The following is a 56,110-nucleotide window of genomic DNA, read 5'->3' as shown; positions in this document are numbered from 1 at the left end:
AGGAACGGCGCGTTCGAGATCATCAGCTTCGAAGGCGGGTTCCACGGCCGCACGCTCGCGACGATGTCGGCCTCGGGCAAGAAGGCGTTCGAGCCGCTGTTCGAGCCGAAGGTCGCCGGCTTCAAGAAGGCGAAGCTGAACGACATCGCCTCGGTCGAAGCGCTGATCAACGACAACACCGTCGCCGTGATGCTCGAACCGATCCAGGGTGAGTCCGGCGTGTGGCCCGCGACCGATGCGTTCCTGCAAGAGCTGCGCGCGCTGACCGAGGCGCACGGCCTCTTGCTCATCTTCGACGAGATCCAGACCGGCATGGGCCGGACCGGAAAGCTCTTCCATTATGAGCATACCGGGATTGCGCCCGACATCATGACGCTCGGCAAGGGCATCGGCGGCGGCGTGCCGCTCGCAGCCCTGCTCGCGACCGAACGCGCCTCCTGCTTCGAGCACGGCGACCAGGGCGGCACGTTCAACGGCAACCCGATCATGTGCGCGGCGGGCCTCGCGGTGCTCGAGGAGGTCTCCAAGCCGGACTTCCTGAAACAGGCCGCCGAGACCGGCCTCCTGCTCGAAAGCGAGCTGCAGAAGGTCTCGGCCCGGCACGGGCTCGGCGGTGTGCGGGGGCGCGGCCTGTTGCTCGCGCTCGACCTCAAGCTGCCGATCGCGCCCGGCATCGTCGCGCAGGCATTCGAAGCCGGCGTGCTGCTCAATGCCCCGCAGGTCGACACCCTGCGCTTCATGCCGGCGCTGAATGTCGCGAAGGCAGAGATCGCCGAGATGATCGATTGTCTCGACGGAATTTTGACCAAGGCCGGCGCGGCAAGACGCGTCGCGTAAGCGGAGACGATGGAGACGGCCGGACGCACCCGGCCATCTCGGGCGAACTCCGCAAGCGCATGGCTTTCATTGCAGTTTGCGGAGTACGTCATGTTCAAGATCGTCCATCATATCTCCGACATCCAGCCGGCGGTGGCCGGCAAGAAGGAGATCCGGTTTCTCACCCAGCCCAACGGCATCACGCTCGGCTGCTATCTGTTCTCGGATTCCAAGACCTTCGACTCGATCGAGGCGCTGGAGTGCCGGGGCATCGCGTTCGACGGCAAGGGGCAGATCGTCTCGCGGCCGCTGCACAAGTTCTTCAATCTCGGCGAGAAAGAATCGCTGTTTCCGGACCGGGTGCTTGCGCGCGACGACATCGTCGCAATCTTCGACAAGATCGACGGCAGCATGATCGCGACCGCCCGGATCGACGGCAAGCTCGCGTGGCGGTCGAGGAAGTCGTTCGACTCCTCGGTCGTGAAGCTCACAGCCGTTGATTCAAGCCAGAACGCCGGCATCCAGACCTTCGCCGAGGAGGTCGCCAGCAGCGGGCTGACCGCGATCTTCGAGCTGACGCATCCGGAGGCGCGTATCGTCGTCGCCCCGGAGGCCGCGGCGCTGCGCCTGCTCCACGTGCGGGACAACGTCACGGGTGCCTATGTGATGCTGGATCCAGGCCATGCCATTCATGACCTGATCGTGCGGCACAGGGTCCCATTGGTCGAGCGGTTTGACGGCTTGTCGCTGGCCGGCGCGCTTGAGTCGCTGGCCGAGATGAACGGCCGGGAGGGCTTCGTCGTGCAGTTCGCCAATGGTGACATGCTCAAGGCCAAGTGCCCCTGGTACCAACGGCTGCACCGGAGCATCACCTTCCTGCGCGAGCGGGACATCGCCTGGCTCGCCATCAAGGAGGAGCTCGACGACGTCAAGGGTGCGCTGGCCGAGGCCGGCATCGACCTTGCCGCCGTCAACGAAGTCGAGACGCGGCTCAAGACAATGCTTGGCGGCATGATGGATGAGGTCGAAGCGCTCTACCAGAAGGGCCGAGATCTTGACCGCAAGGATTTTGCGATCGCGACCCGGGCGCATCCGCTGTTTGGCCTCGCCATGCAGCGCTACCTCGGCAAGGAAGTTACCCTGCTCGACTGGTACGGGCGCACACGGCTGAAGAACGATTTCAGCTTGCGCGTGCTCGCCAACGAAACGCTGGCCGATGCGATGGACGGCTGATGCGAAAAAGTCCCCAATGCGCCTCACGCGCATTGGGGACCTATGGTTCCGTAGCTCAAGGGATAGAGCACCGCGTTGCGGACGCGGAGGCTCGAGGTTCGAGTCCTCGCGGAACCACCATTTACGGCTTCAGGATCGACGCGCCCGTGGTCTTGCGGCTTTCCAGATCGATATGGGCTTTCGCGGCGTCCTTCAGCGCATAAGCGTGGTTGATCGGCACGTGCAGCTTGCCGTTGATGACGGCGGCGAACAGCGTGTCGGCGCCTTCCAGCAGCTCCTTGCGCGTGCCGATATAGTCGTTGAGCTTCGGCCTCGTCGCGAACAGCGAGCCGTGGTTGTTGAGCTCGGCGATCGAGAACGGCGGCACGGGACCCGAGGCGTTGCCGAACGAGACGAACATGCCGCGCGGCTTCAGGCAGGACAGCGAGCCCGGGAAGGTCGATTTGCCGACGCCGTCATAGACGACGTCGCAGCCTTCGTTGCGGCTGATCTGTTTTACGCGCGCGACAAAATCCTCTTCATTGTACAGGATGACGTGGTCGCAGCCATTGGCTTCCGCAAGCTCGGCCTTCTCGCGCGAGCCGACCGTGCCGATGACGTGCGCCCCGAGCGCCCTCGCCCATTGGCAGGCCAGCAGGCCGATGCCGCCGGCCGCGGCATGGATCAGCACGCGGTGATGCGGTTCGACCCTGAAAGTCTTGTGCAGGAGGTACCAGACGGTGAGCCCCTTCAGCATCAGCACGGCGCCCTGCTCGTGCGTGATGTGGTCGGGCAGCTTGACCAGCTTCTCCCAGGGGATGTTGCGCTCGCCGGCGTACGCGCCGAGATTGTGGTAGTAGGCGACGCGGTCGCCGGGATGGAAATTGGTCACGCCGGGCCCGACCGCGACCACCTCGCCCGACGCCTCGTTGCCGGCAATGAAGGGCAGCCCCGGCGCCTTGTAGAGCCCGGTGCGATAATAGACGTCGATGAAGTTCAGGCCGACCGCATGCTGGCGAATGCGCACCTCGCCGGGACCGGGCGCCGGAACGTCGACGCTCTCATAGACCAGGGCCTCGGGGCCCCCGACCTTGTGCACACGGACCGCTTTGGTCATCACCTGACCTCCTCTTCTCCAAGACTGAGCGAAAGACATCACGCCCGCCTTGTCAACTCGATGGGTGCTGGGAACGGCTAGGCGGACGGCTTGCCGGTTTTCCTGCGGTTGCGCCGCGCCAGCACGTTGAAGAATTCCACCGCTGCCGAGAACGCAATTGCGAAATAGATGTAGCCGCGCGGAATGTGGAATTTGAATCCGTCCGCGACCAGCGCGACGCCGATCAGCACCAGGAAGGCCAGCGCCAGCATCTTCGTGGTCGGATGCTCCGCGACAAAGCGCGCCACCGGCCCCGACGAGATGTACATGATGAGGCAAGCGATCACGACCGCTGCGATCATGATCTCGATATCCTCAGCCATGCCGATCGCGGTGATGATCGAATCCAGCGAGAAAACGATGTCGACGACGATGATCTGGGCGATCACCCAGAAGAAGGCGCTGCGGCCCGACCTCTGATTCTTATCGCCGTCGTCGGCTTCGACCTCGGCGTGGATCTCGTGCGTCGCCTTCGCGATCAGGAAAAGGCCGCCACCGATCAGGATCAGGTCGCGCCAGGAGAAGTCCTGCCCCGCAACCGAGACCACCGGCGCAGTCAGGCCGATCAGCCAGACCAGCAGGCTGAGCAGGATGAGGCGGAATATCAGCGCCAGCGCCAGTCCGATCTGGCGGGCGCGATGCGCCTGCTGCTCGGGGATGCGCGAGACGATGACCGATATGAAGATGACGTTGTCGATGCCAAGCACGATCTCGAGCGCCGTCAACGTCAGCAGCGCCGCCCAGGCTTCGGGGCTGGTGACGAGGTGCATCATGCGAAGGATCTGACGAGACGGATCAGGGCATCGCTGAAGCTGATCCAGAGCGCGATGGCGCAGAGCACGATCGTGACGGCGGTGCCGACGCGAAAATCCATCTCCAGCACATAGAGGCCGAGCACCGCCCAGACCGCGATCAGCGACATCGTCAGCCAGCGCAGCCGCACCACGCGAACCGGATGCAGCACGTGGAACGGCACGAAGGTCAGCACGACGAGCGCGGCCACCAGCAGCGTCGACCACAGCGGCGGCCAGTGCAGCAGGAACAGGTAGAACGCCGCCGCATTCCACAGCGCCGGGAAGCCGCGGAAATGATTGTCGTCAGCCTTCATGCGCAGATCGGCGAAATATAACGCACTGGTGACGATGATGGCGATGCCGAGCAAGGGAGCCGCGACCGGCAGCAGCAAGCCGCTAGCCACGATCGCATAAGCCGGCACGAACACATAGGTGACGAAGTCGACCACGAGATCGAGCACGTCGCCCGACCAGTTCGGCTGCACGTTCTTGACGTCGAGCCGGCGCGCGATCGGACCGTCGATCGCGTCGATGATCAGGGCGACGCCCAGCCACTGAAACATCGCCGCCCAGTGCTCGCGCACGGCCTCCAGCATCGCCAATAGCGCGATCGCCGCACCGAATGCGGTGAAGATGTGCACCGAGAACGCCGCGGCGCGGATCGCGGGCGTGGGCTTCAGGGAATCCTCTTGGCTGTCCATGGCTCCTGCTACCAGAACGGGGCCGGTTTGCACATCTGCCATTGCAGCGCGCGGTCGTTGCCCTCGCCCCGTCATTCCGGGGCGACGCGAAGCGTCGAGCCCGGAATCCATTGTTCGACCGTCTCTGAGGGCCGATGGATTCCGGGTTCGCGCCAGGAGGCGCGCCCCGGAACGTCGCCGGAGAGACTGCGCTTGAATTTGCCGCCGGGCGTGTCATTTGTTCCTCCATGACAGACGCATCGACACTTTATGACACCGCCGTGATCGGCGGCGGACCGGCGGGACTTGCCGCGGCGATCGCGCTGGCGCAGGCGGGCGCGCGGACCGCACTGGTGGCGCGGCGCGTTCCCTATGCCGACAATCGCACCACTGCATTGCTGGGTGCTTCCGTCGACCTCCTGGAGACGCTCGAGGTCTGGTCCCGCTGCAGGGACAAGGCGGCCGCGCTGGAGGTCATGCGCCTCGTCGACGACACCGGCCGGCTGTTCCGCAGCCCCGAGGTTCGCTTCTCCTGTCACGAAATCGGGCTCGACGCCTTCGGCTACAACATCGCCAATCGCTCGCTGATGCTGGCGCTGGAAGAGCGCGCGGCGGAGCTGCCCAATCTCGTTCGTCTCGACGACGAGGCCGAAAGCGTCGTGATCGAGGCCGACGACGTCGCGATCCGCACGGCCTCAGGACAGTTTCTCACGGCCCGCCTCGTGGTCGGCGCCGACGGTCGGCATTCGCTGTGCCGGGAAGCTGCCGGGATCGAGGTGACGCGGCGCGAGCTGACGCAGACGGCGCTGACCTTCAACGTCGGCCACACCAGGCCGCATCGCAACGTCTCGACCGAGTTCCACACGCCGCACGGGCCTTGCGTGTTCGTGCCTCTGCCCGGCGACCGCTCCAGCGTCGTCTGGGTCTCGGCGCCTGCCGAGGCCGAGCGGCTGCGGAGCCTCGATGACGCGGAGCTGTCTGCAGCGATCGAGAAGCAGTCGCATTCGATCCTTGGCCGCATGAGTGTGGAGCCCGGCCGCAACCTGTTCCCGCTGGCGATCGAACGTCCGAAATCCTTCGGCCGCGACCGCATCGCGCTGGTCGGCGAAGCCGCCCATGTGGTTCCCCCGATCGGCGCCCAGGGCCTCAATCTCGGCCTGCGCGATGCCGCCGACATCGCGCGGCTTGCGGGCGAAGCCCTCGCCGCCGGCCAGGATCCCGGCGCGCCCGAGGTGCTCAAGCGCTACGACCGCGCGCGGCGCCCGGACATTCTGAGCCGGACGTTTGCGATCGACATCGCCAACCGTTCCCTGCTCAACGACTTCCTGCCGCTGCAGCCGGTCCGCGCCGTCGGCATGCACCTGCTCGGCGCCATCGGCCCGCTCCGGCGCCTTGCGATGCGCGAGGGCCTGACGCCGACCTGGCGAAGGTAGAGCCGCTCACGGAAACGCCAGCCGTCCCGTCTGGATCGCCCACATCACGCTGGTCAGCGTGACCACCGACGCAAACGTCCCGAGCAGCACCGCGACGGAGGCGGACTCGATCCAGGCATCGTTCTGCCGGGCGATCACGAACACGTTGAGCGCCGGCGGCAGCGAAGCCATCAGCACGGCGGTCGCGGCCCAGGGCTGTGCGAACGGCCCGAACGCCAGCATGAGGCCGAACGCCGCAAGCGGATGGAACAGCAGCTTCACCGCGATCACGCCGGGGACCTCCCAGGGCACGCGGTCGAACGGCCGCAGCGCCACGGTCACGCCGAGCACGAACAGCGCAGTCGGGGCCGCCGCGTTCTGCAGGAAGGTGATGGTGCGATCGAGCGCGACGGGCATCTCGATATGCAGCGAAGCGAAGGCTGCGCCAAAACACGCCGACATGATCAGCGGGTTGAGCACGATCTGCTTCAGCACGACGCCGAAGGCATGCACGATCGAGGGATGGTCGCGGTCGGACAGCTCGATCAAGAGCGGCACGATGGTGAACAGGAAGATGCTGTCGCAGCAGAAGATCAGCGCGGTCGGCGCGGACGCCTTCGATCCCAGCACCGCAAGCGCCAGCCCTGGCCCCATATAGCCGATATTGCCGTAGCCGCCGGACAGGCCCGCGAGCGTCGCCTCGCGCAATGTCAGCCGGCCAAGGACCTTGCCCACCACCAGCGCCAGGGTGAACGCGGCGACGGTGGACAGCGTGGTCGCCACCAGGAATGGCGGGTTGTTCAATTCCGAGAACGGCGTCTTGGACATGATCGCGAACAGCAGCGCCGGCAGCGACACATAGAGCAGGAAGAAGTTCATCCAGGCGAGGCCTGATTCCGGCAGCGATTTGACCTTGCCACAAGCAAACCCGACGAAGATCAAGCCGAAATAAGGTAGCGCCAGATTGAGGATATCGACCATTGATGAAGTGTTTTCTGAAGATTTGGGGGCTATCTGCCCCTGAAGTGAACGTCAATTCCAAATGAGGCCACTAGCATCGGCCACAATCCTGGTCTATCGACGGGGAATGATTAAAGCGCGGACCGCCAAATTCCAGATCGGACAGGTCGTGCGCCACCGGATCTTCTCGTTCCGGGGCGTGATCTTCGACATCGATCCGGAATTCAACAACACCGAGGAGTGGTGGCTGTCGATCCCCGAGGAGGTACGGCCCCACAAGGACCAGCCGTTCTACCACCTGCTCGCGGAGAACGCGGAGTCCGAGTACGTCGCCTATGTTTCCGAGCAGAATCTGCTGCCCGACGAGTCCGGCGAGCCGATCCGGCATTCCCAGGTGGCCGAGATCTTCATCAAGAACAAGGATGGCGGCTATCGCCCGCGCAATCCCTCGCTGAACTGACATTCGTCGCCGGCAAACGGCCAGCAAAAAAGGCGCTCAAATCGAGCGCCTTTTTCATGTCCGGAGCCTGGCTCCGATTACTTCTGACCTGCTGGAGCGGCGCCCGGGGCACCACCGCCCTGCTCGAGCTTCTTGCGCTGCTCGTCGGCTTTCTTCTGGAGCTCCTCCTGGAGCTTCTTCTGGTTTTCCTCGAACACCTTCGGATCGGTCGGCGGACCGTCATAGGCCTTCTGGAATTCGCCGGCGAGCGGCAGCGGCAGGGTCAGCGGCGCGCCGTTGGCGTTGATCGCCTGGACAACGAGATTCTGGCCCTTCTTCATGCTGTTGATGAGCTCGGGCGTCGCCTCGTAGTCCGACATGCAGCCGTTCTGGAAGCAGATCACATAGGGCTGCTGGAGCGGCGCGTTGCTGTCCACGATGATGCGGGTGCCGTGCACGAGCTGCATGCCGAGCGGCAGCGTCACGCGCAGGATCTTCTTCGGTTCGCCTTCCGGCTCGATGATGACGGCGGCGATGACCGGCTGGCCCGATTCGATGCGGCCGTCCTTGCCGGTGAAGCAGACCTGCTTGGCGTTGGCGTCCTGGCCCTTGAGGCAGAACTTGGTCCAGGGGGCGTAGATCAGCTGGATCTGCTGATCGGCCGGCTGGGCCGCGCCCTGCTGCGCCGGAGCGCCTGCGGCGGGAGCTTGCTGAGCAGGAGCCTGAGCGGCCGGCGCCGGAGCCTTGGGGGCGGCCTTGGGAGCCGCTTTCGGGGCCGGAGCCGCCTTGGGCGCGCCGGGGGCCGGTGCCGGAGTTTGGGCCTCGGCGGCAAACGGGACGGCCAACGCCGTCGCCGTCAACAAGGCGAGAAGTCGCCCGCGCGGCCGGACGGACGCGGCCAAGTAACGGAAATTCATTGCGGAAAACCCTTTCTGAACGGGAAGTGCCCGAACCGCTCCGAAGCGCCGAACCTGGCCGCCTTGGGCGCGGCTCTCTCCCCGTCAATTGAGGCGGATAAGTGACGGGCTCGACGCTCTTGCGCGATTGGGTGCCTTCTTAACGTGGCCGACGAAAAGATCAATGCCGACAAGCGCCTTTGGCCCCGTCCGCAGCTGAGCCCGGTGAAATTCCCTGTGATAGGATTCGAGGCGAGCCGGTCCTCGAATCAACGTGTGCTGATGTTCATGTTCCAACGCCGCTTCGAGGGCCCCGGTGTCCGCGTTCGCGTCTCGGCCCTGCTGGCCTCGGCCCTTGTCCTGGCTTTCGGCGGCGGAGTGTCGATGGGGACCGCGCGGGCCGGGGAAGCCCATGCCATCGCCATGCACGGCAAGCCGGCGATGCCGCCCGATTTCACCCATATGCCCTACGCCAACCCCGATGCCCCCAAGGGCGGCCGCCTGACCTGGGGTGTTCTCGGCACCTTCGACAGCCTCAATCCCTTCATCGTCAAGGGACTGGCCGTGCAGCAGATGCGGGGCTACGTAGTCGAGAGCCTGCTCGCGCGCGGCAACGACGAGCCGTTCACGCTCTATGGCCTGCTCGCCAGGAGCGTCGAAACCGACGACGAGCGGAGCTTCGTCACGTTCCGCCTCGATCCGCGCGCCCGTTTTTCCGACGGCAAGCCGGTCACGGCCGAAGACGTGCTGTTCTCCTGGCAGCTGCTGCGCGATCACGGCCGGCCGAACCACCGGCAGTACTACGCCAAGGTCGCCAAGGCCGACGCTCCCGATCCCCTCACCGTCCGGTTCGATCTCGCCGGCGCCAATGATCGCGAACTGCCGCTGATCCTCGGCCTGATGCCGATCCTGCCAAAGCATGCCGTCGACGTCGCGACTTTCGAGGAGACGACGCTGACGAGCCCGATTGGCTCCGGTCCCTACCGCGTCACGGCCGTGAAGCCCGGGGCCAGCGTGACGCTGACCCGCAATCCCGACTATTGGGGCCGCGATCTGCCCATCAACCGCGGGCTCTACAATTTCGACGAGGTCAGGCTCGACTATTTTCGCGAGGCCAACGGCCAGTTCGAGGCCTTCAAGCGTGGCCTCTACGATTTCCGCGTCGAGCACGAGCCGCTGCGCTGGCATGACGGCTACGATTTTCCAGCCGCCAGAAGCGGCGAGGTGATCCGCGACACCGTCAAGCCGGGCCTGCCGCAGCCATCCGAATTCCTGGTGTTCAACACGCGCCGTCCGATCTTCTCCGACATCCGCGTGCGCCAGGCGCTGACGCTGCTGTTCGATTTCGAGCTGGTCAACCGCAGCTACTTTTTCGGGCTCTATTCGCGCGTCGCCGGTTATTTCGCCGGCTCCGACCTGTCGGCCTATGGCCAGCCAGCGGACGCGCGCGAGCGTGAACTCCTGAAGCCGTTCGCCGATCGAATTCCGGCAGACGTCATGGACGGCAGTTACCGCCTTCCCGTGACCGATGGATCGGGACGCGATCGCACCACGCTTCGCGCGGCGCTGAAACTGCTGTCCGAGGCCGGCTACGATCTCGACGGCACCGTGCTGCGCAACCGCGCGACCAAGGCGCCCTTCACGTTCGAGATCATGGTCACGACCCGCGACCAGGAGCGCATTGCGCTCGCGTTCCAGCGCGACCTCAAACGCGCCGGCATCGAGCCGAGCGTGCGATCGGTCGATCCCGTGCAGTTCGACCAGCGCCGGCTCGCATTCGAATTCGACATGATCCAGAACCGCTGGGACCAGTCGCTGTCGCCGGGCAACGAGCAATATTTCTATTGGGGCAGCGCTGCCGCGGACAATCCGGGAACCCGCAACTACATGGGCGCCAGGGATCCGGCGGTCGATGCCATGATCGCCGCCCTGCTCGAGGCCCGTGAACATACGGAATTCGTCTCGTCGGTGCGGGCGCTCGACCGCGCCTTGATCGCGGGCTTCTACACAATCCCCCTGTTTAACGTATCGGAGCAATGGATCGCGCGCTGGAATCGGATAGAACGACCCAGGACCACCTCGCTCTCGGGCTATTTGCCCGAGACATGGTGGTCGAAGGGGCAGCCTCCAGCGATTCCAGCGAAGTGACGCCGTGAACCAGCCAGCCGTATCGCCGACGCTCGACACGCTGTTTCAGCGCACGCTGATGCGGCAGCCGCACGCGCCTGCCCTGCTCGATCCCCTCAACAAGGCCCGCGTGACCGGGCATCAGCCGCGACGGATGACCTATGCCGAGGCTGATACGGCCATCGAGGCCCTGTCGGCCTATTTCGTCGAAGCGGGCCTGCCGGCCAATTCCGTCATCGCGATCCAGTTGCCTGCTACGGTCGAGTTCGTGCTCACCGTGCTCGCCGCCCATCGCGCAGGCCTCGTCGTCGCGGTGCTGCCGCTGCTGTGGCGGCATGCGGAACTGACCGCCGCGCTCAACCGCACCGCGGCGCGCGCCATCGTCACCATGAGCACGGTCGATGGCGTCAGCTATGCCGACCTCGCGATGCACGCGGCCGCCGAAGCGTTCTCGATCCGTCATGTCTGCGGCTTCGGCACCGATCTGCCCGAAGGCATGGCTTCGCTCGACGAGGTGCTGGCCCGCCCGCCCGGCCTGACGCGTGCGGTGATCCAGGACGGCCGCAAGGCGGCGATGATCTCCTTCGATGTCACGGCGGAAGGTTTTCGCCCGGTGCCGCGGCCGCACTTCAGCCTGATCGCCGGTGGTCTTGCGATGTCGCTGGAAGCCGACATCAGGCAGGGCGCGACCTTGATGGCGGCGCTCGCGCCGATGTCGTTCGCCGGCCTCGCCTCCTCGCTCGCGGTGTGGCTGCTTTCGGGCGGCGCGCTGGCGCTGCATCATCCCTTCGAGAACGACGTGCTGGAGCAGCAGATCAACGAGCACGAATGCGAGGTGCTGATCGCGCCCGCGCAGCTCGCCCTGCGCCTCGGCGATTCGGACCTCGCGGCGCGGATGCCGTCCTTGCGCAACGTCATCGGCCTTTGGCGCGCGCCGGAGCAGGTGGCGGCGAGCGATGCCTGGATCGCCCCGCACGCGCCATTGACCGACGTCTATCTGTTCGGCGAGGCCGGCCTGTTCGGCGCCCGCCGCGGCGAGGACGGCATGCCGGTGCCTGTCATGCCCGGGCCGCACGGCGCCCCGCGCGAGCAATCCGGCTCCTCCATCGCCGGCGAGATCCTGCTGACGCCGAAAGGCACGCTCGGTCTGCGCGGCGCGATGGTGCCGATCGCGGCCTACGCCCCGCCGCAGCCGGTCGGCGACACGCTGATCGCACAGCCGCCACGCGACTATGTCGACACCGGCTACGCCGCACGGCTCGACCGTCCGAGCGGGGCGATCTGCATCACCGCACCGCCCTCCGGCATCATGGCCGTCGGCGGCTATCGCTTCCTCTCCAACGATCTCCAGGAATGGGCCCGCCGGCTCGGTCAGGGCGCCCTCCTCACCGCGCTGCCCGATCGGCTGTCCGGACACAGGCTGGCCGGGCGGGCCCAGGACAATGCCCGGGCCCGCGAGGCGCTCAGCGAGCTCGGGCTTAACCCCCTGATGGTCGAGGCTTTTCGCGACCGCTCCGGCCCCACCTAGACGCAGTTTCGCCACCTCCGTTGACGCTGCATTAAGGCGGCCAAACTAGATTGCGCGGCATCTGTCGCGTGATCAGAGTTTGTCGAATGTCCCAGGCGGGCCCGATCCTGTTTGTGTCCAATGCCGAACGGCCGCCCTTCATTGCGGCGCTGGACGAGGCCCGGCTGTTTCCCGTCGTCGACACCGAATGGGCCAGCGCAGCGCGCGCGGTCGAGCAGGTCCAGCCGGCCGTGGTTCTCGCCCAGATGTCCGGCGGACACGAGCCGCATATCGCGCCGCTCGCAAGGAAGATCGCCGACCAGTCGCCTTACCTGCCCTTCGTGACCGTGGATGCGGCGAGCACGCTGCCCCACAACGCCCTGCCCTTCTCCACGCGCGGTGGCAATCCCGACCGGCTGATCGCACGGCTTCGCGCCGCCCTGCGCGTGCGTACCCTCCATGCCACGGTGCTGCGCCGGCTGCCTGAAGTGAAGGTCGCGTTGCCCCAAGGCGATCCCGCACGCGATGCCACCGTGCTGCTGATCGGCCGCGGCGCGGCCTATCCCGCACTCTCCGTCGCACTGGGTGAACGTGTCGGCGTGGTCGGCGCACTTTCGATCGAGGCCGCCGCAAAACATCTCAACACCCGTGACCTCGACGGCGTCGTGCTCGCCGAAGGTTTTACCGCGCGCGTCACCGACGCCTTCCTCACGGTGCTCGCCGAGGACACCCGCTTCCGCAGCCTGCCGGTCGTCGTTACCGCGCACCAGCTGACGCAGAGTTACGACCTGCCCAATCTCGAGCTGATCCCGGGAGAGCCGGCCAAGGTCGCGGCCAATGCGCTGCCCCTGATCCGCCAGCACGCCATGGAAGCCCAGTTGAGCCGCACGCTGCGCTCGATCGATGCCGGCGGCTGGCTCGATCCGCGCAGCGGCCTTCTGACGGTCGAAGCTTTCGCCCGCGATTTTGCCAAGGCGGTCGAGCAGGCCCTCGCCCGCGGCGGCGGTCTGTCGGTCGCGCGCTTCGCCTTCGACCCCGGCAATTCCCGCGCCCAGCTCGATGCCGCGCGCATCCTCAGCCGCCTGATGCGGCAGATGGATTTCGGCGCGGCGCAGAAGGACGGTTCGGTCATCGTCGTGTTCGCGGAAACCGACTTCCGCACCGCGCACATGATCGCGCGGCGCTTATCGGCCGTGATGCGCCACACCTCGAACGGCAAGCATGAGATGCGCAGCGAACCCGTGGTCAGCGTGGACTCGCTGTCGCCGTCGGATACGGCAAGGTCGCTGCTGGCCCGGCTGTCGGCGGACGGGACGCGGGCGGCGTCGTAGCAACCGCAGCCGTCGCGCCTCAACCGCTCAGACCATCATGAGCTTGATCTGGCCATCCTCGACAATCCCCATCGCGAGAGCGTCGCGCGCCATCTTCTCGACGGCCGGCCAGTTCGTCAAAAGGTATCTCTGCGCCTGCACCTTGGTCGGGAAATTTGTTTGAAGAATACAGCGCTGCCGCGTGTTCCCGTTCGCGATCTGGAAGGACACCGCCTGAGGGCCCTCCCGAAGCTCTTGCTCGGTGGGCTGGGGAAGTTTGCGCATGCTGCTCTTTCTCGCGACTCAGCGAACCGGTAAGGCGACCCCGGACGCTGGATCGGCGCGAGCCGTCCCGGCCGCGATCTTCCTGGCTTTCGATCTTCGCTCTGACTCGGACCTCGGTTGCGTATTGCAGACCGCTTCTGTCAGCATCAGGCGGAGCTCTGCCTTGGTCTTGGGTGCTTGTCGCGTGGTCGACTTCTGCCAATTGGTCATGAAATCTATATGGGTATCTTCGCGCGAAACGCCACTGTTGGCATTCGCGATCAGGCGGTCACAGGTGCAAAAAACCCGCGGCCGGTGAACGGTCGCGGGCCAAGAGATCCGAAGCTCTGCCAGTACATCCGTGGTCAAAGCAACGTCATGTCGATTGCGACAGCCTATGCGGCGCGCAGATCTTCAGCAGCAGACTTGCCGGTCCGGCGGTCTGCAACGATTTCGAATGAAACCTTCTGCCCTTCGTTCAGAGTATTCATGCCGGCGCGTTCAACGGCGCTGATGTGAACGAACACATCCTGGCTGCCCTGGTCGGGCTGAATGAATCCGAAACCCTTTTGGCTGTTAAACCACTTCACAGTTCCCGTCGTCATGGGGGTCGTCCTTTAAGATAGATAAGCGTTTGACCGCGCTGAAAAGCGCGTTCGGTGTCGTCGAGATCTGGAGGGAGGGTCGTCAGTCAGGCGCGCTTGTGAGCGGCGAGGCCAAGTCGTTCGGCCGAAACTCGATAAAATGAATATGGCTCCTGCTCAATCATTTCGCAAGTGGCCATATGTCATTATTTTCGAATCCAGAGGCGACGCAACGATTCAAGCTGCATCGCCTCTGCAAGATGGCGCTCACGCCGCCTTCTTGCTCTCCGCGAGCTGCGCCAGCTGGCGCATGATCTCCGTCGTGCCGGCGAGCCGCTCTTCCGGCGTCTCCCAGTCCTGCAGGAACACCACCTTCATGTCGGGGCGTACCTTGGCGGCCTGGCCGTAGCTGCGGATGAAGGTGACCAGGCGATCGGGATAGGCGAAGGAATTGTCGCGGAAGACGATGACGGCGCCCTTGGGGCCTGCGTCGATCTTCTCGACATTGGCCCGGCGGCAGAACGCCTTGATGGCGGCGACCTTGAACAGGTAGCGCACCTCGTCCGGCAGCACGCCGAAGCGGTCGCGCATCTCGGCGCCGAAGTTTTCGATCTCCTCCTCGGTGTCGAGATCGGCAAGGCGCCGGTACAGCGACAGCCGGACCGAGAGGTCGCCGACGTAATCCTCCGGAATGAGCACGGGCATGCCGATCGTGATCGACGGCGACCAGCGGTCGGCGGCGGGTTCGGAGACGCCGGCCTTGAGGTTGACGATCGCCTCCTCCAGCATCGATTGGTACAGCTCGAAGCCGACCTCCTTGATGTGGCCCGACTGCTCCTCGCCGAGCAGATTGCCGGCGCCGCGGATGTCGAGGTCGTGCGAGGCGAGCTGGAAGCCTGCCCCCAGCGTCTCCAGCGATTGCAGCACGGTGAGCCGGCGCTCGGCCTGCGCGGTGATCTTCTGCTGCGCCGGCAGCGTGAACAGCGCATAGGCGCGCAGCTTGGAGCGGCCGACGCGGCCACGGAGCTGGTAGAGCTGGGCGAGGCCGAACATGTCGGCGCGGTGCACGATCAGCGTGTTGGCGTTGGGAATGTCGAGGCCGGATTCGACGATCGTGGTCGACAAGAGGATGTCGAACTTGCCGTCGTAAAACGCGGTCATGATGTCCTCGATCACCGCGGGCGGCATCTGGCCGTGCGCGACCGCGACTTTCATCTCCGGCACGTTCTTGTCGAGGAAATCCTTGACCTCGGCGAGGTCGTCGATGCGCGGCACCACGTAGAACGCCTGCCCGCCGCGATAGCGCTCGCGCAAGAGCGCCTCGCGGATCATCAGGGCATCGTGCGGGGCGACGAAGGTGCGCACCGCGAGGCGATCGACCGGGGGCGAGGCGATGATCGAGAGCTCGCGGACGCCGGTCAGCGCCAGCTGCAGCGTGCGCGGGATCGGCGTTGCCGACAGCGTCAGCACGTGCACCTCGGCGCGAAGCGCCTTCAGCCGTTCCTTGTGGGTGACGCCGAAGTGCTGCTCCTCGTCGACGATGACGAGGCCGAGATCGCGGAATTTGATCGCCTTGCCCAGCAGTGCATGGGTGCCGACGACGATGTCGACCGAACCGTCGGCGATGCCCTTCTTGACCAGGTTGAGCTCCTTGGCCGCGATCAGGCGCGAGGCCTGCGCCACGTTCACCGGAAAGCCCTTGAATCGTTCGGTGAAGGTTCTTGCGTGCTGGCGCGCCAGCAGCGTGGTCGGCACCACAACCGCAACCTGCTTGCCTTCGAGCGCCACGGCAAACGCGGCGCGCAAAGCCACCTCGGTCTTGCCAAAACCGACGTCGCCGCAGATCAGCCGGTCCATGGGGCGGCCGAGCTCGAGGTCTTTCAGCGTGGATTCGATGGCCCCGAGCTGGTCCTCGGTCTCGTCATAGGGGAAGCGTGCACAGAACTCGTCGTAAAGGCCGGGCTGCACCAGGAGCTTGGGCGCCTCGTGCAGATGGCGCGCAGCGGCGATCTTGATCAACTCGCCCGCGATCTCGCGGATGCGGTTCTTGAGTTTCGCCTTGCGGGTCTGCCAGCCGGAGCCGCCCAGACGATCCAGCTCGACCGTGGTCTGGTCGGAGCCATAGCGCGACAGCAGTTCGATATTCTCGACCGGCAGGAACAGTTTTGCGTCGGCGGCATAATGCAGCTCGAGGCAGTCATGCGGCGCGCCGGCGACGTCGAGCGTCTGCAGGCCGACAAAGCGCCCGATGCCGTGATCGGCGTGGACGACGATGTCGCCCGCGGTGAGGCTCGTGATCTCCGAGATGAAATTGTCGAGCTTGCGGCTGGCCTTGCGCGTCCGCACCAGGCGGTCGCCGAGGATGTCCTGCTCGCTGATCAGCGCGATCTCGTCGGTCTCGAAACCGGCCTCCAGGCCGAGCACGGCGAGCATGGTCTCGTTGCGCGGCGTGGCCTGCACCGTCCGCCAGGCGTTGACGCTGGTGGTGTGGGCGAGCTTGTGGTCGCGCAGCATCGAGGTCATGCGGTCGCGCGAGCCTTCGCTCCAGAGCGCGATCACGACCTTCTTGCGCTGGGCCTGCAAGGCCATGACGTGGGCGACGACAGCCTCGAACACGTTGACGGTGCTGTCGTTGCGCTCCGGCGCGAAATCGCGGCCCTTGCGTGCGCCAGCGTCGACCACGCTCGTCCCGTCGGCCGGCACCGAGAACTGCGTCAGGCGTGCCAGCGGAATGTCGCCGAGCCGTTTGGTCCACTCCTCGTCGGTGAGATAAAGCCGGTCCGGCGGCAGTGGCTTGTAGATGGCACCGCCGCCGGGATGCTCCATCGCATCGCGGCGGGCCTCGTAATAGTCCTGGATCTGCTTGAAGCGCTCGCGCACGGCGTCCTCGGCCTGCGGCTCGATCGCGACGGCGGCTCCTTGCAGATAGTCGAACAGCGTGTCCATCCGGTCCTGGAACAGCGGCAGCCAGTGCTCCATGCCGGGATGGCGGCGGCCTTCGCTGACGGCCTCGTACAGCGCGTCGTCGCGCTCGGGCGCGCCGAACTCGGCGACATAGCCCATGCGGAAGCGGCGGATGGTGTCGGTGACGAGCTGAAATTCCGAGACCGGCACGAGGTCGAGCGAGCGCATGTCGAGCAGCGTGCGCTGTGTCTCGGCATCAAACGTGCGGATCGATTCCAGGCTGTCGCCGAAGAAATCGAACCGCACGGGCTGCTCGAGGCCGGCCGGAAACAGGTCGAGGATGCCGCCGCGCACGGCGTATTCGCCGGGCTCGCGCACGGTCGAGGAGCGGTTGTAGCCGTTGTGCTCGAGCCAGGCGACGATGGTGTCCATCGGCACGACGTTGCCGGGGGCGACCGACAGCGCCTGTGCCGCGACGAGCTCGCGCGCGGGCACGCGCTGCACCACCGCATTCACCGTGGTCAGCACGATCAGCGGCTTGTCGCTGCCGGTGAGCGGAGCGAGCCGCGCCAGCGTGGTGAGGCGCTGGGCCAGGATGCCGCCATGCGGCGAGACGCGGTCATAGGGCTGGCAGTCCCAGGCCGGGAAAGTCAGCACCGGCAGATCGGGCGCGAAGAACTGCAGCGCGCGTTCGAGCTGCTGCATCCGCGGCCCGTCGCGGCAGACCACGGCAAGGCTGACGGCCGGCTTCTTCGGCCGCGCCGCGATCGTCCGCGCCAGATCGGAGATGACGAGGCCCTCGGCGCCTTCGGCGACATTGGCAAGCGTCAGCGCGCGGCCGGGCGTGAGCAGCTCGGCCGGAGATTTCGACCCAGGCTTCATAGATGGCCGTCCGCGATCGGATAGGCCTTAATGCGGGCAAACAGGGGACCCGTCACATCGGCCGGCAGCTCCTTGTCGCCGCTGATGGCGGCGTAGAGATCGGGATCATTGACCTCCAGCAGGGCCTCGAGTTCGTCGAGCTCGGCATCGGACAGATTGCCGATCTCAGCGTCGGCAAAACGGCCGAGGATCAGGTCCATCTCCCGCGTGCCGCGGTGCCAGCAGCGGAACAGAAGCCGCTTGCGGCGGTCGTCCAGGCCGCTGCTCGATCGTGTCGTTCCCGTCATGTCTCTGATCCAGTCAAACGCAGAAAGCCCGGACGTGCCGGGCGGGGTTGATATAGGCCCTGGGCCATCGAATGTCAGCAGCATTCCCGATGCCCGGTGCAGGCAAAATCGGATGGACAGCCCTTCGACTTGCAGCTTTTCAATTTCGACGCTATGTGTCTGCCCGATTTCGCGCCTCGCGGGCGCGATCAGCTGGGAGAAGGCTCGATGACGATCATGTCTCGCCGCCCCGTCGAGGGCATCGCCTAAACTGCGCGTGCGTTGGCCGCGCCGTTAGGGAAACCACGCGCTTCACTGCGCGTGTCGACGATCCCTATCTGCTGAAAGCTTAACAATGGGCACCTCTCCCAAGGTGGACGGCTGCGCGCCGATCCACGTCTTCGCCTCGTCCAAATCCTGGATCGAGGGCAATGCCACGCTTCAACTCCAACATGTTGCCGGACTGGCCGGCGTCCGGGAGGTCGCGGCCATGCCGGATCTCCATCCCGGCAAGTACGGTCCGGTCGGCTGCGCGGTCCTCGCCGATCGGATTTATCCTCAACTGGTCGGCTCCGATATCGGCTGCGGCATGGGGCTGTTTCAGCTCGATATCGTCGCGCGCAAGCTGCGTCTCGACCAGATGGCCGAGCGACTGCACGCGCTCGATCAACCCTGGGATGGCGACCCAGCCAGCGTGCTGGCTGAGACCGGTCTCCACGGCAGCACTTTCGACGCCTCGCTTGGCAGCATCGGCGGCGGCAATCATTTTTGCGAGTTGCAGGCGATCGAGGACATCCTCGCGCCTGACATTGCCGCGCAGGCGGGACTGGACCGCGATTATGCCTACGTGCTGGTCCATTCCGGTTCGCGAGGCCTGGGTTACGCGATCCTGGAACGCGTCCTCTCGCAAGGACAGGTGACGCTCGATCCGACTGGCGACCAAGGCGCGGCCTATCTGGCAGCGCATGATCACGCCGTGCGGTGGGCAAAGCTCAACCGGCGCATCATCGCCGAGCGGGCCGCTGCGGCCGCGCGGGCGGATTTGCGTGCCGTCAACGACCTGCCGCACAACATGGTGGAGCGTCGTGACGGTGCGATGGTGCTGCATCGGAAAGGTGCGGCGGCGTCTGATCGTGGGCTGGTGCCGGTTCCGGGATCGCGCGGCACGCTGTCCTATCTGGTGGAGCCGCTGGCGGGCATGCGAAACGAGGCCCTCGCCTCGCTCGCACATGGCGCGGGGCGCAAATATGACCGCGCTTCGATGCACGGCCGCGTGCGCGTCAAGAAATCCGACGTGGCGCGGCTGGAACGCAATCCATATGGCGGGATCGTCGTCTGCGGCGATCGCGGCCTGCTCGCAGAGGAAGCGCCGGAGGCCTACAAGAGTATCGAGCGCGTGATCGACGACCTCGTCGAATTCGGCCTGGCGCGTGTGGTGGCGACGTTCCGACCGCTGGTGACCTTCAAGAAGGCGCCATCCGACCGCCCGGTCGGTGACGCGAAACGGCAAAGGTCGTGGAAGGAGGATCGCCGATGATCCGACTTCTGTTCACCAGCGGACGCGGTCCGGCCGAATGCCGGATCGCGGTCCGGAAGGCCGTTACAGTGCTGGTGGCCGAAGCCGCCGCGCTCGGGCTCGAAACCGATAGCGTCGAGGGACCGAAGCCCGACGGGCATGGCCCCGCCTCGGCGATCGTCGTCATCCATGGCGAGGCCGCGGCGGCGTTCGCCCGGCCGTGGGTCGGTGCAATCCAGTGGGTGGCGCCAAGCCCGGTCCGGCCGCATCACAAGCGGAAAAACTGGTTCATCGGCGTGTTCGAGCTTCCGGCAGCGCCGGATGCACCGAAGGCGCTCGCCGTCCAGGATGTCCGCTTCGAAGCCTTCCGGGCCGGAGGACCCGGCGGCCAGCACCAGAACAAGACCGAGAGCGCGGTGCGGGCCACGCACTTGGCGAGTGGTCTCTCCGTCGTGGTGCGGGAGGAACGCTCGCAGCACCGCAACAAGGCGCTGGCGCTGGAACGGCTGGAGGCGCTGCTCCGGTTGCAAGGTGAAATGGCGGCGATCGTCGCGCAGAACGATGCGCATGCCGCGCACGACAGCCTGGAACGCGGGCGACCAGTGAAGCGCTTCAAGGGCAACGCCTTCCGGGCATTTTAGTATAGGTTAGCGAGCGCCGGACGCGCCTCGCTATGGCTCCCGCCTCACCGCCTTGGAACGCGACTATGACGAACGTGGTACAGGTTTTCGACTATCGGTTTTCCAACCCCGAATATGAGATTATGCGCTTTCAGGTACGGCTTTCCGAACTTGCAAAATCCCTGGGGTTTGAGGTCGAGAGTTGGACAGACGAACTAGGTCCAACAGGTGCAATGTGCCTCCGGCTTCCCACGGGACGCGTGGTCGTGCTCATCGAGCGCCAACACGTAATAGATCACTATGGTGCAAATGGGCCGTACGTCCAAGTCGACGCCGCTATCCTTGCGGAGTTCGGAGTTGAGTCTTTGATAGACGAAGTTCTGACAAGTCTTGGTTTATCAGACCAATTGGTTGATTGGCGCGCGACCGGCGAGCAGCAACAATATGCGATTGATTCCTTGAGACGGGCCGCAGCTCACAAAATGGAAAAAGGAACCACTTGATTCCGCCAGCGAGGACGCCGAGCTAGATTACCCTGATGCGCCCCACCCTGCTCAATCCGCTGTTTGCTCCCGTGACCAGCCTGCCCGGCGTCGGTCCGAAGCAGGACAAGCTGCTGCAATATCTGCTCAGCCGCAGCGAGACGCCGCGGCTGGTCGATCTGTTATTGCATCTGCCGAGCCATGTGATCGACCGCCGGGCGCGGCCGAAGATCCGCGACGCGGCCCAGGGAACCATGGTGACGCTGGAGGTCACTGTCGATCGCCACCGCCCGCCTCCGCCCCGCAACGCGCGCGCGCCGTACCTCGTCTATGCCAGCGACGACACCGGCGACGTCGTGCTGACCTTCTTCCGGGCCAAGCCCGGCTATGTCGAGAAGCTGCTGCCGGTCGGCGAGAAGCGCTACGTCTCCGGCACGCTGCAGATGTATGACGGCATCCCGCAGATCGTGCATCCCGACCGCGTGCTGGACGAGGAAGCAATCTCGAAGCTGTCGGGCATCGACCCCGTCTATCCGCTCACGGAAGGCCTCGCGCTCGGCTCGCTCCGCCGTGCGATTGCGCAAGCGCTGCTGAAGCTGCCGGCCCTGCCGGAATGGATCAGCCCAGAGGTGATGCGCCGCTGCAATTTTCCGCCGGTCGCTGAGGCGCTCAATCGCGTGCACCAGCCGGTCGAGCTGACCGATATTTTACCGGACCGGCCGTTCTGGTCGCGCCTCGCCTTCGACGAGCTGCTCGCCGGCCAGCTCGCGCTCGCCCTGATCCGCGCGCAATTGCGCCGCCCCGCCGGCGTCCGCAATGCCGGCGACGGCCACCTGCGCAGCAAGATCATCGACGCCCTGCCCTATGCATTGACGTCCTCCCAGCGCGACGCCGCTGCGGCGATCGCCAGCGATCTGCAACAACCCGTGCGGATGCTGCGCCTGCTCCAGGGCGACGTCGGCTCTGGAAAAACGGTCGTGGCCCTGCTTGCGGCCGCAGCTGTGGCCGAGGTCGGCAAGCAGGCCGCGCTGATGGCGCCGACCGAAATCCTGGCGCGCCAGCACATCAAGACCATCGCCCCGCTCGCCGAGCGCGCGGGCATGCGCGTCGCCATCCTCACCGGCCGCGAGAAGGGCAAGGAGCGTCGCGAGATCATCACCCAGCTCGCGGCAGGCGAGATTGACCTGCTCGTCGGCACCCATGCGCTGATCCAGGACGACGTGATCTTCCACGACCTCGCGCTCGCCATCGTCGACGAGCAGCACCGTTTTGGCGTGCGCGAGCGCCTCGCGCTGACCTCCAAGGGCGAAGCCGTGGACGTGCTGGTGCTCAGCGCCACTCCGATCCCGCGCACGCTGGTGCTGACCTATTTCGGCGACATGGACATCTCCGAGCTGCGAGAGAAGCCGGCCGGCCGTCAGCCGATCGACACCCGCGCCGTCGCCATGAGCCGGCTCGGCGAGGTCATGGACGGCGTCGGCCGTGCACTCGAGTCCGGCAAGCTGGTCTACTGGATCTGCCCGCTGGTGGAAGAGTCCGAGGCCGAGGGCACCGAGCATCTCACCAACGCGACCAAGCGTTTCGAGAGCCTGCAGAAGCGCTTCGGCGACCGTGTCGGCCTCGTCCATGGCCAGATGAAGGGCACCGAGAAGGACCGCGTGATGGGCCAGTTCGCCGCGCACGAGATCGGGCTCCTGGTTGCGACCACCGTCGTCGAGGTCGGCGTCGACGTGCCGGCGGCGACCATCATGGTGATCGAGAACGCCGAGCGCTTTGGCCTTGCCCAGCTGCACCAGCTGCGCGGCCGCATCGGACGCGGCTCGGAAGCGTCGACCTGCATCCTGCTCTACGCGGAGCCGCTCGGCGAAATGTCGAAGGCCCGCCTGAAGGTGATCCGCGAGACCACCGACGGTTTTCGGATCGCCGAGGAAGATCTGAAGCTGCGCGGCGAAGGCGACGTGCTCGGCGTGCGCCAGAGCGGCCTGCCCGGCTACCGCATCGCGCGCTCGGAGGTCCACGGTCAGCTCATCACCCAGGCCCGTGACGAAGCGCTGCGCATCCTCAAGGACGATCCCAAGCTCAAGGGCGAGCGTGGCGAAGCGCTGCGATGCTTGCTGTATCTCTACGAGCGCGACGAAGCGATCCCGCTGATCGGCGCGGGTTAGGTCGCAGCCCTCTGCCGTCCGACCTCGTAGGCCGCCACATGCGCGCAGGCGAGATCCAGCAGCGGCGTGTCAATGCCGAGCTTGCGGGCCCGGCTGGCCATATCGCCGAGGATGTGCTCCGACTCGGTGACCGATCCGCGCTCGATGTCGCGCAGCATCGAGGCCTTGAGCGGCGAGTCCAGCGTCGTGAATAGCTTTCGGTCGAACTCGATGAACGGCGCGCGCGGCTCGAAACCCGAGGCCGTCGCAACGCTGCAGCATTCCGCGAACAGGCGGAAGATCGATTGCTCGCCGTTGGGCACGGCCAGGATGTCGCCGATGCTCGCGCGCATCAGGCAGGTGATGCCGGCGAGCGTCGAGAGCTGCACGAACTTCTCCCACATGTCCTGCATGATCGCCTCGCTGGCGCGGACGTCGATCCCGGGGACATGGAGCAGCGTCTCCAGCGCGAGCACGCGCTCGCTCAGTGCGCCCTCGATCTCGCCGAAGACGATGGTCTGATTGGCCATGAACTGAACGACACGACCATCCGCATCAAGCCCGGCACTGACGTTCGCGAGGCCGCCGAGGACGCACCTCGCGCCAAAACGAGCAATCAGGGCGTCGATATGTTTCAGCCCGTTGAGGATGGGCAAGATCATCGTGTCGACGCCCACGGCCGGGGCGAACTGGGCCATCGCGTCATCGAGCGAGTAGGATTTCACCCCGACGAGCACGACGTCGAACGGCTCCTTGAGATCGTTGGCCAGGATGATCTTCGGCTGCACGGCAAAGTCACCGTGCGGGCTCACGACGTGCAGTCCATTCCGACGCAATTGCTCGGCCCGCTTCTCGCGCACCAGAAAGGTCACGTCGCGGCCCGCCCGGACCAGGCGAGCGCCGTAATAGCCACCCAGTGCTCCCGCCCCGATCACCAGAACTCTCATTCGAACTCCCATTCAGAACGCAGCTTCCGCAGAGAAGCTATCAGATGAGCCTCGCAGCGTCTCCTCCCCGTCATCGCGAGCGTCGCCCTACACTTTCCCCGCGACTGCCATTGTGAGACCCTACGCCCATGCGCCGGATCATCGTCGTTGGCTCACAGGGAAGCGGAAAGACGAGCCTCGCCCTCAATCTCGGGCGAAAGCTCGATCTGCCTGTGGTGCACCTTGACGTGCTCTATTGGCGGCCGGGCTGGACACCATCCGACAAGGCCAGCTTTCGCGCGCGCGTCACCGAGGCGATCGCGGGCGAGGCATGGGTCGTCGACGGCAGCTTCTCGGGGCTGGCGTTCGATCTCACGATCGCGCGCGCTGACATTCTCGTCGTCATCGACCGTCCTCGCTGGCTTTGCCAGTGGCGTATCCTCTGGCGCTCGGCCTTCGACCGCGACACGAGCCGGCCCGATCTGCCCGAGGGATGTCCGGAACAGTTCGACTGGAAGCTGATGAAGGAAGCCTGGCGCTACGACACCGAGCGCGTGCCCGTCATCGAGGCCGAGCGTCTTCAATATGGCCCCGATGTTCCGGTCGTGCGCCTGAGACGCGACCGGGACCTTCAGGGCTTTCTGGACTCGGTTTCTGTGAACGGCGAGTGAGCACGGACGATCAGGATTTCGTCCGCGCGATCCCCGCAGCGAACGCCTTCATCAGCGCCGCATCCACCGCCTCGCCCTTCGTGTCCTCGGCGAGATGCTCGAACCACCTCGCGAAACCCTCGTAGATCTGGCTGGCGGGATGATCGGGGCCGAGGAAGCCGGAAATCTCCCGCATCTCGGCGACCCAGCGATAGGCCTTCGGAATCATGTCCGGCAGCGCGACCTCGAGCCGGGCCAGGATCGCGGGCTGGCTCAGCGCAAGCTCGTCGCGCAGCGCGTCCGCCGCGCCCGCCTTCGTCGCCGCGATCACCATGGCGGAGCCGATGCCGGCGAGGCCCTTGACGATGCCGGCATAGGACATTTTCAGAGCGGATGCCGCACCCACAGGGCCTTCGACGATGCGCACGTCGAGGCCGAACTCCCTCAGCGCAACGAGGTCCCTGGCGTGCTCGCCGGACATGTAGAACGCCGGGCTCTTGCCGCCTGGCTGCGGCGGAAAGCCGATGATGCCGCCATCGACGAACGGGGCCTGCGCCGAGCCGATGATCTCTTCAATTCTCTGCACGGTGTCGACATTGACGGCGTTGCAATCGACCACGATCGGCTTCTTCTCGCGCCTGACGATCAGCGCGGCCAGCCGTTCAGCCAGCGCGACGGCTTCGCCGGGCGGCACGATCGAAAGGATGATGTCGGCAGCTGCGATCGCATCGTCGTCGGCGCCGATCATGCCGGCGTCCGCGGCGCGTTTTCGCGTCGCCTCGCTCCGCCCCGTCAAGGACGTCAGCACGCGCGCGCCATGTTCGCTGAGGCGGCGGGCGACGGCGCTGCCCATGGCGCCGGGCGCGAGGATCGCAATGGTTTTGGACATCGTGCACTCCAGGTCGAAATCCGGGCAAGGTGCCCGGATCACCGGAGACTAGCAGAGGATACCGACACGCGCGCGGCCGGGGCCATCCCGCAAGGGAATGGCCCTACTCCACCTTCGCAGGCTCGGGCTGAAGCGTCGAAGCATTGGCGATGCGCGCGGCATTCGCCATGCCCGCGAGTGCCGCGGCCTTTTTCGGATCGGGCGCCGAGCCCGGCTGCACCACGCCGGCCGACATGATCAAGGTCGCGGCATCCTCGGTGCTCATGTCGACCTCGACGATCTTGCTCTTGGGCACGTAGAAGAAGAACCCGGTGGTCGGGTTCGGCGAGCACGGCAGGAACACGGAGACATGCTCCTCCTGCCCCGGCAGGCTGCGCGCAACTTCCTCATTCGGCGATTGCGAGATCAGCACGATCGACCACATGCCCGGCGAGGGAAACTCGACCAGCCCGACTTTGCGAAAGCTCGAGCCCTTGCCCGAGAACAGCGTCTCGAACACCTGCTTGAGGCCGCGATAGATGGCGCGCACCGCCGGGATGCGGCCGAGGAAGGTCTCGCCGACATCGACCAGCGTGCGGCCGATCAGGTTGGCCGCAAGGAATCCGACCAGCGTCAGCGTGAAGAAGGCGACAACCAGTCCCCAGCCCGGAATGACGTACGGCAGATAGGTTTCGGGACGATAGGCCAGCGGCACGAATGGCCGCACCACGCCGTCGACCCAGGTGACGAACCACCAGACCAGATACAGCGTGATTGCGATCGGCCCCGTGACGACGAGGCCGGTCAGGAAATAATTGCGGAAACGGCCCATCAGGCCGGTATGCGGTTCCGGGAGGGGATCGAGAGGCGCAGGCGCGTCGTCGCGGGGGGTCATTCGGGTTCCAGGTCGGTCGCAGCACACAAGCTAGGGTCTTCTAGCAGGTTTTGGAAGACCGCGACGGACCGATATCCCTTCTGCCTATTCCACAGTCACCGATTTCGCGAGGTTGCGAGGCTGGTCGACATCGGTCCCCATCACGACAGCCGTATGATAGGCGAGCAGCTGCACCGGAACGGCATAGACCATCGGCGTAAAAGCCGCGGCCATGTCGGGCAGGACGATGGTGACGAGCGAATCCACGGTCGCCTCCGCCGCGCCCTTGGCGTCGGTCATCAGGATGATGTTGCCGCCGCGGGCCGCGACTTCCTGCATGTTCGAGACCGTCTTCTCGAACACACGGTCGTAAGGCGCGATGACGACGACAGGCATGGTCTCGTCGATCAGCGCGATCGGCCCGTGCTTGAGCTCGCCGGCGGCATAGCCCTCGGCGTGGATGTAGGAGATCTCCTTCAGCTTGAGCGCGCCTTCGAGCGCAAGCGGGAAGCTGGTGCCGCGGCCGAGATAGAGTACGTCGCGGGACTTGGCGATCCGGTGCGCGAGCTTTTCGATCTGCGGCTCGGTGGTGAGCGCATCGGCCATCAGGCGCGGGACCTCGACGAGGCCGTGGACCAGCCTGGTCTCGTCCTCGTCGGACAATTCGCCTCGAGCCTTGCCGGCCGCGATCGCAAGGTTCGCCAGCACCATGAGCTGACAGGTGAAGGCCTTGGTCGAGGCGACGCCGATCTCGGGTCCGGCGAGCGTCTGCAGCACGATTTCGCTCTCGCGGGCGATGGTCGAGGTCGGCACGTTGACGACGGCGACCGTGTGCACGCCTTCGGCCTTGGCATAGCGCAACGCCGCCAGCGTGTCGGCGGTCTCGCCCGACTGCGAGATGAAGATGGCGAGATCGCCCTTGCGCAAGGGGGCCTCGCGGTAACGGAATTCGGAGGCGACATCGACCTCGACGGGCACGCGCGCGAAGCGCTCGAACCAGTATTTCGCCACGAAGCCGGCATAGCTCGCGGTGCCGCAGGCCGTGATGTTGATGCGCTGGATGTTCTTGAAATCGAACGGCAGCTCGACCGGCAGCGAGACGCGTTCGGTCGCCATGTCGACATAGCGCGCCAGGGTGTGGCCGACCACTTCCGGCTGCTCGTGGATCTCCTTGGCCATGAAGTGGCGATAGTTGGCCTTGTCGACCAGCGAGGTCGAGGCCGCGTGCTTGATCTTGTCGCGCTGGACGGCGTTGCCGTCCTTGTCGAAAATCGTCGCACTCTTGCGGGTCAGCACCACCCAGTCGCCGTCCTCGAGATAGCTGATCGTGTCGGTGAACGGACCGAGCGCGATGGCGTCGGAGCCGAGATACATCTCGCCGTCGCCATAGCCGATCGCGAGCGGCGGCCCGTTGCGGGCGCCGATCATGAGGTCGTCGTCGCCGGCGAAGATGAAGCCGAGCGCGAACGCGCCGCGCAGGCGTCCCAGCGCCAGCTTCACGGCCTCGACCGGCTTGTTGCCGCGCGTCAAGAGATCGTCGACGAGATGCAGCACGATCTCCGTGTCGGTCTCGGTGTGGAACACCGTGCCCTTCTTCTCGAGCTCCTCGCGCAGCTCGCGGAAATTCTCGATGATGCCGTTGTGGACCACGGCGACGCGCTCGGTCGCGTGCGGATGGGCGTTGTTGACGGTCGGCTTGCCGTGAGTGGCCCAGCGGGTGTGGCCGATGCCGGTCGTGCCCTTGAGCGGCTCGGCTTCGAGCCGCTTCTCCAAATTCTTCAGCTTGCCCTCGGCGCGGCGGCGCTCGAGGTGCTTGCCTTCGAGCGTGGCGACGCCCGCGGAGTCGTAACCGCGATATTCGAGACGTTTGAGCGAATCCACCAGCTGCTCCGCAACCGGTTCGCGCCCGAGAATGCCGACAATCCCGCACATGCGGATCACTATCCCCCAAATCGTCGAAAAATCGCCTAAACGACGCGCCCGGTTTTTAGCGAAGTTACTAAGGAACCAGATACTCAATAATTATTGCTGATTGAGACAGCGTCTCGTCGCATTGGCCCGCGGCTGCGTCGAATTGGCCGGCCTTAAACCGCGCGCGTTAACGCGTTGTCAACATGTTTGGCCAACGATTTCCCTTCAGGAGACCAAAGCCATGAAGGGCTCGTCCGACCGCAAAGGTCTGTCATCGATGTATGTGCGCGCCAACGAGACCTCGGGCACGCACCTTGCGCATTGGCCGCCGCCCCAGCGCGGCAAGGAAAGCAAACCGGTCTTCGTGAAACATCCGGAAGGCGAGCCGGTGAAGCGCGCCAAGCCGCGCGGCTGGCGCCTGACCCGCGCGATCTTCTCCGAATTCGCCGACGACGAATAGCGGACACCTCACCAGCCCAGAACCAGGGCGCACGCGAGGAAGACGACGAACGCCCAGAACGCCAGTCCGGTGACAAGCGCCGCCATCTCCCGCTCATGCGGATGACGCACTCCAAATTGGTCCAGCAACCACCGCCCCGGCGGCTTGATGACGTTCTCGACGAGGAAATCAAATAAGACGGACGCCTCTTTGTCGTCGTCCATGCGCGCCCCCTCGCACGAGAAGCACCACCTGGCAGCTTATTTCTCCGGTTTCTTGCCGCCCGTCTTCATCTCGCGATAGCGCGCCGCGCCGCCCTCGCGGATGGTCTGCTGGCTGCGCTCCAGAGCCATGGCATCGTCTGGCACGTCCTTCGTGATCACAGAGCCCGAGCCGATATAGGCGCCATTGCCGATCTTCACCGGCGCAACCAGCGAGGAGTTGGTGCCGACGAAGGCGCCCTGCCCGATCACCGTCTTGTGTTTCTTGAAGCCGTCGTAGTTGCAGGTGATGGTGCCGGCGCCGATGTTGGAATTGGCGCCCACGGTGGCATCGCCGATATAGGAGAGATGATTGACCTTGACGCCGGCCTCCAGCGTCGCCGCCTTGGTTTCCACGAAATTGCCGATGCGCGCGCCGTCGCCGAGCGAGGTGCCGGGCCGCAGCCGCGCATAGGGGCCGATCGAGACGTTCCTGCCGAGCTTGGTCTCGACGATATGCGAGAAGGAATGGATCACCGTGCCGTCGGCGATCGACACGCCGGGGCCGATCACGACGAACGGCTCGATGGTCACATCCTTGCCGAACACGGTGTCGGCGGCGAGATAGACCGTATCCGGCGCGATCAGCGTGACGCCGGCCTCCATCGCCGCTTTCCGCAGGCGCGCCTGCATCACGGCTTCGGCCTCGGCGAGCTGCGCCTTGGTGTTGATGCCGCGCACCTCGTCCTCGCTGGTCTCGATCACCACGGACTCCCATCCCTGCTTGCGGACGATCTCGACCGCGTCCGTCAGATAATATTCGCCCTTGGAATTGGCATTGCCGATCTGCCCGAGGATTTCGAGCGCGCGGTGGCCGTCGATCGCCATCACGCCGGCATTGCACAGATCGATCTTGCGCTCATCAGCGCTCGCATCGGCCTGCTCGCGGATCGCGACGAGGCGTTCGCCCTCGACGATGAAGCGGCCGTAGCCGGTGGGATCGGCGGCGCGGAAGCCGAGCGCAGCGATCGCGGCGCCGCTGGCAAGCGGCGCGCGCAGCCGCGCAAAGGTCTCGGCCGAGATCAGCGGCGTGTCGCCGAAGGCGATCAGGAGATCGTCGACGCCGCGCGCGATGGCCTCGCGTGCCGCCAGCACCGCATGCGCGGTGCCGAGCCGCTCCGCTTGCACGAAAGTGAGCACGTCGGGCCTGATCCGCTTCGCCTCGTCCGCCACCGCCTGGTGGTCGGGACCGATCACGACTGCCAGCGAGGTGCCGGTTCCCTTGGGTGCCGCGGCGAGCACGTGGCCAAGCAGCGTCTGCTGGGCGACGGGATGCAGCACTTTCGGCAGGCTCGAGCGCATGCGCGTGCCTTCGCCGGCGGCGAGCACGATCGTGAGGCTGGAACGGGCGGTCATCGAAATCCTGTCAGATTCGGCCGAATCAATTGGCGTGACGGGCGGCAGGCCACCCTGAAATGCTCTCGCCTTGCTACCCCCGCAAACGCCCGGAATTCAAGTGCGACACGCTTTTCCTGTTAATGTTCCTTGATTGATTCGGGGAAGCTGCGGGCTGGGCACTTAACGTTCATGGCAAAGGATTCCGACCCACTGGCGGATGCCTTCGGCGCCAAGGAGACCGGCGGACTGTTCTCCGGACTTTTGGCCGAGGAAAGCGCGTTCGACCGCCGCTTGATGTGGCGGCTGGGCTCGTGGGGCGTGGCAGCCGTCGGCGCCGTCACCATCGCAGTGATGGCCAACCAGGCCCAGCTCGGCTGGCGGCGGGACCAGATCGCCTCCGCCGATCTTGCGCGCCAGGCCGACCGGCTGCAGGTGCTGACCAAGGAAAGCCAGAACGAAGCGCGCCGGCTCGCGGCCGCCATCGAGACGCTCAACACCGATCGCGACCGGCTCTATTCGCGCGTCACCGTGCTGGAGCAAGGGCTCGATTCCGTCACCGGCGCCATCGCCAAGCAGAGCACTCCGCCGCCGCAGGCCGGCAAGCCGCAGGATGCAACGCCGGCAGCGCCGAACGTCGCGCCGGTCGCCTCGACGCCCACCTCCTCCGCTGACAAGCCGCGCACCGAGGCTGCGAAGGAAACGCCCAAGGAAACGCCCAAGGACGCGTCCAAGGAAACCATCAGGGAAACGGTCAAGGAAGCCGCGAAGGAGCCGACGAGCCCGCCGCCACAGACCGCGGCAGCGGCCTCGCTCGTGCAGCAATCGCCTGCCATGAACTCGGCGTTGCCGACCATGCCGCTGGTGCCGTCCAAATCGATCATGGCACCGCCCGATCCGGCTGCGTCGAAATTGATTCAGCCCGAGACGAACGAGAAGGCCGCGGAGAAGAAGGCAGAGCCGGCGCCGGCTCCGGCCGAAGCCGTCATGGCCGCCGCCAAGCCGCCGGAAGCAGCCGAGAGCGAATCTCCCGCGATCGCAGTTCAGCAGACGCGTTTCGCGATTGATCTCGGCGGCGCCAATTCGATCGACGGCCTGCGCGCGCTCTGGCGCGGCGTGACCAAGTCCAATCCGGAAATCGCAGCGCTGCGGCCGATCATCATGATCAAGGAAGGCACCACCGGACTCGGCATGCAGCTCCGCCTGGGCGCCGGCCCCATGGTCAACGCTGCTGCCGCCGCAAAGTTCTGCGCCACCCTCGCCGAGAACGATCGTCACTGCGAGACCACCGTGTTCGACGGCCAGCGGCTGTCGATGCGCGGCTCGGAAAAGGACAAGGGACAGGAGAAGTCGCAGGACCGGGTTCAGGAGAAGAGCTCCGAGAAGGCCCAGGACGCGGCCCCGCAAGCCGAGACGGCGCCCGCCGCAAAGCCCGAGAAGCCGGACAAGCGCCGCCGCAGCTATTCCTCAAAGCGCTCGTCGAGGCGCGAGGAGCCCGCGCCGGCACCCGCGGCGCAGCCGGCGCCGGCCAAGCCGGAGACGGCCTCGGCGGCATCGACCCTGACGTCCTTCTTCCGGCGGTAGGACGTCCCCATCCTCAACGGAAGCCGCTTGCATGCGGCGATCGGACGCTGCGACCCGCGCTGCCCTTTTGCAGCAGGTTTGCGTTCTTTGACGGCGCGCTTGAGGCGGCGCCCCTGTCCGAACTAGCGGAATCCGATGAACGAACTCGATGATGTCTTGAGGCTGCTCGTCGCGGCGGGAACAGGTCTGCTGATCGGCATCGACCGCGACATGAACGATAAACCGGTGGGAATGCGAACCCTCGCGCTGGTCGCTCTCGGCTCCGCGCTGGTGTCGATCTCCGTGATCGAGTTCCAGAACCTGCGCGACCACCCCGATGCGATCTCCAGGGTCATCCAGGGCGTCGTTGCCGGCGTGCTGACGGGCGTCGGGTTCATCGGCGCAGGCGTCATCCTTCACGACAGCAAGGCGATGACGGTTCATGGCCTCACGACGGCAGCAACCGTCTGGATTGCGGCGGGCCTCGGAATAGCCTGTGCGCTCGGCGCCTGGCTGCTCGTCGGTGCGGCGATCGCGGTCACCCTGCTCGTGCTGTTCGTTCTCGGCTGGGTCGAACGTCGCTTGGGCTTGAAATAGCGGCACCCAGGCCGATCCCTACATCAGGAAACAACTGCTCGCCTTGGCCGAACGATACGAGCGCAGGCTGGCCGAGCAGAACCGGAAGATGCCAGGTCGCGCGTGAGAGGTCGACCTTGATGGCGGATGCCTGGGCGAGCCGGATCAAGAAACCTCGCCTGCCCTGTTGCCTGCCCGCGCCATCCCGACCATATTGCCCCCATGACAAAGAAGCCCTTCCGCCTCACGCCCTATCAGGTGCAGTTCCTGCTCGTCGTCGGTTTCGTCACCGTCGGCTGCGCGCTCTATGTGCGTTATCTCGCGATCGAGTTTTCGCAGGTCGCCCTCGCCTGCGACGCCGGGCTTCAGACGCTGATCTGCAAGTCGCGGTCGGTCTCGACTGTGCTGTTCAAGAACTCGGTGTTCGGGATCGTCGCGCTGGTGGTTGCGACGCTGAACCTGATGCGGCCCTCGATCGTGCTGCTCACGGTCGGCCTCGTCGCGGCCGGCCTCGGCATCGTGCTCTACAACGTCGTGCTGTCGGGCCTGGCGATCGGCCTGTTCATTCTTGGATTTGCTCGGCCCGCGCCCGCCACAGCGTGAGCGCGAACAACAGATAGACCGCGCAGGTCCACAGCGACTGCCAATTGTCGCGGCCTTCGTTGAAGAGCACGAAGCCGGCCGACAGCGCCAGCACGCCCGCGAAAACCGCTTCCGCGATCGGTCGCTGGCCGATCTGCGGCCGGTTCAGCATCAACAGCGCGAACGGCACCACCGCCATCGTCAGCGCGGCGTAGGGGAAATCCTTGTAGCGCGGATCGAACACGAAGCCGAGCGCGGTGGCCGCCGCGATCACCGCCGTCACCGCCAGCGTCAGGCCGAGCACGGCGGTGAGCTTCGACCATTTGCGGCCCTCGCGCGGGCCGAGCAGATCGAGGAAGGTCGGAAGGCTGCGGCCGATCACCATCGCCTGCGCGCAGAAGATCGGCGACAGGATGCCGGCGAGCAGCAGCGCGCCCCAGAATAGCCAGCCGCCGATGCCGTAGCTCTCGTAGTACATCTTGTCGGCGCCGATCCCGAGCAGGATCCCCGCCGTCGTCGCCGAGATGCCGACACCGAGCCAGGCCGAGAAGCGCGGCGTCCACGGCCGTCGGCGCAGCGTGATCAGCGCGACTGCGAATACCAGCACGGAAAGGCCCATGCCCGCGCCCATGTACCATTTCCAGTACGGGAAATTGCTGATCGGCTCGCCCGGCGGATATTTCAGGCTCCGGCGCACCGAGTCGTACAGGCCCCAATAGCCCCCGACGGTGCCCTCCAGCTTGCGCTTCCACGGCTGGTCGTAGGACTCGATCAGATTGACCCGGAACTTCCGCGACTTCGCGAGGCCCAGGATTTCCGAGACGACCCGCGCCTGGTTGGTGCGTGACGGCAGCGCACCATCGCGCATCCGCCCCTCGCTCGGCCAGCCGGTTTCGCCGATCAGGATTTCCTTGCCCGGAAACGCCACCACCATGCGCTCGCGGATCGCTTCGACATGGGCGGAGGCGAATTTCGCCTTGACCGGGAAATCCTCCCAATAGGGCAGGATGTGGATCGTGACGAAGTCGACGGCGTCATAGACCTCGCGATTCTTCAGCCAATATTCCCAGACGTCGGCATAGGTGACGGGCACGCTGACCTGCGTCTTCACCAGGCGAATGAGGGAGACGAGATCCGCGGTCGTCATCTCACCGCGCAGCAGCACCTCGTTGCCGACGATGACGGCGGTGATGACGTCGGGGAATTCCTTGGTGAGACGGACGGCGAGCGCGGCCTGCGCGAAGTTCTTGCTGCGGTTGCTGGAGAGCCAGACGCCCTGCAGCACTTTCAGCCCGCCGACCCGGGCGGCGATCGCCGGCACCTGATCGAGGCCGTTCTCCATCGAGTAGGTGCGGACGCAGTCGGTGATCTGCTTGAGCTGGCGCAGATCCTGCTCGATCTGCTCGGCCTCGATATGGGTCCATTCATCCAGAGGCGACTGCTCGCCGCGGAACGGCGCGTAGGAGACGCACTGGACCTTGTCGGCGGGGTCGATCGGGGCGCGCGCGAGCGTGATTGGCGTGGCCAGCCACCACCACACGGCAGCAATCGCACCCAGTGAAACGAGCAGCAGCGCCAGTGGCGTACGAAGTGAAATCGGTTCCGTCCTCCGCGAAGGGTCCGTCGATTACCTGCTTGCACGCCGTCTGCCAAGGGGGTGTCCAAGCGGGTGCCCGAATGCCGATCCACTCCTGCGGATCCGCTGCTCCCCCAAAGGAATAGGGCTGCGGCCGTTCGACCGAGACCTAGCATCGTGACTTTGCTGGACAAAATTCCAAATACAGGTCATGGACTCTGAAAGACTTTTCCGCCGCATTGGAGACCCATTTGGACGCCATCACCGGCGCGTCCGTGGGAGCCTCCTGACGCGGACGGGCAGCGGATACATTGGGGAATTCATGCGGCAACGGGTGTTCGAGTCACGAAATGCGGTCCTGCGGCAGTTCGCCGCCACCTTGGCCGTCTCCTCCCTTCTCCTTCTCGCCGGTCTCGGTGGCGCGTTCGCCCAGAGCGGCACGCCGGCCCCCGACCAGGGCAAGGCCGCCGCCCAGCCCGCCGACGCCGCCAAGGACGCCGCCCAGAACCAGCGCCGCACCGACGAGTTCGCTGAAGCCGCCCAGGTCATCAACGGCCCGGCCGGCAACCCCGAATGCGTCTGGCTCGGCCGGCGCGTGGTGCGGCTGATGTGGCGGGATGACCTCGATACCGCGTTCCGCCATCTCGACCTCTATGACCGCTTCGGCTGCCCCGGCGGCCACATCCAGGCCGCGTTCCGCTGCCTGACCCGGTTCGGCGGCCAGATCGATCCCAAGGTCGCCGAGACCCTGGACAGCCGTGTGCACGCCTGCTGGATCAACCCGGCGGCCCAGCCGCAGCAGGCGGCCGCCGCGGCGTCACAGCCGGCCGCACCGGCCTCAGGCAATCCGCCGGCCCCGCAGCCGGCTGCGAGCCCCTCGCCTGCGGCCAGCCCGTCCCCGGCGCCCCCGAAATAGCCCAGGGCCTTAGTCCCTGCTCGTTTCAGCTGTCGTTCAGGAACGATCGGCCATAGACGCGGTTGGCACTGCCGCGCGTCGTCTCGAAAAGACCATGCCCTCATAAGGACATGAGGCCATGACAGTTGAGAAACCGTGCGGCAGAGGTATGCTCCCTTTGCCGCGGACTTGGTCGGATCTCGGGGTCGGATCCGCTTCCCTGCCTCCTCAGCCCCTTTTGGTTTAGCCGCGATGCGCGTTGTCGCCGCCGTTCTGTTGCTCGTGTCCGCGCTCCACGCAGGACTATGGGGAGTCTTGCGCGACAAGGAGCCCGCGCCCGACTTCAAGGGTCTGCTGCCCAGCGTCTCCTACGCGCCGTTCGAAGGCTCGGCCCACCCCGACATCGACAACATTCCGTCCGTCGAGAAAATCCGCGCCGACCTGAAGACGCTGTCGACGATGACGCGGGCGATCCGCCTCTATTCGTCGACGGGCGGCGTGGAACTGGTGCCGCCGATCGCCGCCGAATTCGGCATCAAGGTCACGGTCGGCGCCTGGATCGACAAGGACAAGGATCGCAACGAGCGCGAAATCAAGGCCGCCATCGAGCTCGCCCGCAAGAACAGCAACGTCGTCGGCGTCGTGGTCGGCAACGAGGTGATCTACCGCGGCGAGCAGAAGGTCGAAGACCTCATCGACATGATCAAGAAGGTGAAGGGCTCGGTCCGCGTGCCGGTCACCACCGGCGAGATCTGGAACATCTGGCGCGACAATCCCGACCTCGGCTCCAGCGTCGATTTCATCGCTGCCCACGTGCTGCCTTATTGGGAAAACTTCCGCTCCGACCAGGCCGTCGACCAGGCCGTCGACCGCTACAACCTCTTGCGCAACCTGTTCCCCGGCAAGCGCATCGTGATCGCCGAGTTCGGCTGGCCGAGCCAGGGCTACAATCTACGCAACGCCGATCCGGGTCCGTTCCAGCAGGCCCTGATCCTGCGCAACTTCGTCAGCCGCGCCGAAGCCATCGGCATGGAATACAACATCGTCGAAGCCATCGATCAGCCCTGGAAGTTCTTCGAAGGCGGCGTCGGTCCGTATTGGGGCATCCTCAACGCCAGCCGCGAGCCGAAATTCGCCTGGACCGGTCCGGTCGAGAACCCCGACTATTGGAAGCTGATGGGCATCGCGCTGCTGGTCGGCGTGCTGCTGTCGCTGCCGATCCTGCGGATCGAGAAGGCGACCGCCAAGCAGGCCTTCCTGCTCTCGGCGACCGCAAATGGCGTCGGCGCCTGGGCTGCGACCGTGTTCGCGTTCTGGAACAGCCACTACTTCATCTTCGGCTCGGCCTTCGCGCTGACGCTGGGCATGATCCTGCTTGTTCCGCTCGTCCTCATCGCGATGGCCCGCATCGACGAGATCGCGGCCGTCGCCTTCGGCCGGCCGCCGCAGCGGCTGCTCACCAAGGACAAGCCGGTCGAGAACGTTCCCGAAGGTTACTGCCCGAAGGTCTCGATCCACATCCCGGCCTATTTCGAGCCGGTCGACATGCTCAAGCAGACGCTCGATGCGCTGTCGCGGCTGAACTACCCGAACTACGAATGCGTCGTCATCATCAACAACACGCCGGATCCTGCGTTCTGGCAGCCGATCCAGGACCATTGCCGCGCGCTCGGTGAACGCTTCAAGTTCATCAACGCCGAGAAGGTGCAGGGCTTCAAGGCCGGCGCGCTGCGCATCGCGATGGACCGCACCGCGGCCGATGCCGAGATCATCGGCATCCTCGACGCCGACTACGTCGTCGAGCCCGACTGGCTGAAGGACCTCGTGCCCGCCTTCGCCGATCCGCGCGTTGGCCTCGTGCAGGCGCCGCAGGAGCATCGCGACGGCGATCTGTCGATCATGCACTACATCATGAACGGCGAATATGCCGGTTTCTTCGACATCGGCATGGTCCAGCGCAACGAGTACAACGCCGTCATCGTGCACGGCACGATGTGCCTGATCCGCCGCGCCGCGATGGACATGGCCGGCGGCTGGTCGTCCGACACGATCTGCGAGGACTCGGATCTCGGCCTTGCGATCCAGGAGCTCGGCTGGACCACCCACTACACCAACACCCGCTACGGCGCGGGCCTGTTGCCCGACACCTACGAGGCCTTCAAGAAACAGCGGCATCGCTGGGCCTATGGCGGCCTGCAGATCGTCAAGAAGCACTGGCGCCGCTTCCTGCCCGGCGCGAGCCGGCTGACCTCCGACCAGAAGCGCGAATACGGCCTCGGCTGGCTGAACTGGCTCGGGGCCGAAAGCCTCGGCGTCGTGGTGGCGCTGCTCAACCTCGTCTGGGTGCCGATCGTTGCGTTTGCCGACATCGCCATCCCCGACAAGATCCTGACGCTGCCGATCATCGGCGCCTTCATCGTCTCGCTGGCGCACTTCCTGTCGATGTACCGCGCCCGCGTCGCCATCAAGCCCGGCCAGATGCTGGGGGCCATGATCGCGGCGATGAGCGTGCAATGGACGGTGTCTCGCGCGGTGGCGCAGGGCCTGATCACCGAGCACATTGCCTTCGCCCGCACCTCCAAGGGCGGCCTCAGCCGCATGTCGATCGAGTTCCAGGCGTTCTGGGAGGCCGTGATCGGCACGCTGCTCCTGGTCGGTGCCGGCGTGCTGATCGTGACCAACAGCTTCCGCCAGATCACCGAGATCTACATCTTCGCCGGCGTCCTGGTGCTGCAGAGCCTGCCGTTCCTGGCGGCGGTTGCGATCGCCATCCTCGAGCTCAGCCGGATCAACTCGTTCCAGTTCTGGCGCGACAGCGCGATCCGCACCGCCGAGCTGATCGGCCTGCGCCCGGTCGCGCTGCCCCACCCGGGCGGCACGCCGCAGCCGGTCCCGAACGAGGTGCGGCGGGAGACGAACTGAGGGGGCGGATGCTCGCGGCGCGGGCGATAGCTCCGCGCCGGCAAACTATCCTTCCAGTTGGGCGTGGATGACGGCCCGCCAATCGGGTTGAAAATCCGGACCTAAACCGCGGACAGCGCAAGAAAATCCCCGCCCCTGCCCCGACTTTCGGCAGCTATGCCCGCTATTGACCTCAGCGCCCCATCCCCCTACACAGCGGGGCCGAAAGCATGATCCGGAAACAGCCGGTTTTCCCCGCGACGCGAGTCTAGCGCAGCGGCAAGACATGCTTCTCGAATGTCCGAACACGATGGCGATCTCTGACGAAGCCATCTGCGGCCATGGGAGCGCGTAGCTCAGCCGGTAGAGCACGTGACTTTTAATCACGGGGTCCTGGGTTCGAGCCCCAGCGCGCTCACCAAGCACTGACCGTATTTTCGGGGTTTAGCTTCTATCTAGCTCGCGTAGCCCGGGTTACAGTGCCGCAGCTCGAATGATGCTGCAGCTCACGCGAACAGCTTGTCGATGTCGTCCTGGGAAATCGCCACGCCCGGCCGCTTCGGACCCTCCATCAAGTTCGGTGCGCTTGGAACAGCAAGCTCGGCGGCCAGCCGCGCCAGTTCCTCTTTTCCCCACATCCGGACCAGCCTGTTGATGTGGTCTTCAATGAACTGCAGCGACTTGACGACTCGCGTGATCCGCTGACCTGTGAGGTCCTGAAACGCGCAGGCCTCGAACACGTTATTCGTGCTATCGACGATTTCGCCGCAAACCGCTGCGACAGTCGGCTCGTCGACGCCCTGCAACTTCGCGACGCTGGCGCCGATCGCCTCCATGCTTTCGAGGATCGCGTTCCCGGCTGCCTCCGTATTCTCGACGATCGCGTCGAGGGTGTCTGTCATCGTCGCGAAACTGCCTTTGCTGTTGCCTTGAAGAGCGGCGAATTCCCGCCGCATGCTGCTAATGTGGCCGAACATCTCGACCAAATGCGTTTTCAGCACCCTCTCTTCTTGCGACGTAATCATCAGAAATCCCCGATGGTGGCGACCTCCCCTTCGTGTGCCACAGCAATCTGCGGCGGCTTCGAAAGGAAGCTTCGAATGAGTGGACGCATTTTCGCGCGTTCAACTTTCGTGGACCACCAAAGCAAGCGATCGTTAAATAAGCGGTAAGGCCGCCCCCCGCGCCAGATTCCGATAGAGTCCAGTAGTCGCCCCGAGATGAACTCCCCGCAGCGTACGCCTATTGTGCCTTACCTCTCTGGGCATATCGGCGATGGTTTGCGTAGCGAAAGACGGCCCACCCGTTCTGATCTGCTCCAAGTGCAGACGGCCGATGACTTTCCTGGCCACGCTGCCGGCAATCTTCACCCTGCCCGGAGCGCATGCCTACCAGTGCCGTCCCTGTCTGCGCGTGGACACCATCCCGCTGGATTGAGGCCGGACCGACCGCGATCGCGCGCGCGACGGTCGCGGTGACAGTCCACTCAACCGCCGACATTGCCTCTGCTTGGCATCTGCAGCGGTTCCCAGAGCGCCCAAAAACCCGCTGACATCTAGCCCGAAACGTGTAGGATTCCCCCAAACCGGAGGAACGGCATGTTTGAAATCAACGGTTTCGACACGGCGGGTATCGTCAGTCTCAAGCGGCCTTCACTCGCCGCCGCCCTCAAGAAGGCCAGGGAGCTGGTTGAAGACGGGTGTTGGGACGTTCAGGTCGTCGATCCCAACGGCCGGGTCTACACCTCGTTCGAGGAGCAGGCGGCCTAGCCCCGAGCGATCTCCCGCCGTTATCCGCCTCGGCCGACATTCGACGAGGCATTGTTCAGCCAGCGCTGCGTTGCTTCGTCGCTCCAGCCAGGGACTGCAAAGCGCGGCGGTGGGCTTGCGGTCGCGTGCGGCCGGTCGACCGCGTCATGGCGCGTACGGGGGCGATGCGCCGTTGCTGCCTCTCCCGCACTGCAGGGGACGAGCGACAGGCCCACGAGACCTGCGCAAAGAAGGGCACGCATCGCGTCAGCTCCTATCGAGCAATCCTCGCCATTATCTGATGCCCCGATCGGCCCACCGCAATTGATCCCCGCTTCACAAGCAGGCGAGACAAGTGCGCTCTTGCGGTGCCCCCAGCCTGCCAAAGCTGTCCCGCCGTTCCATTGCCAGTCCGCTGATTTGGGCGCAGGCTCTCTGTAGGCGCTTCAGACGCCGCACGGGAGAGAGACATGAAGGAACCGGGCCTGGACGGCCGTCACCGCGACAGGGACGGCGAGATCAGCAGGAAGCACGGCAACACGCTCGTCGGCACCTTGCGTAAGATCTATGGAAAGAGCTTTGCGGCCGGGTATCCCGATGCGACGCAGCTCAGCGAAGTGCTGACCCAGTTGAACGAGACGTCGCTGAGCCAGTTGCGTCGCGATCATGACACCGGGCACTTGGGGCACAAGATCGATCACGCCTTGAAGTGATGTTCTGCGCGAAATCCGACGCGCCCCAGCAGCGTGCGCAGCACGCGCTGAACGCGACAACGCCCGAACCAGCCCGCTCGCGGAGCGGTCCGGGCGCCTTCCTGCGCCGCAATGACGGCTGAGGTCAGAACGTCAGCCGCACGCGTGCCGCGCCGGTATAGGCTTGGCTGTTGGCGGCGAACTCGCCGTCGAAGGTCGTCGTCAGCGTCAGGCTCGGCGTGAACCATGTGGTGAGGCCGAGCGAGACGGCCGCAGCGTCAGGCTTGGACTTGGCGCCCGTGGTGGTGAAGTCCGAGCCGGGAATGCCGGTCAGGAAGGCCGTGGTCTGGGCCGCTTGCGCGTAATAATGCGCCCAGCCGGCCCGGGCAAAACCCTGCATGGCCAGCCCGCCGAATTCCGTGGTGCCGCGGGTGTCGAGGCCGAGGGTCGAGCGCGTGGTCGTCCCGGTCTGGCCCTGTACCGTGAGGCCGCCGACCGCGGCGCCGCCGGCCAAGGCATCCTGCTCACTGAAGCCCGGCGTGCGCATGCTGTGCGCGTCGAAGGCGGCATAGGGCGAGAAGGCGACGCGGGCGAGCCGCGCCACCTCGAAGGCCGCCTCGATGCGTCCGCTCCATACCGTCGGCTGATAGCGGCCGGTCACATCGGTGAGCCCGAGAACGGGGATCGCGCGATGCGTCGTCACGTCCATCCAGGAGAAGGCGGCCGCGGCCGTCAGCGTCAGCGCGCCGGTCCGCGTCGTGCCATAGGTGCCGAACTGCGCCACGTTCGCGGAGGCCGAGCCGAGACCGCCGGCGAGCGAGCTCGACGCCGAGCCGCCGGCCGCAGCAATGCCGATCATCGTCGCGGGACTGAAGCGGATGTCGACACCGCTAACGAATTGCATGGCGCGCGTCGAAGAGCGGGCCGAGCCGACATCGGCATCGCCGCTCGTCGTCCGGTACGAGGTGACCGGACCGCCCCAAACGCTGTAGGTCGGCCCATAGCCACGCACGCCCGGCGTTGCACCGGTCGCCTTGTCGATGGCCCCGACGCCAGCCGGACGCGACATCGAAGCATAGGCGAGCGCCGGACTGGCGGAGGGATCGCGCCCCTCACCGTGAATGTCCGTCATTGCGCCGAGGAACTGGCCCCCGACCTGAACACCCATCCGCTGAACGGAGGAATGGACTTCGCCCGTGAGCTGGTTGAGCTCGGAGTCCAGCATGTCGTCGGTCGAATTGTAGAGCGCGAACAGCGGATTCATGTTGGCACCGGCGGCGGCTGCGTTGTCGATCGCCACGGCCACCTTGTCCCTGTCGGTCCTTGCCACCGAGTTGGTCGGCGTCGGCGTGGTGACTTCCGTCGTCACCGTCGTCGTGCCGCCCGATGTCGTCGTGGTCGAGGTCGGCGTCACCGCCTTGGTCGGATTTTCCGAGAGCGTGGCGAGCCGGCCCGGCGTCAGCGTCATCTGCACTTGCGAGCCAGTATAGGTCACGGAGGTCACGAGCCCGGCGCCGACCAGCGAGCGATCGAAGCTGCCGAAGGTGCCGTTGACGCCGCCGGTCGCCGAAAGCAGCGTATAGGGCGTGCTGAACGTATAGGTGCCGCCAAGCGTCTGCGCCTTCAGCGTACCATCGAGCGCGGCCGCGCCGGTGACCCTGACGAGGTCGGACGTCGCTCCGTGAACGCTGGCGAAATAGGTCCCGGTCGCGCCGAAGGTGAGATCGCCATTGACGGTCAGCGTCTGCGGCGTGCCGAGACCCAGCCTGCCGTTGACGATCGTCGTGCCGACCTGGCCGGAACCACCGAAGATGCCGCCCTGCTCCACCGTGACCTGCGAGACGATCGAGCCCGTGACGGCAAGCGCACCGCCCTGGACCGTCGTCGCACCGGTGTAGGTGCTGTTGCCCGAAAGGGTCAGCGTGCCGGCGCCGGTCTTGGTGAGACCGCCCGGACCGAAGATGTCGTTGCCGAAGGTCGAGCTGTAGCCTCGCGTATCGAGCGTCGCGGTGGTGACGAAGGCGCCGTAGCCCTTGACGGCCGCGCCCGCGTTGACGAGGCCCCAGCCATAGGTCGCGTCCGGCGTGATGCTGCCTGCGGTGCGAGTGCCGAGCGCCGTCGCCGTCGTCAGAACCGTCTGCTGCAGGTCGTAATTGGTGAACCAGGAGAAGGCCTGCTTGACGAGCGCGGCAACACCGGCAACCGTCGGCGCGGCGTAGGACGTGCCGGAGCCCGAGGAGTAGTTCGCGCCATTGGCGCCGGCGAGCGTGGTCCCCGCGAGATTGCCGGTGCCGACAGTCGTTGCGCCGGTGAGATCGCCCGGAGCGACCAGACACCATGCCGCCGCCGATCCGCAGGCGTTGCTGTACCACGTCGTCACATTGTTCGCATCGACGGCGCCGACGGCGAGCCAGCCGTTCTGGATGCCGCTGACGACCTTGGGCATGCCGGCGAGAATATCCGGCGACGGCTGCTTTTCGTTGCCGGTGGCGAAGATGAGAAGCGCACCGTTGGCCACTGCGGTTTGCGCGGCGGCGGCGAATTTCGGAAGCTCGGCCACGGCGGCCGCGGGCGTATAGTCGTCGACGTTGCACTTCGCGCCGCCGTTTTGCGCCGAGTTCGTGCCCGTCGCGCAATTGTTGTTGCCGAGACTGAGATTGATGATCTTGACGCCCTCATCGACGAGGCCGGTCACGGCCACGCTGAGCTGCTCGTCGAAAGCGCCGGGAGGGCTGCCATTCGTGTTGATGGCCGCGACGTAGAGGCTCGCGTCAAAGGCCGAGCCATGCATGCCGGAACCGTTGCGCGCGCCGGCGATCAGGCTGGAGACGATGCTGCCGTGGCTGCCGGTCGTGTCGGAATCACTGTTCTGGCCGGCAGGCATCACCGTATACGTGCTCGGGTCGGTCGCGCTTGCATCGAATGCGGTGGTGAAGCGCACGCCGCCGGCGAACTTGCCCGCCGTCGAGAACTCGAAATTCCTGAGATCGATGCCGGAATCGACAACACCGACCGTCACGCCCTTGCCGGTGAAGCCGGCCGCATAGGCCGCAGATGCGTTGATCTGGTTGAGAGCACCGGAGGCGAAATATTCCGGCGTCTGAAACGACGCCGCCGATTGCGCCGCGGCAGGCGACGCCGCCACGGCAGGGAAAAGTGTCAGTGCGGCGGCCGGCAATGTGGTGCGCCAGCGCGAAGCATCGTGCCGGCCAATCTTCTTCACCATCGAAAGTCATTCCTGGTTTGCAAAGCGTTGTTCAGCGTTCCATCACTGCGTGATCGAAAACGTCCCGGTGTTACCAGGCAGGAGTGGGGGGACCTCTCCTGCCTGGCAACTGGCAATAGATGGCGCCCGTCGCAGCGCATGGATGCGCGTGCAACGTGCTAAACGCGAAGGGCCCGTACAGGCAGAACCATGCTGTAGATCGTGTCCGATCGCGGCTACGGCTCCGGAGACTGAGCAAGCCCTCCGTCAGCTCCCATACGCCATTCTCATTTGGCGCAACACAGCGACATCGTCGGCGACGATCAATGCGGATTGATGTTCAAAGAGACGTCGTGCGCCGTGCGCTGGACCCGCAGGGAGCACACGAGGTCGATCGGCGATCAGGCGGAATGATCAATTGCGATCGCAGGGTGCGATCGAGCATTTCGTCACCGACGAAGATGCCGTTTGCGCATGCATGAAGCAGAACGAACGTGAATGCCCGGGACAAGCCTTGGCATGACGACATCCGATAAATGCACAGATACGATAACCCTGCCTCATCGATCGAGAGGCAGGCGGGCCCGGCGCCTCAGCTTTCCGGAGCCGACGTCGCGATCGGCAGGCTCAGCGGAGCGCCTCCAACGGAGACCGGCCCCAAAGGCTTGGCGTCCCGCACCATCCGCTTGCGCATCGCGGGGGACAATCCATAGCGCGCATGCGCTTTGCGAATGGAGGACGTCACGTCCGACATCGTCATCGTGCTTTGCAGCGCATCGATCTTCGCCATCAGCGTGGACAGCTGCGAGGATATCTTCCTCACATCGACCCGCTCGTCCGTGATGCTCTGCCGCAGCGACAGCAGCACCATTGAATCCTGCTGCAGCAAGACCGAGTTTTGATCCGCTGCCTGATTGTTCTGTTGCAGCAACGCGGTGTGTTGCTGCTGGGCCGCCTGAATATCCTTCAACGCCGCGACAACGGGATCCGGCTTTGGCTCGGATGCTTCGAAGCGCGGGAGCAGTTCGGCCAGGCGGCTGACATTCAACGAGGTCAAATCAGCTGACGACGTATAGACGGCCGCCGCGCCGTTGATCGCCAGGGCACACACCGCAAAGGCCAGGATCGATTTGCGGCTGGACCGTTTGACCGGCTCAGGCGCTTCGAGCGTTTCGGGTTCATCGCCGGATGCGGCAGCTGCCAGGGCTGCGGCGTCGAGCTCTTCGGCGAAGCTTGCGGTTTCGATAGTCGCGGTCATCTGCGTTGACCCCAATGAGCGAGCAACAGGCAGCCGCCCCTGGAACGTCCTCACGACGAGCCCTTGTACGCAGCACCCTTACACAACTGTCTAAAATTGTGAGCATTTTGAATTAATTCCACGTTAGCGACCGGGCCCGGCGACCCCGGCCGATTACGGGTGTCTTTGTCGGATCGGCAAGATCGTGGGCACGGCGCTCCGCGCCTTTGTCCCTCTGCGGCAGCCGTTCCCGGGGCAACATTCTCGACAGCGGATTTCCCGAGGATCGCATCGTGCAACTGCTTTGCCCGACGGAGCAAACAAGCCCTTCCGCCGGATTCAAAAAGCCTTGCGCCAGCGCCACTTAGCTACTGTGCATGGGGTTGTTTTCGCGTTTTTGACCGGCGCCCTAGCCTTCGTCCAGCAGTTCGAACAATTCCTCGACCCGCGCGAACGGCGCGTCCTGCATCTTGGCGTGATAGACGACGCGATCCCCGTCGCGCTGCAGCGACTTGCCCCGCGATTTGCGCAAGCGCCCGGGCAGGAACGTCGCGGCGGCCGCCTCGGGGCCGACGTCGAGGCGGATGATGCCTCTGCGTTTGCATTCGAGCCTGATCCGGGCTGCGGCGAAGAAGTCGAGCGCGCCCCTCGGCAGCGGGCCGAAGCGGCGGGCGGTTTCCTCCTCGAGGTCTTCGAGGTCGTCCTCGTCAGTGCATCGTGCGGCGCGCGCGTAGAGCTCGAGACGCACCGGCTCGGATTGCACGTAGGTCTCGGGCAGCATGTCCGCGACCGGCAGGTTCAGATCCGGCACCCACACCGCCTGCCCCTCGTCCAGCTTCTCCGAAGCCATCTTGAGGAGGTGGCTGTAGAGCACGGGTCCGAACACCTGGACGTGGCCGGATTGCTGCTCCGAGAACAGATCGCCCGCGCCCCTGAGATCGAGGTCGCGCTCGCTGATCGCAAAGCCTGCGCCGGGCCGGCTGAACTCCTCGAGCACGGCGAGCCGCTTCTCGGATTGTCCTGATGCCGTCTCGGTCAACAGGTGGGCGAAGGCGCGGATGCCGCCGCGGCCGACGCGCCCGCGCAGCTGATGCAGCTGGGCGAGGCCGAACTTCTCCGGCCAGCACACCACGATGGTGTTCGCGCGCGGAATATCGAGCCCGCTCTCGACGATGTTGGTCGCGAGCAGCACGTCCGCCCTGCCCTCGACGAAGCTCATCATGCGGTCGTCGATCTCGTCGGCCGCCAATCTGCCGTGCAGGCAGACGATGCGTAAGTCAGGCGCCACCGCCTGCACCCGCGCCAGCATCGGATCGAGATCCTGGATGCGCGGACAGATCAGGAAGCTCTGGCCATGGCGGCGCTGCTCGCGCAGCAGCGCCGAGGCAATCGCGGCATCCGACAGCGGCGCGATCCGGGTCGCGACCGGCAGCCGGTGCACCGGGGGCGAGGCGATCACGCTGAGATCGCGGAAGCCGGCAAGGCCCGCGGCGAGCGTGCGCGGGATCGGCGTCGCGCTCATCATCAGCACATGGACGTTCTTGGCGAGGCCCGACAGCTTGGCCTTCTCGGCCGCGCCAAAATGCTGCTCCTCGTCGATGATGACGAGGCCGAGATCGCTAAACTTCACGTCCTTGGCCGTCAGCGCCTGCGTGCCGATCACGACCTTGATCCGACCGCTGCGCAGGCCCTCTTTGGTCTCGCGCAGCTCCGCACCCGAAGTCGCCCGCGACAGGTTGCCAACCTCGATGTCGAACGGCGCAAAGCGCTTCTGGAAGGTTGCCACATGCTGGCGGGCCAGCACCGTCGTCGGCACCGCGATCGCCACCTGCTTTCCCGACAGCACGACGGCGGCCGCCGCGCGCAGCGCCACCTCGGTCTTGCCGAACCCGACGTCGCCGCAGACCACCCGGTCCATCGGGTGGCCGGACGCAAGATCGTCCAGCACGTCGTTGATCGCCTTGGCCTGGTCGATCGTCGTGAAATAAGGAAAGCGCGCGACGAACTTCTCGTAGGCCGAGCCCGGCGGCACCAGCTTCTCGCCGCGCCGCTTGCGGCGCTGGCTGATATGCTTGGCCAACACCTTGCCGGCGACCTGGATTTCGCGCTCGGCTTCGGTGCGGCGGGCCCACCACGTGCTGCCGTCCGCCTTGTCGAGCGAGACCTTGCCGAGCTCGGCTGCGTAGGGCCACATCAAGGCGAGATCAGGCGGCGGCACCAGCACCGCATGGTCGCCCGCGAACTTGAGGCGGATCATTTCACGCATGGCGCCGCCGCCGGTGTTGACGGTCTGCAAGCCATCGAGCACGCCGAGGCCGCGCTGCAGATGGATGACCACCGTGCCCTGCTCGGGCACATCGGCATGGTCGAACGCCGCGCTCCAGGCGCGCGCCAACGGCTGCGGATGATGCGCCCGGCTGCCGAGCACGTCGGAGGCCGTCACGACGACGAGCGGCTTCTTCCCCGGCACGACGAAGCCGGCATCGAAATCGGCCAGCAACGCCGCCTCGCCGCTGCGGCTCCGCGTCGCCTCGTCCCAGTCCTCGCAGCGCGGCGCCTTGACGCCGCTCATCCGCTCCATCACGCGCAGATCGTCCTCCTGCGCAGCGACGAGGATCAGGCGCGATCCGGCCCGCCGCGTCTCCTCGACGAAGGCACGCAGCGCCTTCCGGGCGGATGTCAGCTTCGAAAACTCCGGGATGGTCTGGAACGACGACGCACGGGGCAGCACCTTCATGCCCCTGGAGAGCTGCTTCCAGTCGCGCCGTCCGAGATATTCGCGCTCACGCTCCGCGCGCGGCGCAGCCTCCTCGATCGTATCGAGCCAGCCGTCGGCGTGCGCCGGGACGCCCGCATCGGCGATCCATTTGGCGCGCCCGCAATAGTCGAACAGGCTCGCGCGCTTGCCGCGTTTGCCGGCAAGGCCGAGCCGCTCCGACATCGGGTCGACGAGAAGCTCCTTGGTCTCGAAGATGATCCTGTGCTCGTTCGGATCGAACGCAACGATCCTTCTGATCGCGCGATCCGAGTGCTCGATCCGGAACGGCCCCAGCGCGCCCGCGGGAAAGATCTCGAAGGTCTGGCCATGGAACAGCGCCCCGCCCGGATAATCCGGCTCGTCGTCGAGATCGTATCCGAGGGACTCCAGGCGCGCCTCGAGATCGCCCTCGGAGAAGGTGCCGCCAACCTTCAAGCTCACGCTCAGGCGCGACAGGCTCGCCGGCGGCGGCAGGCGCTCCATCACGGCTTCCGCCGTCGAGACGAGAAACAGCGGCTTCTTGGATTTCGCGAGGCGCCTCAGGACGGAGGCTCTGCGCCCCGCGAGTTCGTGCGACGGCTCCAGCTGATCGAACGGCAAGGTGTTCAAGCGCGGAAACACCAGGACCTCGCAGGAGGAATCGAGCGCGTGAATGACGCTGCCCAGCCGCTCCGCCCTGTTCTCGTTCTCGGCGAGAAAGACGATGCCGCTACGCCCGGACTCTTTCCATTGGCCAAGCAGATGCAGAGCGAGCACCCCGAGCGGCGACGAGGACGAGATCGTGGCTCGCCGCACCGCCTTGCTCGCCCGTGGCGACGTCCTGTTTGGCAACGCTTTGCTTTTCGACGTCCTGTTCGGCAACGTCTTCTTCGGCGACCTCTTAGCCACCCGCGCCTTCTTGGTAAGCCTCACTTGAATCCGTTTCTGGTCGTAAACCGTCGTCAACTGAACGCCAGCCGCCCTCATTCCGATTCGGCGACGTGGCGCCATGCATATGGGATTTGCCCCGTGAACGCACGCCTGGTGGCAACGTTCAGCGCGGCGCGACGATCCCGACACAAGAGCTGTTTGATCGACGTGGACGGAACTGGCGCGGCGCGGGATCTGCGTCTGTCGATGCGACGCTTGGCGTGATTGTAGACGTTCTGCGCACGCAGAGAAACGAAAAACCCCAGCGCTTGGAGCCACGCTGGGGCGTTTCGTTCAAATGAATTGGTCAAGCAATGACGCCTTCATAGCAGCAACTTCGCCGCTCGCCTGTGAACTGGTTCACACACCCTCCGGCAAAACAAACGGATCGGCCGTGATCCGGGATTCGGCGCCTGCCAGGCACAGTCGTTCCGAGACTCCCGGCCGGGCGCTGGCCGGGCCGGCACGTCCCGCTCCGATCACGCCGGAGCGGAATACCGCACTCCCCGTTTGAGTGCGCACGCACCGCGCGCTACGATGTTCTTTTTACGGAGGCTCATTTGAAACCATTGATTTTTATCGCCGCCGCAGCGCTGCTTGCCACGGCTCCCGCCCGCTCACAGGCGCTGGTCGATCCCAGCAAGGTTGCACCCGAGTATCGCGAAGCCGCCGAGAAGCGCCGGGCCGAGCAGTTGCGCCAGCGCGAATGCGCACTGAAGGCGGATCTCGAGAAGGTGCTGCCCAGGGATCGCACCGCCTTTCTGAACCATTGCCTGGACGCGATGGCGGCCAAGCAATAGCGGCCGGAGGACGACGCTTGGCCGCGCGCGTTCTGCGACATCCGGCCGCGAAAGCCTTCAGGCTTTCTTCAGACATTTGGGATGAGCTGAACGTCCATTTTTCAAAGTCATTGTTGTCCGCGCATGAGTTCGGTCCAAATTCAATGCACGCGGTGCAAGAGCGTATTCCGTGATCGCGCCGGGCGGTTGCAGGACGGCTATTCCCGGCAATGTCCAAGCTGCGAAGTGGTGCTGTTCTTCGCCGAGGACTCCCAACATCCCTTCATCAAGCGCGCGATGCGCAGCGCGCGCAAGGCCCGCAAGGAGATGCGCGAGCTCGAGGCCGCGAGGCTCGCTGCGCCCGAACCGCGGGGCACGCAGTCGAGGAGGTTCGCCGGACGGACGCGATCGGCGGAACGCGACGACTAGCTCACCTCCGCCGCTGCTTCCTGGGAAACAGCCGGTCGCGGATGTAGCGCGAGGTCGGCGTCAGGCGGAGGCCGCGCGGCTTCTGCCAGGCGGCGCGGTCGATCTCCTTCTTGTCGCCGATCGCCAGCCTGCCCTTGGCCGTCTTGGCAATGAAGATCGCGTCGTTCATCTTGCGGCCGGAGCGCTTGTTCCTCGCCGTCACTTCCTTCCAGAGGCTGATCCTGCCGAGCTTCAGCTTGGGCAGTTCCTCCTTGATCTCCCGCCGCAGGCAGTCCTTGTCGGACTCGCGCGCCCGCTTTCGGCCGCCCGGGAACATCCACAGGCCGTCCGACCGGCGTCTGACCAACAATACCTTGCCGCGCCTCGCGGCAACCAGCTTGGAAGACTTCGCCATTGCTGCCGTCATTGAAACAGAATCGTCCCAATCGTAACTTGTCTAGTCGAACAGACAAGTTCGCGGCGTGCTTTGATCACAGCTGCGCGCCGTCGGGTCCTGGCGCGGCGCCTCGGGCGAATCGCGCCGGTCGGGGCGAGATCAGCTCTTGCCCGCCCCTGCCCGGTCCTCGGTCCTGATCCAGTCCATCATCATCTCCCAGGCCACCGACAGGATGATCGGCCCGATGAACAGGCCGACGATGCCGTGGGCGAGCGTGCCGCCGATCACGCCGACGAAGATCACGATGGTCGGCGTGGTCAGGCCGCGCCCCATGACGAGCGGCTTCAGCATGGTGTCGATGAAGCCGACGACGACGAGGAACACGGTGAGCAGCAGCGCCGTGGTGACGTCCTTGGCGGTCCAGATCCAGATGATCACCGGCAGCAGCACGAGGAAGGCGCCGATCTGCACGATCGAGAGCAGCAGCACGATGAAGGCGAGAAGGCCGGCGCTCGGCACGGCCGCGAGCTTGAAGCCGATGCCGGCGAGCAGTGCCTGCACGATCGCAACGCCGATCACGCCCTGCGCCACCGCGCGGATGGTCGCGCCCGCGAGCCCCAGGAAATGCTCGCTCTGCTCGGGCACGATGCGAAACAGGAAGCCGCGGCCGGCGGCCACGAGCCGCGGCCCATGCGGGAACAGGAAACCGGCCACGAACACCGAGACCAGAAACTGGAGCGTGCCGACGCCAGCATCGCCTGCGAGCGACAACAGCGGGCCCGCCAGCGGCTGGAGATAAGGGGCCACCTCTCGCAACACGGCCTGGATGTTATTCAAGGCCTGGTCCCAGAGGTCATAGATCCACGGGCCGACGATCGGCCACGACTTGAGCTGCTCCGGCGCCGACTGAAGCGCGACGTTGCCGGTGCCGAGCTGGCGCGCCAATTCGCGCACGCCGTCCACCGCGCTGATGCCGAGCCAGGTCGCCGGACCGATGACGATGCCGAGCGTGATCAGGGTCAGGATCGCCGCTGCGGTCTTGGGCCGGCCGCCGAGCACCTTGGCGACCCAGCTGAAAGCCGGATAGAACGCAACCGCGAGCACGCCGCTCCAGGCCAGGATCGGCACGAACGGGCGGATGATCAGGAAGGTCCAGATGATCAGCAGGGCGAGCAGGCCGAGCCGGATCACGAGCTGGATGATGTCCTCTCCCGTCAGGAGCTGACGGAGACTTTTCACGGGCACTGCTTTCCTTGCGGCATGAACGCAACTTCGGGCGCTTGCGAGGCCTGTCCGTTATTGCCAGCAACGCATCCGGCGTCAAGACGACCGGAACCGCCCCGGGGCCCGCGATGAGGGACACATCGGACCATTCTGCAGTCGAAAGACGATGACACGGCCTCCGAGACAGCTCGCCGAACGCGTTGGGATGCATCTCGGCATCCACTATTCCCTCAAGCCCAATGCCGCGCCGGGCTATTGGCGCTATGTCTATGCCGTCGCCGACAGGGTCCGCTCCGGGCTTGGCTAACGCCCGTTAACCGGATTTCCGCCGGCCCATTTACGCCGCTGCAAACGCCCGCAACTAGCCTGGATCGAGGTCCCCAAAAACACTGCGTGCAATGGCCAACAGCATCTGGACGATCGAAGAATTCACCTGCACCGGTTGCAGCATGAACTACACCGCGACCAGGGAGGAGCACAGCGAAGCGCATGCCGGCCACTTCAAGTGCACCATCTGCAGCGGCGTGGTGCACGCCTGGTCCGGCAAGCATCACTTCTTCGGCTGGAAAGCGGTGACGACGCGGCCGCCTGTGTTCGGACGGCGCTGGGCCGGCGCCGACTGGTAGGCCCAAGGCAAGGGCGCCTCCCGGTCATTGCGGCCTGCGTGAACTGCGGCTTCTGCTCCACTGCGGCACGGGTTAGATTCCCCTTCCCGCAACAGATGCCGATGGCCAATGACCGCTCCCTTCGTTCCCCAGATCGCCCTTTACCGCAACTGGCTCGCCGAGCAGCGCGGCCTCTCCTTCGCTGATTACGAGGCGATGCGGCAATGGTCGGTGCGCGATCTCGACGGCTTCTGGCGCAGCATCTGGGACTATTACGATCTGCAATCGCCGACGCCGTTTCAAGCCGTGCTCACTGAGCGCAAGATGCCGGGCGCGGTCTGGTTTCCGGGCGCGCAGGTCAACTATGCCCGGCAGGTGTTCCGGCACGTCGATGCGGCCGATGCCGCCGGCCTGCCCGCGATCGTCAGCAGCGGCGAGGATGGCAGGATCACGGAGACGAGCTGGCCGGAGCTGCGGCGCAAGGCCGCTGCGCTCGCGCTGCATCTGAAGGACAAGGGCATCAAGCCCGGCGACCGCGTCGCGGCCTATCTGCCCAACATTCCCGAGACCATTATCGCCTTTCTGGCGAGCATCAGCATCGGCGCAGTCTGGAGCGTCTGTGCGCCGGACATGGCGGCACCCGCTGTCATCGACCGCTTCAAGCAGATCGAGCCGAAAGTGCTGATCGCCTGCGACGCAGTCACCTATGCCGGCCGGCGGCACGATCGCAAGGACGTCGTTGCCGAGCTGCGGCGATCGCTGCCATCAGTCGCGCATGTCATCCTGCACAGCGAGGCCGGCGCGTCAGCTGCGCCCGACGCCTTGCTCGGCGAGATCACGGCCAAAACCGGCGCTGCGGTCGACGCGTTCGAGCCGATCTGGCTGCCGTTCGATCATCCGCTCTGGATCGTCTATTCCAGCGGCACCACCGGGCTGCCGAAGCCGATCGTGCACGGCCATGGCGGCATCGTCATCGTGGTGCTGGCGCTGCTCGGGCTGCACAACGACATCGGCTGCTCGTATCACCCGAACTCGTTCGGCGAGCGCTATCACTGGTACTCGTCGACCGGCTGGATCATGTGGAACAGCCAGGTCGGCGGCCTGCTCGGCGGCACCACCTGCTGCATCTTCGACGGCGGCCCCGGCGGCACCAGGGACAAGCCGGACTGGACCACGCTGTGGCGCTTCGTCGCGCGCTCGAAGGCGACCTTCTTTGGCGCTGGCGCTGCGTTCTTCGCCAACTGCGCCAAGGCCGAGATCGATCTTGCCGCATCCGGCGATCTGTCGCGGCTGCGCTGTCTCGGCTCGACCGGCTCGCCGCTCAGCGCCGACACGCAAGGCTGGTTCAACGCCCGCTTTGCGGCGCTGTCGAACAGCAACGGCAGCAAGGCGCAGGCGGACATCTGGTGGGCCAACATCTCCGGCGGCACCGATTTCGCCGGCGCCTTCATCGGCGGCAATCGCGAGCTGCCGCAGACGCCGGGCGCGATGCAATGCCGCCTGCTGGGCGCGGCCGTCGAGGCCTTCAGCGAGCAGGGCCGCGCCGTCACGGACGAGGTCGGCGAGCTCGTCTGCACCGAACCGATGCCGTCGATGCCGCTGTATTTCTGGAACGACAAGGACGGCGCGCGCTATCGCGCCAGCTATTTCGAGACCTATCCGGACAACTTTGACGGCAGCGGCCGTGGGCCGGTGTGGCGGCACGGCGACTGGCTCAAGATCAATCTTGATGGATCCTGCATCATCTACGGCCGCAGCGATGCCACCATCAACCGCCATGGCCTGCGCATGGGCACCAGCGAGCTCTATTCCGCGATCGAGGCGCTGCCGGACGTGCTGGATTCCCTCGTCGTCGACCTCGAATATCTCGGTCGCGACAGCTACATGCCGCTGTTCGTGGTGCTGCGCGAGGGCGTGGCGCTCGACGCCGCGATGCAGGCCAGGATCAACAAGGCGATCGAGTCCGGCCTGTCGCGCCGCTTCTTGCCGAACGAGATCTTTGCCGTCGCCGAGATCCCCCGCACGCTCTCCGGCAAGAAGCAGGAGCTGCCGATCAAGAAGCTCCTGCTCGGCCAGCCCGTCGAGAAGGTCATCAACAAGGAGGCGATGGCCAACCCCGCCTGCCTCGACTGGTATCTCGCCTTCGCGCGCGACTATCTGGCGCGGACCGCGGCGTGAGGGAAGATCGCCCCAATTGCGCCGGTGTCGTTTGGACTCCGTTCACCGATCGCCGCTAGATCAGGATGGATCCTTCGCGCGCCGAACCGCAGACATGGCCGACCTCAACGCCGTCCTCACAAGGCTCAACGACCGCCTGCTCCGCCTCGAAGGCGAGCTGTTCGTGCTGCGCTCGCTGGCGCGCGCCACGCTGACCGCGGGCGACGACCATGCGGTGCGCATGCGCAAGCTGGTCGAAGCCGCCAAGGTCGCGCTCGACGACGAGGCCAGGCGCCCCCTCGACAAGCCGACGCGCAAATATGTCGATGCAGCCACCGCGCTGGTGGATGAGTTGCTGGTCGAGCCGACGCCGGCACGACCGCTGTTCACGGTGATCGACGGCGGCAGGCGCGACTGAGCGCGCCCGCCCTGGCAGGGCGATCGATTATCGCCCGTACAGTCCGGGCGGTTGCCGGCCATTCCGATAGCATTGACCGTCCGCGTAATTGTAGGCGAAGCCATCCGGGCAGAGCCCGCCGCGTCGTCCGTAATATTCGGGCTGCCCGTAGGCACCGGGCGCGTGCGCACCGTTCGGATAGCAGCTGCCGGTGGAGTAGTTGTAGTCGTAACCGTGAGGGCACAGGCCGCCGCGTCGTCCGTAGTACTCGTGCGGCCCGGGATCGCGCGTGTAGACACCCGGCGCATGATAGTCGTTGGGATAGCAGCGGCCGTTCGAGTGGTTGAAATCATAGCCGTCCGGGCAGCGTCCGCCTGGAGCAGCCCTGAACTGAACTTGCTCCACCATGGGGGCCGGCGATGCCGCGGGCACGGTTGCGAACCCAAGCAGGCCAGCCAGCGCAAGAGCGATCATGACGTCTCCTCCAAATCACGGGGACAAAGCCTAGCAGGATTCGTGTCCCACGAAACGACCTCGGGGGATTGAGCCATGGCCGGCCTGAACCATGCATGAACCGGTCCGGGGCTGCGACGATGCGTCGTCCCCAGCGCGCGGCGCGAGAACCCTTTAGATCGACGCGGAATTCTCTGCCTTGAGCCGGCTGAGGCCCGCCTCGATGATCGCGATCTCTTCGTCGATCTGACCGATCGGCAGGCTGAAATCATAGCCGGACCTGCTCTTCAGATCGACCGCGAGCCGCTGCCTGTGCATCATCAGCTCGTCGAGCCCGCGGCGGTTCTTCAGCCGCACATAGCTGTCGACGATCTGCTCAATGGCGCGCGGCATGAAATGTGTCCCGGCGAAAACACCCGCGCGGCGCACCCACGCCGGCGGGACATTTTCGATGTCGCGGTACGCAATACAAATCCGCGACGGATTCGTCGATACGCCGGGCGGGTTGAGATCGCGTTACCAGGCGATGATTTCGCAACACGCGGTACGAAAAGGCCGCTGACGATCGCGCCAGCGGCCCAAGCCGGGTTCAAAAACGGATACGGATTGAAATGTCGCCAGCCCCGGTAGGCGCACTCTTATCAGCCGGCCAAGCCGACCTCTGTTAAAAACGAAACACAGGAACCGACTTATCCGCCGCTTGCCGCCCCACCGTGGCCGCGCGGCAACGCTAGCAGTCTGCTGAAAAACCGGCAAATTCGTTGCTGATTGGCGTTTGGGTTGGACCTTGGTCGGAAGTTTGATGTCGGAGCGG

51 protein-coding genes and 2 tRNA genes (1 of these 53 cut by a window edge) are annotated in these 56,110 nt (G+C 65.5%); 29 read left to right on the top strand and 24 right to left on the bottom strand.

Features of this window, described 5'->3' with window-relative positions; genetic code table 11:
- From UNPF46_RS16155 to UNPF46_RS16145, 3 genes are all read left to right on the top strand, one after another.
- Positions 1 to 837 carry the 3' portion of an acetylornithine transaminase gene (locus UNPF46_RS16155; RefSeq protein WP_142250665.1) on the top strand. It extends 354 nt beyond the left edge of the window, so 837 of the gene's 1,191 nt are visible here — the last part of the coding sequence; its start codon lies beyond the left edge, outside the window; the stop codon is at positions 835 to 837.
- A 90-nt stretch (positions 838 to 927) separates the two neighbouring features.
- Positions 928 to 2,049, top strand: a complete 1,122-nt coding sequence (locus UNPF46_RS16150; RefSeq protein WP_142250664.1) for an RNA ligase — start codon at positions 928 to 930, stop codon at positions 2,047 to 2,049.
- A gap of 44 nt (positions 2,050 to 2,093) precedes the next feature.
- Positions 2,094 to 2,169, top strand: a tRNA-Arg gene (locus tag UNPF46_RS16145).
- A gap of 1 nt (position 2,170) precedes the next feature.
- On the opposite strand, the gene UNPF46_RS16140 is transcribed toward UNPF46_RS16145, so the two are convergent.
- The 3 genes from UNPF46_RS16140 to pcsA form a co-directional block, all read right to left on the bottom strand.
- A complete protein-coding gene (locus UNPF46_RS16140; RefSeq protein WP_100174778.1) occupies positions 2,171 to 3,145 on the bottom strand; it encodes a quinone oxidoreductase family protein in 975 nt (324 codons plus the stop codon).
- A gap of 77 nt (positions 3,146 to 3,222) precedes the next feature.
- Positions 3,223 to 3,957 (bottom strand): TerC family protein, encoded by a 735-nt coding sequence (locus UNPF46_RS16135; protein WP_142250663.1) that lies wholly within the window; start codon positions 3,955 to 3,957, stop codon positions 3,223 to 3,225.
- On the bottom strand, positions 3,954 to 4,721 hold the full coding sequence (gene pcsA / locus UNPF46_RS16130; RefSeq protein WP_100174780.1) for a phosphatidylcholine synthase: 768 nt from the start codon (positions 4,719 to 4,721) through the stop codon (positions 3,954 to 3,956). Before pcsA ends, UNPF46_RS16135 begins: the two co-directional genes overlap by 4 nt.
- Positions 4,722 to 4,906: 185 nt before the next feature.
- On the opposite strand from pcsA, the gene UNPF46_RS16125 reads away from it, so the two are divergent.
- Positions 4,907 to 6,091, top strand: a complete 1,185-nt coding sequence (locus UNPF46_RS16125; RefSeq protein WP_100174781.1) for a UbiH/UbiF family hydroxylase — start codon at positions 4,907 to 4,909, stop codon at positions 6,089 to 6,091.
- Between the two features lie 6 nt (positions 6,092 to 6,097).
- On the opposite strand, the gene UNPF46_RS16120 is transcribed toward UNPF46_RS16125, so the two are convergent.
- Positions 6,098 to 7,051, bottom strand: a complete 954-nt coding sequence (locus UNPF46_RS16120; RefSeq protein ID WP_100174782.1) for an AEC family transporter — start codon at positions 7,049 to 7,051, stop codon at positions 6,098 to 6,100.
- 106 nt (positions 7,052 to 7,157) lie between these two features.
- On the opposite strand from UNPF46_RS16120, the gene hspQ reads away from it, so the two are divergent.
- Positions 7,158 to 7,490 (top strand): heat shock protein HspQ, encoded by a 333-nt coding sequence (hspQ, locus tag UNPF46_RS16115; protein ID WP_018317973.1) that lies wholly within the window; start codon positions 7,158 to 7,160, stop codon positions 7,488 to 7,490.
- A 77-nt stretch (positions 7,491 to 7,567) separates the two neighbouring features.
- Here the strand turns inward: hspQ and UNPF46_RS16110 are convergent, their stop codons facing one another.
- Entirely contained in the window at positions 7,568 to 8,386 is an 819-nt protein-coding gene (locus tag UNPF46_RS16110) for an invasion associated locus B family protein (protein ID WP_097662269.1), read from the bottom strand.
- 261 nt (positions 8,387 to 8,647) lie between these two features.
- Here UNPF46_RS16110 and UNPF46_RS16105 point away from each other — a divergent pair, with 261 nt between their 5' ends.
- From UNPF46_RS16105 to UNPF46_RS16095, 3 genes are all read left to right on the top strand, one after another.
- Positions 8,648 to 10,513, top strand: coding sequence for an extracellular solute-binding protein (locus UNPF46_RS16105; RefSeq protein WP_181769960.1), 1,866 nt, complete (start codon positions 8,648 to 8,650; stop codon positions 10,511 to 10,513).
- 4 nt (positions 10,514 to 10,517) lie between these two features.
- The gene (locus UNPF46_RS16100; protein WP_142250661.1) at positions 10,518 to 12,020 is read left to right on the top strand and encodes a class I adenylate-forming enzyme family protein; all 1,503 of its coding nucleotides are present in this window, start codon (positions 10,518 to 10,520) and stop codon (positions 12,018 to 12,020) included.
- An 86-nt stretch (positions 12,021 to 12,106) separates the two neighbouring features.
- Positions 12,107 to 13,330, top strand: coding sequence for a GGDEF domain-containing protein (locus tag UNPF46_RS16095; protein ID WP_142250660.1), 1,224 nt, complete (start codon positions 12,107 to 12,109; stop codon positions 13,328 to 13,330).
- A gap of 27 nt (positions 13,331 to 13,357) precedes the next feature.
- Here UNPF46_RS16095 and UNPF46_RS16090 read toward each other — a convergent pair whose 3' ends face one another.
- From UNPF46_RS16090 to UNPF46_RS16075, 4 genes are all read right to left on the bottom strand, one after another.
- The gene (locus tag UNPF46_RS16090; protein WP_097662272.1) at positions 13,358 to 13,594 is read right to left on the bottom strand and encodes a hypothetical protein; all 237 of its coding nucleotides are present in this window, start codon (positions 13,592 to 13,594) and stop codon (positions 13,358 to 13,360) included.
- A gap of 374 nt (positions 13,595 to 13,968) precedes the next feature.
- Positions 13,969 to 14,178: a cold-shock protein gene (locus UNPF46_RS16085; protein WP_028144554.1), complete on the bottom strand. Its 210-nt coding sequence runs from the start codon at positions 14,176 to 14,178 to the stop codon at positions 13,969 to 13,971.
- A gap of 246 nt (positions 14,179 to 14,424) precedes the next feature.
- Entirely contained in the window at positions 14,425 to 17,943 is a 3,519-nt protein-coding gene (gene mfd, locus UNPF46_RS16080; protein WP_142250659.1) for a transcription-repair coupling factor, read from the bottom strand.
- Complete coding sequence (locus UNPF46_RS16075; RefSeq protein WP_142250676.1) at positions 17,940 to 18,230, bottom strand: FAD assembly factor SdhE; 291 nt, start codon at positions 18,228 to 18,230, stop codon at positions 17,940 to 17,942. Before UNPF46_RS16075 ends, mfd begins: the two co-directional genes overlap by 4 nt.
- A gap of 334 nt (positions 18,231 to 18,564) precedes the next feature.
- Between UNPF46_RS16075 and UNPF46_RS16070 the strand changes: the two genes are divergently transcribed.
- From UNPF46_RS16070 to recG, 4 genes are all read left to right on the top strand, one after another.
- Entirely contained in the window at positions 18,565 to 19,746 is a 1,182-nt protein-coding gene (locus tag UNPF46_RS16070; protein ID WP_142250658.1) for an RNA ligase RtcB family protein, read from the top strand.
- Positions 19,743 to 20,366, top strand: a complete 624-nt coding sequence (gene prfH, locus UNPF46_RS16065) for a peptide chain release factor H (protein ID WP_142250657.1) — start codon at positions 19,743 to 19,745, stop codon at positions 20,364 to 20,366. Before UNPF46_RS16070 ends, prfH begins: the two co-directional genes overlap by 4 nt.
- A 65-nt stretch (positions 20,367 to 20,431) precedes the next feature.
- Positions 20,432 to 20,848, top strand: coding sequence for a hypothetical protein (locus tag UNPF46_RS16060; protein WP_142250656.1), 417 nt, complete (start codon positions 20,432 to 20,434; stop codon positions 20,846 to 20,848).
- A 35-nt stretch (positions 20,849 to 20,883) separates the two neighbouring features.
- Complete coding sequence (gene recG, locus UNPF46_RS16055) at positions 20,884 to 22,992, top strand: ATP-dependent DNA helicase RecG (RefSeq protein WP_142250655.1); 2,109 nt, start codon at positions 20,884 to 20,886, stop codon at positions 22,990 to 22,992.
- On the opposite strand, the gene panE is transcribed toward recG, so the two are convergent.
- Positions 22,989 to 23,918: a 2-dehydropantoate 2-reductase gene (gene panE / locus UNPF46_RS16050; protein ID WP_142250654.1), complete on the bottom strand. Its 930-nt coding sequence runs from the start codon at positions 23,916 to 23,918 to the stop codon at positions 22,989 to 22,991. The genes recG and panE overlap by 4 nt on opposite strands.
- Positions 23,919 to 24,046: 128 nt before the next feature.
- Here panE and UNPF46_RS16045 point away from each other — a divergent pair, with 128 nt between their 5' ends.
- The gene (locus UNPF46_RS16045) at positions 24,047 to 24,568 is read left to right on the top strand and encodes a P-loop NTPase family protein (protein WP_142250653.1); all 522 of its coding nucleotides are present in this window, start codon (positions 24,047 to 24,049) and stop codon (positions 24,566 to 24,568) included.
- 10 nt (positions 24,569 to 24,578) lie between these two features.
- On the opposite strand, the gene UNPF46_RS16040 is transcribed toward UNPF46_RS16045, so the two are convergent.
- The 3 genes from UNPF46_RS16040 to glmS form a co-directional block, all read right to left on the bottom strand.
- On the bottom strand, positions 24,579 to 25,436 hold the full coding sequence (locus UNPF46_RS16040; protein WP_142250652.1) for an NAD(P)-dependent oxidoreductase: 858 nt from the start codon (positions 25,434 to 25,436) through the stop codon (positions 24,579 to 24,581).
- Positions 25,437 to 25,539: 103 nt separating this feature from the next.
- The gene (locus UNPF46_RS16035; RefSeq protein ID WP_142250651.1) at positions 25,540 to 26,310 is read right to left on the bottom strand and encodes a DUF502 domain-containing protein; all 771 of its coding nucleotides are present in this window, start codon (positions 26,308 to 26,310) and stop codon (positions 25,540 to 25,542) included.
- Between the two features lie 84 nt (positions 26,311 to 26,394).
- Positions 26,395 to 28,221 (bottom strand): glutamine--fructose-6-phosphate transaminase (isomerizing), encoded by a 1,827-nt coding sequence (gene glmS / locus UNPF46_RS16030; RefSeq protein ID WP_142250650.1) that lies wholly within the window; start codon positions 28,219 to 28,221, stop codon positions 26,395 to 26,397.
- A gap of 220 nt (positions 28,222 to 28,441) precedes the next feature.
- Here glmS and UNPF46_RS16025 point away from each other — a divergent pair, with 220 nt between their 5' ends.
- The gene (locus UNPF46_RS16025) at positions 28,442 to 28,660 is read left to right on the top strand and encodes a hypothetical protein (RefSeq protein ID WP_100174794.1); all 219 of its coding nucleotides are present in this window, start codon (positions 28,442 to 28,444) and stop codon (positions 28,658 to 28,660) included.
- 8 nt (positions 28,661 to 28,668) lie between these two features.
- Here the strand turns inward: UNPF46_RS16025 and UNPF46_RS16020 are convergent, their stop codons facing one another.
- Complete coding sequence (locus UNPF46_RS16020; RefSeq protein WP_100174795.1) at positions 28,669 to 28,863, bottom strand: hypothetical protein; 195 nt, start codon at positions 28,861 to 28,863, stop codon at positions 28,669 to 28,671.
- A 36-nt stretch (positions 28,864 to 28,899) separates the two neighbouring features.
- The gene (gene glmU / locus UNPF46_RS16015) at positions 28,900 to 30,255 is read right to left on the bottom strand and encodes a bifunctional UDP-N-acetylglucosamine diphosphorylase/glucosamine-1-phosphate N-acetyltransferase GlmU (RefSeq protein WP_142250649.1); all 1,356 of its coding nucleotides are present in this window, start codon (positions 30,253 to 30,255) and stop codon (positions 28,900 to 28,902) included.
- 171 nt (positions 30,256 to 30,426) lie between these two features.
- Here glmU and UNPF46_RS16010 point away from each other — a divergent pair, with 171 nt between their 5' ends.
- The 3 genes from UNPF46_RS16010 (at position 30,427) to UNPF46_RS16000 (ending at position 32,976) form a co-directional block, all read left to right on the top strand.
- Positions 30,427 to 31,818, top strand: coding sequence for a hypothetical protein (locus tag UNPF46_RS16010; protein ID WP_142250648.1), 1,392 nt, complete (start codon positions 30,427 to 30,429; stop codon positions 31,816 to 31,818).
- Positions 31,819 to 31,953: 135 nt separating this feature from the next.
- Positions 31,954 to 32,394, top strand: coding sequence for an MgtC/SapB family protein (locus UNPF46_RS16005; RefSeq protein ID WP_100174798.1), 441 nt, complete (start codon positions 31,954 to 31,956; stop codon positions 32,392 to 32,394).
- 201 nt (positions 32,395 to 32,595) lie between these two features.
- Complete coding sequence (locus UNPF46_RS16000; RefSeq protein WP_100174799.1) at positions 32,596 to 32,976, top strand: hypothetical protein; 381 nt, start codon at positions 32,596 to 32,598, stop codon at positions 32,974 to 32,976.
- Here the strand turns inward: UNPF46_RS16000 and UNPF46_RS15995 are convergent.
- Positions 32,936 to 34,495, bottom strand: a complete 1,560-nt coding sequence (locus UNPF46_RS15995) for a glycoside hydrolase family 17 protein (protein WP_246668675.1) — start codon at positions 34,493 to 34,495, stop codon at positions 32,936 to 32,938. The genes UNPF46_RS16000 and UNPF46_RS15995 overlap by 41 nt on opposite strands.
- Positions 34,496 to 34,853: 358 nt before the next feature.
- Between UNPF46_RS15995 and UNPF46_RS15990 the strand changes: the two genes are divergently transcribed.
- The 3 genes from UNPF46_RS15990 to UNPF46_RS15980 all read left to right on the top strand — a co-directional run bounded on the left by UNPF46_RS15990 (position 34,854) and on the right by UNPF46_RS15980 (position 38,748).
- The gene (locus UNPF46_RS15990) at positions 34,854 to 35,447 is read left to right on the top strand and encodes a beta-1-3, beta-1-6-glucan biosynthesis protein (protein ID WP_142250646.1); all 594 of its coding nucleotides are present in this window, start codon (positions 34,854 to 34,856) and stop codon (positions 35,445 to 35,447) included.
- A 231-nt stretch (positions 35,448 to 35,678) separates the two neighbouring features.
- The gene (locus UNPF46_RS15985; protein WP_142250645.1) at positions 35,679 to 38,348 is read left to right on the top strand and encodes a glycosyltransferase; all 2,670 of its coding nucleotides are present in this window, start codon (positions 35,679 to 35,681) and stop codon (positions 38,346 to 38,348) included.
- Between the two features lie 324 nt (positions 38,349 to 38,672).
- Positions 38,673 to 38,748 (top strand) — tRNA-Lys (locus UNPF46_RS15980).
- An 85-nt stretch (positions 38,749 to 38,833) separates the two neighbouring features.
- On the opposite strand, the gene UNPF46_RS15975 is transcribed toward UNPF46_RS15980, so the two are convergent.
- Complete coding sequence (locus UNPF46_RS15975; RefSeq protein WP_100174803.1) at positions 38,834 to 39,352, bottom strand: protein phosphatase CheZ; 519 nt, start codon at positions 39,350 to 39,352, stop codon at positions 38,834 to 38,836.
- 573 nt (positions 39,353 to 39,925) lie between these two features.
- On the opposite strand from UNPF46_RS15975, the gene UNPF46_RS37530 reads away from it, so the two are divergent.
- On the top strand, positions 39,926 to 40,096 hold the full coding sequence (locus UNPF46_RS37530; RefSeq protein ID WP_174718691.1) for a hypothetical protein: 171 nt from the start codon (positions 39,926 to 39,928) through the stop codon (positions 40,094 to 40,096).
- 449 nt (positions 40,097 to 40,545) lie between these two features.
- On the top strand, positions 40,546 to 40,788 hold the full coding sequence (locus UNPF46_RS15965; protein WP_142250643.1) for a hypothetical protein: 243 nt from the start codon (positions 40,546 to 40,548) through the stop codon (positions 40,786 to 40,788).
- Between the two features lie 124 nt (positions 40,789 to 40,912).
- Here UNPF46_RS15965 and UNPF46_RS15960 read toward each other — a convergent pair whose 3' ends face one another.
- From UNPF46_RS15960 to UNPF46_RS15950, 3 genes are all read right to left on the bottom strand, one after another.
- Positions 40,913 to 43,993, bottom strand: a complete 3,081-nt coding sequence (locus UNPF46_RS15960) for an autotransporter serine protease (RefSeq protein WP_142250642.1) — start codon at positions 43,991 to 43,993, stop codon at positions 40,913 to 40,915.
- Between the two features lie 571 nt (positions 43,994 to 44,564).
- Positions 44,565 to 45,230, bottom strand: coding sequence for a hypothetical protein (locus UNPF46_RS15955; protein WP_100174807.1), 666 nt, complete (start codon positions 45,228 to 45,230; stop codon positions 44,565 to 44,567).
- Between the two features lie 388 nt (positions 45,231 to 45,618).
- Positions 45,619 to 48,723 carry a DEAD/DEAH box helicase gene (locus UNPF46_RS15950; protein ID WP_181769962.1) on the bottom strand — a complete coding sequence of 1,035 codons (3,105 nt, stop codon included), beginning with the start codon at positions 48,721 to 48,723 and terminating at the stop codon, positions 45,619 to 45,621.
- Between the two features lie 25 nt (positions 48,724 to 48,748).
- Between UNPF46_RS15950 and UNPF46_RS38540 the strand changes: the two genes are divergently transcribed.
- From UNPF46_RS38540 to UNPF46_RS38685, 3 genes are all read left to right on the top strand, one after another.
- Positions 48,749 to 48,883, top strand: a complete 135-nt coding sequence (locus tag UNPF46_RS38540) for a hypothetical protein (protein ID WP_283811667.1) — start codon at positions 48,749 to 48,751, stop codon at positions 48,881 to 48,883.
- Positions 48,884 to 49,436: 553 nt separating this feature from the next.
- Positions 49,437 to 49,676 (top strand): hypothetical protein, encoded by a 240-nt coding sequence (locus UNPF46_RS15945; protein WP_100174809.1) that lies wholly within the window; start codon positions 49,437 to 49,439, stop codon positions 49,674 to 49,676.
- Between the two features lie 225 nt (positions 49,677 to 49,901).
- Positions 49,902 to 50,084 carry a hypothetical protein gene (locus UNPF46_RS38685; protein WP_430649756.1) on the top strand — a complete coding sequence of 61 codons (183 nt, stop codon included), beginning with the start codon at positions 49,902 to 49,904 and terminating at the stop codon, positions 50,082 to 50,084.
- Between the two features lies 1 nt (position 50,085).
- On the opposite strand, the gene UNPF46_RS15935 is transcribed toward UNPF46_RS38685, so the two are convergent.
- On the bottom strand, positions 50,086 to 50,478 hold the full coding sequence (locus tag UNPF46_RS15935) for an NUDIX hydrolase (RefSeq protein WP_100174811.1): 393 nt from the start codon (positions 50,476 to 50,478) through the stop codon (positions 50,086 to 50,088).
- A 141-nt stretch (positions 50,479 to 50,619) separates the two neighbouring features.
- A complete protein-coding gene (locus UNPF46_RS15930) occupies positions 50,620 to 51,705 on the bottom strand; it encodes an AI-2E family transporter (protein WP_100174812.1) in 1,086 nt (361 codons plus the stop codon).
- A 145-nt stretch (positions 51,706 to 51,850) separates the two neighbouring features.
- Between UNPF46_RS15930 and UNPF46_RS37525 the strand changes: the two genes are divergently transcribed.
- From UNPF46_RS37525 to UNPF46_RS15915, 4 genes are all read left to right on the top strand, one after another.
- A complete protein-coding gene (locus UNPF46_RS37525) occupies positions 51,851 to 51,991 on the top strand; it encodes a hypothetical protein (RefSeq protein WP_181769959.1) in 141 nt (46 codons plus the stop codon).
- 91 nt (positions 51,992 to 52,082) lie between these two features.
- On the top strand, positions 52,083 to 52,310 hold the full coding sequence (locus tag UNPF46_RS15925; RefSeq protein WP_100174813.1) for a hypothetical protein: 228 nt from the start codon (positions 52,083 to 52,085) through the stop codon (positions 52,308 to 52,310).
- Positions 52,311 to 52,418: 108 nt separating this feature from the next.
- The gene (locus UNPF46_RS15920; RefSeq protein ID WP_142250640.1) at positions 52,419 to 54,467 is read left to right on the top strand and encodes an acetoacetate--CoA ligase; all 2,049 of its coding nucleotides are present in this window, start codon (positions 52,419 to 52,421) and stop codon (positions 54,465 to 54,467) included.
- A gap of 94 nt (positions 54,468 to 54,561) precedes the next feature.
- On the top strand, positions 54,562 to 54,864 hold the full coding sequence (locus UNPF46_RS15915) for a hypothetical protein (protein ID WP_142250639.1): 303 nt from the start codon (positions 54,562 to 54,564) through the stop codon (positions 54,862 to 54,864).
- Positions 54,865 to 54,891: 27 nt separating this feature from the next.
- Here UNPF46_RS15915 and UNPF46_RS15910 read toward each other — a convergent pair whose 3' ends face one another.
- Complete coding sequence (locus UNPF46_RS15910; RefSeq protein WP_100174816.1) at positions 54,892 to 55,317, bottom strand: hypothetical protein; 426 nt, start codon at positions 55,315 to 55,317, stop codon at positions 54,892 to 54,894.
- A gap of 153 nt (positions 55,318 to 55,470) precedes the next feature.
- Complete coding sequence (locus tag UNPF46_RS15905; protein ID WP_142250638.1) at positions 55,471 to 55,689, bottom strand: hypothetical protein; 219 nt, start codon at positions 55,687 to 55,689, stop codon at positions 55,471 to 55,473.
- Between the last annotated feature and the right edge of the window lie 421 nt (positions 55,690 to 56,110).

Origin of the sequence: Bradyrhizobium sp. UNPF46, from assembly GCF_006658625.1 — a bacterium.
In the GTDB taxonomy this organism is placed as follows: domain Bacteria; phylum Pseudomonadota; class Alphaproteobacteria; order Rhizobiales; family Xanthobacteraceae; genus Bradyrhizobium; species Bradyrhizobium nitroreducens.
The sequence above is the reverse complement of the archived record's forward strand: the minus strand, read 5'-3'. Positions and strand labels throughout refer to the sequence as shown.

Excerpts from the sequence above, each read along its gene's own strand:
- UNPF46_RS16150 (WP_142250664.1), top strand. The coding sequence starts at position 928 with ATGTTCAAGATCGTCCATCATATCTCCGACATCCAGCCGGCGGTGGCC.
- UNPF46_RS16140 (WP_100174778.1), bottom strand. The coding sequence starts at position 3,145 with ATGACCAAAGCGGTCCGTGTGCACAAGGTCGGGGGCCCCGAGGCCCTG.
- UNPF46_RS16135 (WP_142250663.1), bottom strand. The coding sequence starts at position 3,957 with ATGATGCACCTCGTCACCAGCCCCGAAGCCTGGGCGGCGCTGCTGACG.
- pcsA (WP_100174780.1), bottom strand. The coding sequence starts at position 4,721 with ATGGCAGATGTGCAAACCGGCCCCGTTCTGGTAGCAGGAGCCATGGAC.
- UNPF46_RS16125 (WP_100174781.1), top strand. The coding sequence starts at position 4,907 with ATGACAGACGCATCGACACTTTATGACACCGCCGTGATCGGCGGCGGA.
- UNPF46_RS16120 (WP_100174782.1), bottom strand. The coding sequence starts at position 7,051 with ATGGTCGATATCCTCAATCTGGCGCTACCTTATTTCGGCTTGATCTTC.
- hspQ (WP_018317973.1), top strand. The coding sequence starts at position 7,158 with ATGATTAAAGCGCGGACCGCCAAATTCCAGATCGGACAGGTCGTGCGC.
- UNPF46_RS16110 (WP_097662269.1), bottom strand. The coding sequence starts at position 8,386 with ATGAATTTCCGTTACTTGGCCGCGTCCGTCCGGCCGCGCGGGCGACTT.
- UNPF46_RS16105 (WP_181769960.1), top strand. The coding sequence starts at position 8,648 with ATGTTCATGTTCCAACGCCGCTTCGAGGGCCCCGGTGTCCGCGTTCGC.
- UNPF46_RS16095 (WP_142250660.1), top strand. The coding sequence starts at position 12,107 with ATGTCCCAGGCGGGCCCGATCCTGTTTGTGTCCAATGCCGAACGGCCG.
- UNPF46_RS16090 (WP_097662272.1), bottom strand. The coding sequence starts at position 13,594 with ATGCGCAAACTTCCCCAGCCCACCGAGCAAGAGCTTCGGGAGGGCCCT.
- UNPF46_RS16085 (WP_028144554.1), bottom strand. The coding sequence starts at position 14,178 with ATGACGACGGGAACTGTGAAGTGGTTTAACAGCCAAAAGGGTTTCGGA.
- mfd (WP_142250659.1), bottom strand. The coding sequence starts at position 17,943 with ATGAAGCCTGGGTCGAAATCTCCGGCCGAGCTGCTCACGCCCGGCCGC.
- UNPF46_RS16075 (WP_142250676.1), bottom strand. The coding sequence starts at position 18,230 with ATGACGGGAACGACACGATCGAGCAGCGGCCTGGACGACCGCCGCAAG.
- UNPF46_RS16070 (WP_142250658.1), top strand. The coding sequence starts at position 18,565 with ATGGGCACCTCTCCCAAGGTGGACGGCTGCGCGCCGATCCACGTCTTC.
- prfH (WP_142250657.1), top strand. The coding sequence starts at position 19,743 with ATGATCCGACTTCTGTTCACCAGCGGACGCGGTCCGGCCGAATGCCGG.
- UNPF46_RS16060 (WP_142250656.1), top strand. The coding sequence starts at position 20,432 with ATGACGAACGTGGTACAGGTTTTCGACTATCGGTTTTCCAACCCCGAA.
- recG (WP_142250655.1), top strand. The coding sequence starts at position 20,884 with ATGCGCCCCACCCTGCTCAATCCGCTGTTTGCTCCCGTGACCAGCCTG.
- panE (WP_142250654.1), bottom strand. The coding sequence starts at position 23,918 with ATGAGAGTTCTGGTGATCGGGGCGGGAGCACTGGGTGGCTATTACGGC.
- UNPF46_RS16045 (WP_142250653.1), top strand. The coding sequence starts at position 24,047 with ATGCGCCGGATCATCGTCGTTGGCTCACAGGGAAGCGGAAAGACGAGC.
- UNPF46_RS16040 (WP_142250652.1), bottom strand. The coding sequence starts at position 25,436 with ATGTCCAAAACCATTGCGATCCTCGCGCCCGGCGCCATGGGCAGCGCC.
- UNPF46_RS16035 (WP_142250651.1), bottom strand. The coding sequence starts at position 26,310 with ATGACCCCCCGCGACGACGCGCCTGCGCCTCTCGATCCCCTCCCGGAA.
- glmS (WP_142250650.1), bottom strand. The coding sequence starts at position 28,221 with ATGTGCGGGATTGTCGGCATTCTCGGGCGCGAACCGGTTGCGGAGCAG.
- UNPF46_RS16025 (WP_100174794.1), top strand. The coding sequence starts at position 28,442 with ATGAAGGGCTCGTCCGACCGCAAAGGTCTGTCATCGATGTATGTGCGC.
- UNPF46_RS16020 (WP_100174795.1), bottom strand. The coding sequence starts at position 28,863 with ATGGACGACGACAAAGAGGCGTCCGTCTTATTTGATTTCCTCGTCGAG.
- glmU (WP_142250649.1), bottom strand. The coding sequence starts at position 30,255 with ATGACCGCCCGTTCCAGCCTCACGATCGTGCTCGCCGCCGGCGAAGGC.
- UNPF46_RS16010 (WP_142250648.1), top strand. The coding sequence starts at position 30,427 with ATGGCAAAGGATTCCGACCCACTGGCGGATGCCTTCGGCGCCAAGGAG.
- UNPF46_RS16005 (WP_100174798.1), top strand. The coding sequence starts at position 31,954 with ATGAACGAACTCGATGATGTCTTGAGGCTGCTCGTCGCGGCGGGAACA.
- UNPF46_RS16000 (WP_100174799.1), top strand. The coding sequence starts at position 32,596 with ATGACAAAGAAGCCCTTCCGCCTCACGCCCTATCAGGTGCAGTTCCTG.
- UNPF46_RS15990 (WP_142250646.1), top strand. The coding sequence starts at position 34,854 with ATGCGGCAACGGGTGTTCGAGTCACGAAATGCGGTCCTGCGGCAGTTC.
- UNPF46_RS15985 (WP_142250645.1), top strand. The coding sequence starts at position 35,679 with ATGCGCGTTGTCGCCGCCGTTCTGTTGCTCGTGTCCGCGCTCCACGCA.
- UNPF46_RS15975 (WP_100174803.1), bottom strand. The coding sequence starts at position 39,352 with ATGATTACGTCGCAAGAAGAGAGGGTGCTGAAAACGCATTTGGTCGAG.
- UNPF46_RS37530 (WP_174718691.1), top strand. The coding sequence starts at position 39,926 with ATGTTTGAAATCAACGGTTTCGACACGGCGGGTATCGTCAGTCTCAAG.
- UNPF46_RS15965 (WP_142250643.1), top strand. The coding sequence starts at position 40,546 with ATGAAGGAACCGGGCCTGGACGGCCGTCACCGCGACAGGGACGGCGAG.
- UNPF46_RS15960 (WP_142250642.1), bottom strand. The coding sequence starts at position 43,993 with ATGGTGAAGAAGATTGGCCGGCACGATGCTTCGCGCTGGCGCACCACA.
- UNPF46_RS15955 (WP_100174807.1), bottom strand. The coding sequence starts at position 45,230 with ATGACCGCGACTATCGAAACCGCAAGCTTCGCCGAAGAGCTCGACGCC.
- UNPF46_RS15935 (WP_100174811.1), bottom strand. The coding sequence starts at position 50,478 with ATGGCGAAGTCTTCCAAGCTGGTTGCCGCGAGGCGCGGCAAGGTATTG.
- UNPF46_RS37525 (WP_181769959.1), top strand. The coding sequence starts at position 51,851 with ATGACACGGCCTCCGAGACAGCTCGCCGAACGCGTTGGGATGCATCTC.
- UNPF46_RS15925 (WP_100174813.1), top strand. The coding sequence starts at position 52,083 with ATGGCCAACAGCATCTGGACGATCGAAGAATTCACCTGCACCGGTTGC.
- UNPF46_RS15920 (WP_142250640.1), top strand. The coding sequence starts at position 52,419 with ATGACCGCTCCCTTCGTTCCCCAGATCGCCCTTTACCGCAACTGGCTC.
- UNPF46_RS15915 (WP_142250639.1), top strand. The coding sequence starts at position 54,562 with ATGGCCGACCTCAACGCCGTCCTCACAAGGCTCAACGACCGCCTGCTC.
- UNPF46_RS15910 (WP_100174816.1), bottom strand. The coding sequence starts at position 55,317 with ATGATCGCTCTTGCGCTGGCTGGCCTGCTTGGGTTCGCAACCGTGCCC.
- UNPF46_RS15905 (WP_142250638.1), bottom strand. The coding sequence starts at position 55,689 with ATGCCGCGCGCCATTGAGCAGATCGTCGACAGCTATGTGCGGCTGAAG.